Source organism: Micromonospora sp. NPDC048907, assembly GCF_055586885.1.
On record NZ_JBVJHI010000010.1, the window covers coordinates 56645 to 110823 of the forward strand.

A 54179-nucleotide genomic window follows, 5' to 3' on the forward strand; every position below is an offset into this window, starting at 1 on the left:
CATCCTCAAGGCGGTGGTCAGTGGACTCCGTGCGCTTTGACCGGGAGCCGGCCGCGCCGCGGGTGCCGCTGGCTCTGAAGATCCTCATCGCCGGTGGCTTCGGCGCGGGCAAGACGACGCTGGTGAGCGCGTTGAGCGAGGTCCGGCCGTTGCAGACCGAGGAGGTGCTGACCGGCGCCGGCATCGGCACCGACGACGTCTCCGGGGTGGAGCAGAAGTCGACCACCACCGTGGCGATGGACTTCGGCCGCATCACCATCAACGACGACCTGCAGGTCTACCTCTTCGGCACCCCGGGGCAGGACCGGTTCTGGTTCCTCTGGGACGAGCTGGCGTTCGGGGCGCTCGGCGCCGTGGTGCTGGCCGACACCCGGCGGCTGGCCGACTGCTTCCCCTCGATCGACTACTTCGAGCAGCGGGGCATCCCGTTCGTGGTGGGTGTGAACTGCTTCGACGGGTCCCGCCGGTTCAGCCTGGAGGCGGTCCGCGACGCCCTGGACCTGGACCCGGACGTGCCGCTGGTGCTCTGCGACGCCCGGGACCGGCAGTCCGGCAAGCTGGTGCTGATCTCGCTGGTCGAGCACGTCGCGCGGCAGCGCGGCGAGCCGGTGCCGGTGGGCTGAACCGCCGGACCCGGCGGCCCGGCCGGGAAGCCGGCCCCGGGAATGACGCCTAACCTGCCGGCTCACCGGGAAGGCTCTGGTTGGATCGACGGTGGGACGGCGGAAGGTTGGAGCGGTGACCGGGCAGGACGCGATCGTCCACATCGGGGGCTACACGGCGCAGTCGGGCGGGCGGGCCGAGGGCATCGTCGCCGCCCGGCGCGACCCGGCGACGGGGGCGCTGACCCCGCTCGGCACGGTGGCGGTCACCCCGTCGCCGTCGTTCCTCGTCCGGCATCCGGCGTTGCCCGTGCTCTACGCCGTCAACGAGCTGGCCGAGGGGCAGGTCAGCGCCTTCCGGACCGGCCCGGACGGCGACCTCGACCCGCTCGGCGTACGCCCGACCGGCGGGGCGGAGCCCTGCCATCTGGCCGTGGCACCGGACGGCCGGCACCTGTTCGTGGCGAACTACGGCGGCGGGAGCGTGGCGGTCTTCCCCCTCGACGCCGACGGCACGCCGGGGGAGCGCAGCGACCTGGTCCGGCACGAGGGGCACGGCGCCGACCCGGAGCGGCAGGAGCAGGCGCACTGCCACATGGTCTCGCCCGACCCGGCCGCCGGTCCGCTGCTCGCCGTCGACCTGGGCACCGACTCGGTCTACCGGTACGACCTCGACGTCCCCTCGGGGCGGCTGGTGCCCCGCGCCCCCCGGCTGCGGACGCCGGCCGGCACCGGGCCCCGGCACCTGGCCCGGCACCCCGACGGGCGGCGCTGCTGGCTGGTCGGCGAGCTGGACGGGACGGTCACCGCGTACGACCTCACCCCGGACGGGCTGCACCAGCGGGTCCGGGTGGACGCCAGCGGCCGGGCCGGGCACGTGCAGCCCTCCGAGGTCGCCGTCGGGCCGGACGGCCGCTTCCTCTACGTGGGCAACCGGGGCGTGGGTACGGTCGCGGTGTTCGCGCTGGACGGGGAGGCGCCCGAGCTGGTGGCCGAGGTGGACACCGGTGGGGAGTGGCCCCGGCACTTCGCCCTGACCGGCGGGCACCTCTATGTGGCCGACGAGCGAGCCGGCATGATCAGGATCTTTCGGGTGGACCCGGGCACCGGTGTGCCGGAGCCCGTGGGGGAGCCGGTGCCGGTGGCGAGCCCCACCTGTGTCCGTCCGTGACCGGGCGGTCACCGAGACATCGTCCCCAGTGGACTTTGATCACCTGTGATGACTGACCGCTCACTCAGCGTGATGAATTGGCGATCAACTGTTTCTCCTGCGTAACTTTCGTCCGAACGGTTGTGGCACTAACCCCACGAGATACGCAAGATGGTCACCGTGTCTGGCCGCCATCGCATGCGTTCGAACCTCCGTGGGGCAGGTGCCGTTGCCGCGGCCACCGCGCTCGTCGTCGTCGTAGCCGGGTCCTGGTTCGGTTATCAGCAGCTGGCCGGCCCGAACTGTTCGGGGCGTATCGAGCTGTCCGTCGCGGCAGCCCCGGAGATCGCCCCCGCCGTGCGCGGAGCGGCCGATCAGTGGGTCGCCGACGGCGCGGCCGTCGGCGAGACCTGTATCGCCGTGAACGTCTCCTCCGCCGAGCCGGTCGACGTGGCCGCCGCGGTGGCGAGCAAGCACGGCGCCACCCTGGCCGGGGTCGGGCAGGCCAGCGGCACCGTGGTCACGCCGGACGTCTGGGTGCCGGACTCCTCCACCTGGCTGCTGCGGCTCAAGAGCGGCGGCGCCACCGCGTTCGCGCCGGCCAACGGCGCCTCGATCGCCCGCAGCCCGGTGGTTGTCGCGCTGCCCGAGCCGGTGGCCTCCCGGATCGGGTGGCCGGACAAGAAGCTCCACTGGACCGACCTGCTGGCCCAGGTGACCAGCAGCAAGCCGCTGCGCGCCGGGATCGTCGAGCCGACGCAGGACGCCGCCGGCCTGTCCGGGCTGCTCTCGCTGACCGCCGCCGCGAGCGCCACGGGCGCCGCCGGCTCGGCGAAGGCGCAGGAGGCGATGGTCGGTGCGCTGCGGGCGCTGGCCACCAACCGGTCCTCGCTGCGGCAGGACCTCCTGGCCCGCTTCCCGCGCTCCTCGGACCCGACCGCCATCGCGAACGCGCTGGGCGCGGCGGCGCTGTCGGAAGAGGACGTGATCGCGTACAACAACACCAAGCCGCCGATCCCGCTGGCGGCGCTCTACCTGGAGCCGGCGCCGATGCCGCTGGACTACCCGTTCGCCGTGCTGCCCGGCATCGAGCCGACCAAGGCGTCCGCCGCCCGGGTGCTCTTCGAGGTGCTGCGGACCGGGGGCTTCAAGAACCGCCTGGCCGGGCAGGCGCTGCGGGCGCCGGACGGCAACTGGGGCGACGGGTTCCAGGCGCCCCAGGGTGCGCCGAGCCCGGCGAACGGCGGCGCGAGCGCCGTCCCGCCGTCGGGCCAGGGTGGCGCGGCCGACCTCGACCCGGTCGCCATCCAGAAGGCGACCACCACCTGGTCGGTGGCCACCCAGTCCGGCCGCATGCTCTGCGTCATCGACGTCTCGGGGTCGATGAAGAAGCCGGTGGCCACGGCCAACGGCGCCAGCCGGGAGCAGGTCACCGTGGCCGCCGCGAGCCAGGGCCTCGGGCTCTTCGACGACTCCTGGTCGATCGGCCTGTGGACCTTCTCCACGAACCTGAACGGTTCGCAGGACTACCAGGAACTGCTCGGGATCAAGCCGCTGTCGAGCAACCGGGGCCCGCTCCAGCAGCGCCTGGCCAGCATCCGGCCGTCGGACGGCGACACCGGTCTCTACGACACCATGCTGGCGGCGTACAAGAAGGTCCAGCAGGACTGGGAGCCGGGCAAGGTCAACTCGATCGTGCTGTTCACCGACGGCAAGAACGACGACGCCAGCGGCATCAGCCAGAAGACGCTGCTGAACCAGCTCAAGGCGCTGCGCGACGAGGAGCAGCCGGTCCAGGTGATCATCATCGGCATCGGGACCGAGGTCAGCCGCGCCGAGCTCAAGTCGATCACCGATGTGACCGGCGGCGGTTCCTTCGTCACGACCGACCCCAGCAAGATCGGTGAGATCTTCCTGCAGGCGATCGCGCTGCGCCCGCCGGCGCCGCGCTGAACCGGAACTCAGTGAGGGTGTTCCGCCGTACCGGCAGATCCGGTACGGCGGAACGCTTCTCGGTAGAAGAGAACTGACGGCAATGTGTCCGAAGCAATCGGTAACCATAATTGTCGAGGCAAGATGACCGGGTGCTCCGAACCGCGGGATCCCCACCGGGACCACGCGGCGCGGGGTCGTCCTGAGCGAAGTGGGGAGGGCCGGTGACCTCGGCGACGCTGTTGACCCCCGCCAGCACGTCGTCGCGACCCGGTGGCGACCGCCCCGGACCGACGACGCGTGCCGCGGAGCGGGCCTACATCCGGGTCCTGGCGGTGGTGGACACCGCCGTGCTGACCGTGGCCATCCTGATCGGGTACGTGGCCCGGTTCGGCGACGAGGAACCGAGCGGCTCCGAGATCCCGTACGTGGTGGTCGCGCCCGCCCTGCTGCTGGTCTGGCTGGTCTCGCTCAAGGCGATGCGCTGCTACGACGACCAGGTGCTGGGCTACGGCGCCGACGAGTACCGGCGGGTCAGCGCGGCGAGCCTGCGGCTGGCCGGCGGCATCGCCATCGCCGGCTACATCGCCGACGTGGGGGTCTCCCGGGGCTTCCTGGCCATCTCCTTCGCGGTCGGCACGCTCGGCCTGGAGGTGGCCCGGTTCGCCGCCCGCAAGCGGCTGCACCGCGCCCGCGACCGGGGCGCCGGCTGGTCCCGCAAGGTGCTGGTGGTCGGCGACACCGCGCACGTGCTGGAGCTCGTGCACACGCTGCGCCGCGAGCCGTACGCCGGCTACCAGGTGGTCGGCGCGTGCATCCCGGACGCGCTCCTCGCCCCGGTGCCGCAGCGGCTGGGCGACGTGCCGGTGGTGGGCTCCTTCCGGGGCATCCCCGAGGCCGCCACCGCGATCGGCGCGGACACCGTGGCGGTCACCGCCTCGGGCGAGCTGACCGCGACCCGGCTGCGCCGGCTCGGCTGGCAGCTGGAGGGCACCGGCGTCGACCTCGTGGTGGCCCCGGCGCTCACCGACGTCGCCGGCCCGCGCATCCACACCCGGCCGGTGGCCGGCCTGCCGCTGATCCACGTCGAGGCGCCCGAGTTCCGGGGCGCCCGCAAGCTGGTCAAGGGTTTCGTCGACCGGTCGATCTCGCTGATCGCCCTGCTCCTGCTGTCGCCGCTGCTGGCGGTGATCGCGCTCGCCATCAAGCTGGACAGCCGCGGCCCGGTGCTGTTCCGCCAGACCCGGGTCGGCCAGGGCGGCAAGGAGTTCGGCGTCTTCAAGTTCCGCACCATGGTCGTCAACGCCGACGCCCTGCTCGCGGAACTGGCGGCGCGCAACGAGACCGACGGCCTGATGTTCAAGATGCGCGACGACCCCCGGGTGACCCGGGTGGGCCGGCTGCTGCGCAAGTGGTCCCTGGACGAGCTGCCCCAGCTGGCCAACGTCCTGCTCGGCCAGATGAGCCTGGTCGGCCCGCGCCCGCCGCTGCCCTCCGAGGTGGCCCGGTACGACGGCGACGTGGCCCGCCGGCTGCTGGTCAAGCCCGGCATGACCGGCCTCTGGCAGGTCAGCGGCCGGTCGGACCTGAGCTGGGAGGACGGCATCCGGCTCGACCTCTACTACGTGGAGAACTGGTCCCTCGCCGCCGACCTGACCATCCTCTGGAAGACGTTCGGCGCGGTGGTCAACAGCCGCGGCGCGTACTGACCGACGGGCGGCCGGGGCGGGTCAGGGCTGCGGGCCGAGCCAGTCCAGGCAGACCACCACCGCGTCGTCGACCAGGTCGCCGGCCACGAAGGCGCGCAGGTCGCCGATCAGCGACCGGACGGCGTCCAGCGGCTCCATCGGCCCGGTGCGCCGCAGGAACCGGTCCAGCGCGGTCTCGCCGTAGCGGATGCGCTCCGAGGTGGCGTCGATGACCCCGTCGCTGACCACGAAGAGCCGGTCCCCGCGCCGCAGCTCGAAGCGCTGCTCCCGGTAGTCGGTGCCCTCGAACATGCCGAGCGGGAACTGCTTGTCCAGCACCTGCTCGGTCACGTCGCCGTCGCGCAGCAGCACCAGGCGGGGCGAGCCGGCGTCGACCACGTGCAGCGCCCCGGTGGCCAGGTCCAGCTCCAGCAGGAGCGCGGAGAGGTGCTGCTCGCCCCGGTGCAGCGCGTAGATCGCCTGGTCCGCCAGGGCGGCCTGGTCGGCCAGCCCCAGCTGGGCGCGGCGGGCGTTGCGCAGCGCGTGGGTGGCCAGCGAGGTGAGCATCGAGGCGGCCACGCCCTCGCCCGAGCCGTTGATCACGGACAGCCAGAGCCGGTGGCCGTCGTCGGACCAGTCGAAGCCGTCGCCGCGCACCGCGTACGCCGGCTCGAGCTGCCCGGCGAGGCTGAAGGAGGGACGGATGCGGCTGCGGCCGGGCAGCAGCTCCCACTGCATCTCGGCGGCCAGGGTGAGCCGGCGGCTGCGCCGGGCGGTCAGGTAGATGTCCGTGGTGGCCGCCACGGCGGCCAGCTCGTGCCCCAGCGCGGTGGCGACGGCGTCCAGCTCGGCCAGGGCGGCCGGGTCACCCGGCACCGGTGCGATCCGGAGCACCCCGCGCCGCTCGCCGCGCATCCCGACCGGGAACCAGCCGGTGCCCTCCGACACGATGGGCTCCTGGTGGTCGAAGCAGCGCCAGGCCGGGTGCCCGGGGGTGACGATCGACTCACCCCCGCCCAGCGGCAGCAGCGCGGCCAACCGGTAGTCGACCTGGTACAGCTCGGTGCGGGTGACCCCGTACGACCGTTCCAGCTCGGCGGCGAGCCGGTCGACGAGCTGGTCGGTCGGCGCCTCGGTGAGGCTCCGCCGTGCCCGATCCTCCGGTCCGCTCATCTTTGCTCCTTTGCACAGGTCGTCGGCCTGGTGAGGCGGGTAGTCTCGGGCCCACCATGGCCGAAGAACGCGGTCCCCAGAGACCTGATGCGAGTATGGCCGCCGACCTCGACGAGGCGGCGGGCACCCTGCTGGCTGTCTGGGAGGCGGCCCGGGAGCGGACCACGAGCCGGCTCTCCGGCGCCCAGTTGCGCGCGGTCATGGTCGTCGAGCAGTACGACGGGATCAACCTCCGCCGGCTCGCCACGCTGACCGACATGCTGCTCTCCTCCGCGAGCCGGCTCTGCGACCGGCTGGTGGCGGCCGGCATGCTGGAGCGGGAGCCGGGCCGGTACGACCGGCGCGAGATCGCCCTGCACCTCACCCCGGCGGCCACCCGGCTCCTCGGCGAGCTGCGCGCCGACCGGCGCCAGCGGCTGGACCGGATCCTCGTGGGCATGAGCCCGGAGGGGCGGGCGGCGCTGGTGCGCGGGATGCGCGAGTTCGACGAGGTCGCCCGGCGCGGGGAGGCCGCCGCGGCGGAGGGCTGGCCGGTGCTCCAGCCGTCGGGGGAGCGGATCGGCGACCCGCAGCCCGAGGCGGGGTCACCCGGAGAGCCGCCGGTGGCCCGCACCGCCTGACCGGCTCGGGCCGGGCCCTCCCGCCGCCACGACCAGCATGGCGACGTCGTCGTGCACCTGGCCGTCGAGCCACTCGTCGACGAGCTGGAGCAGCCGGTCGACCAGCGCGGCGGGCGGCAGCCCGGCTCCGGACGCGAGCGCCCGCCGCAGCCGGGCGTCGCCGAACATCTCCCGCTGGCTGGGCCCGCCCCGCGCCTCGGTCACCCCGTCGGTGTACGCCACCAGTGCGTCGCCCGGTGCGAGGCGTACCTCCGCCTCGGCGAAGCGGGCCGCGGTCAGCGCGCCGACCGGCATGCCGCCCACCCGGACCGGCTCGATCCGGCCGTCGGTGCGGACCACCAGCGGGGCCGGGTGGCCGCCGCCGGCGACCCGGACCAGCAGCCCGCCGCCCGGCTCGCGGGTCAGGGTGCCCAGCAGGAGGGTGGTGAACTGGGCGCGCCGGGCCGCGTCGGGGGCGTCCAGCAGCGCGCGGTTGAGCAGTTCCATCAACTCGCGCGGGCGCTGCTCGACCAGCCGCAGGGTCTGCAGCGACTGGCGCACCCGCCCGGTCAGCACGGCCGCGCCGACCCCCTTGCCGCACACGTCGCCGAGGGCGAAGAGGCCGCCGCCGGGGGTGGGGAAGAGGTCGTAGAAGTCGCCCCCGATGCGCAGCGTGTCCCCGGCGGCGCGGTAGCCGCCGGCCGGCGTCATCCCGGGCAGCGGCGGCAGCTCCGGGGGGAGGAGGCTGTTCTGGAGGACGCGGGCCAGGTGCGCCTGCTCGCCGTAGAGGTCGGCCGCCGCCAGCGCGGCGCCCGCCCGGGCGGCGAACTCCCGCGCCAGCTCGACCTCGCGCGGGTCGAAGCCGCTCCGCCCGGGCCTGCGGGCCAGGATGAGCGCGCCGGCCGGGCCGCCGGCGCCGCGCATCGGGCTGATCAGCACCGCGCCGGGCCGGCCGAAGTCCGCGGGCAGCACCTCGACCAGCTCGGCCAGCCCCGCGTCGAGCCAGGGCCCGGGCTCGGTGCCGTCCCCGTCGAGCGCCTCGACCAGGCCGGGCGCCGACTCGACCGACGGCCAGCCGGCGACGCCGGTGACCGGGCCGGGCTCGTCGGCGGCGTACCGGACCCAGTGCGGCAGGTCCTCGGCGGGCGGGGACGGGCGGTGCACGACCACGGCGGCGTCGGCCAGGTAGGGCACCGGGAGGGTGACGGCGGCGCGCAGCGTCTGGTCGCGGTGCAGGGAGAGCCCGAGGCGGCTGCCCGCCTGGGCCAGGAAGGCCGTGCGGGACCGCTCGGCCCGCAGCGCGTCGTCGCGCGCCTGCTCCTCGGTGACGTCGCGCACGTACCAGGCGCAGGTGCCGGCGGCCAGGCGGCGCCGGACGCCGCGCAACCGCCGGCCGTGGTGCTCGGTGTCGAGGGTCCCGCCGTCGCCGCGCACCGCGTCGGCCAGCGCGGGCACCGGGCAGTCGGCCAGGTCGACGCCGGGGGAGAGCTCGGGGAGGAGTTCCGCGGCAGTGGCGTTGACCAGGGTGACGACGCCGGCCCGGTCGGTGGTCACGACGGCCTCGGCGAGCCCGTCCAGCAGCTCGCGGGCGAGCCGGGAGTCGTCCGGCAGAGCGGCCCCGGCCGACGGTCGGGCGGTCCTCATCGCCGGTGGCGGGGCGCTTCGGTCTGTCGAACCGTGCGCATGCTGTCGGTGCACTCCTCGATCGCGGATCCGTTGCCTGACGACAAGCGTACCGAGCACCGGCGCCGGGAGCCCATGGCGGAGTGCCGCGGTCAGCCGGAACGGGCCAGCCAGGCGACCGGCCGGTCCACCACCCGGCGGACCACCGAGGCGGCCCCACCGACCGCCGCGGAGCGCGCCCCGAGCGCCGCCGGGCGCACCGTCACCGGGGACCAGGCGGCGGTGAGCACCCGGCGGGAGATCTCCGCGACCACCGGCGGGCGCAGCCAGGGGGCGAGCGGCGCGTATCCGCCGCCGAGCACCACGGTGTCCAGGTCCAGCAGGTTCACGACGCCCGCCACGGCCACCCCGAGGGCGGTCCCGGCATCCGCCAGGGCGGTCAGCGCGGCCGGGTCGCCCGCCCCGGCCAGGTCGGCCAGCCGGGTGGCGGCGGTGTCCGCGGGCAGGTCCGCCCCGGTCAGGCCGGCGGCGGCCAGGATGGCCTCCTGGCCCGCGTACCGCTCCAGGCAGCCCTGGCCGCCGCAGCGGCACGGCCGCCCCTGCGGCTGCACCGGGATGTGACCGATCTCGCCGCTCCAGCCGCGCGCGCCCCGGTAGAGCGCCCCGTCCAACACGATCCCGGCGCCGATGCCGATCTCGCCGGTGATGTGCAGGAAGCTTGTCGAGCCGGGCGGGCCGGCGTGCAGCTCGCCGAGGGCGGCCAGGTTGGCCTCGTTGTCCACCACCAGCGGGGGAATGCCGTCGACCGGGTCGGCGAGCGGGCGCCCGGCGAGCAGGGCGGGCACGTCGACGTCCCGCCAGCCGAGGTTGGGCGCGAGCCGGACCAGGCCGCCGCTGTCCACCAGGCCCGGCACGGCGAGCGCCGCGCCGGCCAGGGTCAGCCCGTCGCGTACGGCGGCGGCGCGGGCCTCGGCGGCCAGGGCGGCGAGGCGCTCCAGGGCGTCGGCGGGGGAGACCGGGCGCAGGTCGGCGCGGCGCACCAGGTGGTGCCGGACCGCCCCGGTGAGGTCGACCACGCAGGCGGCCAGGTAGTCGACGTTCACCTCCAGCCCGAGCCCGGCCGGGCCGTCGGCGGCCAGCACCAGCCCGCGGGCGGGCCGCCCGGCGCCGCTGCGCGGCGCGGGTTCCGCCTCGGCGACCAGCCGGCCGGCGATGAGGTCGTCCACGACGGCGGAGACGGTGGCCCGGGTCAGCCCGGTCCCGGCGGCGATCCCGGCGCGGGACGGCGGTGTGTCGGCGGTGGCGATCCGCCGGAGCACGACGGCGAGGTTGAGCTCGCGCAGGCTGCCCTGGCGGACCGCGCCGGCGGTGCTGGGGCTGGTCACCCCTTGACAGTGCCACAGCGCGGTCATTTAATTCAACCACTGAACAAATTGCGGACGACACCACCACCCGGAGGTCCCCATGGCTCCCCGTCCCACCCCCGCGGACAAGTTCTCCTTCGGCCTCTGGACGGTGGGCTGGACGGCCCGCGACCCGTTCGGCGACGCCACCCGGCCCGACCTGGACGCCGTCGAGGCGGTCCACCGGCTGGCCGAGCTGGGCGCGTACGGGATCACCTTCCATGACGACGACCTCGTCCCGTTCGGCGCGGACGCCGCCACCCGCGACGCCCAGCTGGCCCGGTTCCGCAAGGCCCTCGACGAGACCGGCCTGGTGGTGCCCATGGTCACCACCAACCTCTTCACCCACCCGGTGTTCAAGGACGGCGGCTTCACGAGCAACGACCGCTCGGTACGCCGCTACGCGCTGCGCAAGGTGCTGCGCAACGTCGACCTGGCCGCCGAGCTGGGCGCCCGCACCTTCGTCATGTGGGGCGGCCGGGAGGGCGCCGAGTACGACCTGGCCAAGGACATCCGCGCCGCGCTGGACCGCTACCGCGAGGCGGTCGACCTGCTCTGCCAGTACGTCGTCGACCAGGGCTACGACCTGCGCTTCGCCATCGAGCCCAAGCCGAACGAGCCGCGCGGCGACATCCTGCTGCCCACCGTCGGGCACGCGCTCGCGTTCATCTCCACCCTGGCCCGCCCGGAGCTGGTGGGCCTCAACCCCGAGGTCGGCCACGAGCAGATGGCCGGGCTGAACTTCGCGCACGGCATCGCCCAGGCGCTCTGGCAGGGCAAGCTGTTCCACATCGACCTCAACGGGCAGCGCGGCATCAAGTACGACCAGGACCTGGTCTTCGGCCACGGCGACCTGCTCAACGCGTTCGCCCTGGTCGACCTGCTGGAGCACGGCGGCCCGAACGGCGGCCCCGCGTACGACGGCCCCCGGCACTTCGACTACAAGCCCTCCCGCACCGAGGACATCAGCGGGGTGTGGGCCTCCGCGGCGGCGAACATGAGCACCTACCTGCTGCTCAAGGAGCGGGCCGCGGCGTTCCGGGCCGACCCGGAGGTGGCCGAGGCGCTGGCCGCCAGCAAGGTCTCCGAACTCGCCGCCCCGACGCTGGGTTCGGGTGAGAGCTACGCCGACCTGCTCGCCGACCGCGCCGCGTTCGAGGAGTTCGACCCGCAGGCGGCCGGTGCGCAGGGCTACGGCTTCGTCCGGCTCAACCAGCTCGCCGTCGAGCACCTGCTCGGCGCGCGCTGAGGCGGGTCGCCATGCCGCTCGTCGCCGGGATCGACTCGTCGACCCAGTCCTGCAAGGTGGTGATCCGGGACGCGGAGACCGGCGCGCTGGTCCGGCAGGGCCGCGCGCCGCACCCGGCGGGCACCGAGGTCGACCCGCACGCCTGGTGGGACGCCCTGCGGGCGGCCGTCGCCGAGGCCGGCGGGCTGGCCGACGTGGCCGCCGTCTCCGTCGGCGGCCAGCAGCACGGCATGGTCTGCCTGGACGAGGCGGGGCAGGTGGTCCGCCCGGCGCTGCTCTGGAACGACACCCGCTCCGCCGACGCCGCCCGTGAGCTGGTCGAGGAGGCCGGCGGCGGGGAGGCCGGCCGCCGGTTCTGGGCCGACGCGACCGGTGCCGTGCCGGTGGCCAGCTTCACCGCCACCAAGCTGCGCTGGCTGGCCCGGCACGAGCCGGCCAACGCCGACCGGGTGGCCGCCGTCTGCCTGCCGCACGACTGGCTCACCTGGCGGCTGGCCGGCGCACCCGGGCTGGCCGCGCTGCGCACCGACCGCGGCGACGCCAGCGGCACCGGCTACTGGTCGCCGCGCACCGGGGAGTACCGCCTCGACCTGCTGGAACGCGCCTTCGGCCGGCGGCTGCGGGTGCCGGTCGTGCTGGGCCCGGCCGAGGTGGCCGGCCACCTCGACCCGGCGGCGCTCGGCGCCGGCGCGGGCCCCGACGGCCCGGTCCTGCTGGGGCCGGGCACCGGCGACAACGCGGCCGCCGCGCTCGGCGCCGGAGCCGGCCCGGGCGACGTGGTCGTCTCGATCGGCACCTCGGGCACCGTCTTCGCGGTCGCCGACACGCCGGCCGCCGACCCGAGCGGGGCGGTGGCCGGCTTCGCCGACGCGACCGGCCGGTTCCTGCCGCTGGTCTGCACGCTCAACGCCGCCCGCGTGCTCGACGCCGCCGCCACGCTGCTCGGCGTCGACCTGGCCGCGCTGAGCGACCTGGCGCTGGCCGCCCCGCCCGGTGCCGGCGGGCTGGTCATGGTGCCGTACCTGGAGGGGGAACGGACCCCGGACCGGCCCACCGCCACCGGCGCGCTGCACGGCCTCACCCTGGGCACCTCGACCCCGGCGCACCTGGCCCGGGCCGCCGTCGAGGGCATGCTCTGCGCGCTGGCCGACGGCCTCGACGCGCTGACCGCCCAGGGCGCCCGGGCCGACCGGGTCATCCTGGTCGGCGGCGGGGCCCGCTCCGCCGCCGTGCGGCGGATCGCCCCGCAGGTCTTCGGCCGCCCCGTGGTCGTTCCGCCGCCCGGGGAGTACGTCGCCGACGGGGCCGCCCGCCAGGCCGCCTGGGTCGCCCTGGGTGGCGCGGCGCCGCCCACCTGGTCGGTCGGCGACACCGAGGAGTACGCCGGTGACGACGGCTCCAGGCCGCGGCGCGGCGCCGGACGCGCCGAGCTGGAGGCGTCGGCGGTCCCCGCCATCCGCGCGCGTTACGCGCAGGCCCGGGAGCACGTCGTCGAACGGCTTCCGGAGTGAACCGGAGCCCGGGCGGTTGACCGGCGGGTCGTGTTCCCGTCGTGATCTCCGCCTGGTTTGCTGCCCGGCATGAGCAGCGGCACGAGGGTCTCCCGGCGGGGGAACGCGGCGCACCGGTTCTACAGCGTGCTGGTGTTCGTGGTGCTCGCCTCGTTGGACAACGTGGCCATCGGCCTGGTCCCGCCGCTGTACGGGCCGATCTCCGGCGCGCTCGGGGTGTCGCAGCGGCTGCTCGGCCTGGTCACCGCGGTCAGCTTCCTGGTCAGCGCGGTCGCCGCGGTGGCCTGGGCGTACGTCGGTGACCGGACCGACCGCAAGCCGCTGCTCATGGTCGGCACGCTGATCTGGGCGGCCGGCACCGGGGGCAGCGCCCTGGCCCAGCACTATCCGGCGTTCCTGGCCGCCCAGCTCGTCGCGGCCATCGGGTTGGGCGCGGTCGGCTCGGTCGGCTTCTCCGTGGTCACCGACCTGATCTCGCCACGCCGCCGGGGCCTGGTGATGAGCTTCTGGGGGTTGTCCCAGGGCGTCGGCACGCTCGCCGGAACGCTCACCGGCGGCCTGCTCGGCGCCACCGACTGGCGGCGGCCGTTCCTGGTCCTCACCGCGGTCGGCCTGCTCGCCACCGTGGCGTACCTGTTCACGTACGACATCCGGCGCGGGCAGAGCGAGCCGGAGCTGGCCGCGGCGCTCGACGCGGGCGGCGAGTACGACTACCGGATCAGCCGCGCCGACCTGCCCCGGATCCTGGCCCGGCGGACCAACCGCTGGCTGGTCCTCCAGGGACTGACCGCGCAGGCCGCCTTCGGCTCGCTGGTCTGGCTGCCCGTGCTGTTCAGCCAGCGCGCCGAGGCGCAGGGCTACTCGGCCGCCACCGCCGTGGTGGTGGGCAGCGTCTTCGCCACCCTGTTCCAGCTCGGCGGGGTGCTCTCCATCGTCGGCGGCCTGGCCGGCGACGCGCTGCAACGGCGTACGCCGAGCGGCCGGGCGCTGGTCGCGGCGGTGGGCATCCTCGCGGCCGTGCCGTTCTACCTGGTCCTGTTCCTCGTGCCGATCCGGATCGACGTGCCGGACGGCGGCAGCTCCGGCGCGGTCATCGCGGCGGTGCTGAGCAGCGTGCTCACCGAGCCCACGGTGGGGCTGAGCCTGCTCACCGCCGTGCTCGCCCTCGCGCTCACGTCGGCCAACTCGCCAAACTGGTTCGCGCTGATCGCCGACGTCAACCCGCCGGAGCACCGGGGCACGGTCTACAGCCTCGGCAACCTGGTCAACGGTGTCGGCCGGGCGGCCGGCAACGGGCTGGTCGGGGTCGCCTTCGGGGCGCTGCGGGCGGCCTTCCCGCCGCCGCTGAACTACGCCGTCGGGCTGGCCGCGTTCCAGCTCTTCTTCATCCCGACCGGGTTCATGTACTGGCTGGCCGCCCGCACCTCACCGGGGGACATCGAGTCGGTCCACGACCTCCTGCACACCCGCGCCGACCGCCTGTGAGGAGAGGCCCCGGTTGAACCGGGGCCCCTCCTCGCCGCTGTCAGGCGCGGTACCAGACGGTCACGTCGGTCGGGACGGCGTCGCCGTCCAGCGGGGCGCTGGACGCCAGCACCTCGGCGCCGGCGGGCAGCGGCACCGGCTCCGCGCCGAAGTTGGTCAGCACGGTGAGCCCGCGGTTGGTGAAGGTCAGCACTTCGTCGCCGGAGGAGAGCCAGCGCAGCGGCCCCCGCGCCAGGCCGTGTTCGCGGCGCAGCCGCAGGGCCGTCCGGTACAGCTCGTAGGTCGAGCCGTCGACGCCGCGCTGCCGGTCGAGCGCGTACTCGGCCCAGCTCGACGGCTGGGGGAGCCAGCTCGCGTCGGTCGGCCCGAACCCGTACGACGGGGCGTCGGCCTCCCACGGGATCGGCACCCGGCAGCCGTCCCGGCCGCGCTGGGTGTGCCCGCTGCGCTCCCAGGTGGGGTCCTGCCGGGCCTCGTCGGGCAGCGTGGTGTGCTCCGGCAGCCCCAGCTCCTCGCCCTGGTAGAGGTAGGCGGAGCCGGGCAGGGCCAGCATGAGCAGGCTGGCCGCCCGGGCCCGGCGCAGGCCGAGCGCGGCGTCGGGCTGCGGGTCGCCGATGCCGATGCCGTTGGGGCGGCCGCCGCCGACGGCGAGCCCGAGCCGGGAGGCGTGCCGGACCACGTCGTGGTTGGACAGCACCCAGGTGGTCGGGGCCCCGACGGCGTCGGTGGCCTCCAACGAGCGGGTGATCACCGCGTACTGGGCGGGGGCCGTCCAGGCGGCCAGCAGGTATTCGAAGTTGAACGCCTGGTGCATCTCGTCCGGCCGCACGTAGCGGGCCAGCCGCTCGGCCGGCTCCACCCACGCCTCGGCGACCAGGATCCGCTCCCCGTCGTAGGAGTCGAGCAGCCGCCGCCACTCCCGGTAGATGTCGTGCACGCCGTCCTGGTCCCACATCGGCGGGCGGGGCTTGTCGACCTCCTGGCCGGACAGGATCTCCTGCGGCTCCTGCCAGTCGGCCAGGTCGGCCTGCTTGATGAGGCCGTGCGCCACGTCCACCCGGAACCCGTCGACGCCCCGGTCCAGCCAGAACCGGAGGATGTCCAGGAACTCGGCGCGCACCTCCGGGTTGTCCCAGTTGAGGTCGGGCTGCCCGGTGTCGAAGAGGTGCAGGTACCACTGGCCGTCCGGCAGCCGGGTCCAGGCCGGCCCGCCGAAGACGCTCTCCCAGTCGTTCGGCGGCTCGGCGCCCTGCGGGCCCTTGCCGTCGCGGAAGACGTAGCGCTGCCGCTCCGGGCTGCCGGGCGCGGCCGCGACGGCGGCCCGGAACCAGCGGTGCTCCGACGAGGTGTGGTTCGGCACCAGGTCGACGATCACCCGCAGGCCGCGCGCCTTCGCCTCGGCGATCATCTTGTCGGCGTCGCCGAGGGTGCCGAAGAGCGGGTCGACGTCCCGGTAGTCGGCCACGTCGTAGCCGGCGTCCGCCTGGGGGGAGGGGTAGAACGGCGACAGCCAGATCGCGTCGACGCCCAGCTCGCTGAGGTGGTCGAGGCGTGCCGTGATGCCGGGGAGGTCGCCGATCCCGTCGCCGTTCGCGTCGGCGAACGAGCGCGGGTAGATCTGGTAGATGACGGCCTCGGTCCACCAGCCGGTGGCCGGGGTCTCCTGCGTCGCGTCGGTGTTCAGCGCCTTCTCCCTGTCGTGCGTACGGGACGAATCTGATCAGTTTGCCCGGGGCGGCGCGGTCGATTCGCGCACCACCAGGCGAGTGGGCAGGATCACCGAGGCCGGCGACCGGTGGTCGGTGTCGGGGCCGCGCGGCGCCGGCACCAGCCCGGCGTACGGGCTGGCGACCCGCCCGCCCAGCGGGTCGAGCAGCATCCGGGCGGCGAGCAACCCCTGCTCCGCCGCCGGCTGGGCGATGGTGCTCAGCCCGAGCACCCCGGCCAGGTCGTGGTCGTCGATGCCGATCACGCTGACGTCCTCGGGCACCCGGAGCCCCGCGTCACGCAGGGCGGTCATGGCGCCCATCGCCATCTCGTCGCAGGCGGCGAAGATGGCGGTCGGCGGCTCGCCCCGGGCCAGCAGCTCGGCGGTCGCCCGGGTGCCGCCGTCGACGGTGAACTGCGACTCGACGTCGAGGCTCGGGTCGGGCCGGAGCCCGGCGGCGCGCAGCGCCTCCTCGTAGCCGCGCCGCCGGTCCAGGTGGGTGGTGAAGGCCAGCTCGTCGTCGGGGTCGCCGGAGATGTGCGCGATCCGGGTGTGGCCCAGGTCGAGCAGGTGCCGGGTGGCGGTCCGCGCGGCGGCCACGTCGTCGATGCGGACGCAGGGCCAGCCGGGCACCCCGCTGCCGGAGCTGATGGTCACGCCGGGCAGGGCCAGCTTGGTCAGCGCGGTCAGGTCGGCCGGGCGCAGCGGGGTGGCGACCAGGATGATCGCGTCCACCCGCTTGTGCAGGCTGGCCGGGTGCAGCACCCGCTGCCGGATCTGCTCCCGCCCGCCCAGGTTGTAGAGCAGCAGGTCGTAGCCGTTCTGGTGGAGGTAGTCCTCGACCGCCTCGACCACGGTGCCGAAGAACCAGCGGGTGATCCGGGGGACCACCACGGCGACCGTGCCGGTCTTCCCGCCGGCCAGCCGGGAGGCGCTCGGCGACACCGCGTACTGGAGTTGCTCGGCGGCGGCGAGGACCCGCCGCCGCGTCGCGGCCGAGACCGTCGGCAGGCCGCGCAGCGCCCGCGAGACGGTGGCCGTCGACACCCCGGCCAGGCGGGCGACATCGTCAATCTTCGTCATCGGTTCCCCGCTCCGACCCCGCGCCCGCCGCCGCCGGGGGACCGGCGGCGGCGGAGCAGCGGATCAGCCCTTGACGCTGCCGGCGAGCAGGCCTCGCACGAAGAAGCGCTGGAGGGACAGGAACACGATCAGCGGTACGACGATCGACACGAACGCGCCGGCCGTGAGCCGCTGCCACTCGTTGCCCCGGGTGCCGGCCAGCTCGGCGAGGCGGACGGTCAGCGGAGCGGTCTCGTCGCCGCCACCCGCGAAGATCAGCGCGACCAGCAGGTCGTTCCAGACCCAGAGGAACTGGAAGATGCCGAACGCGGCCAGCGCGGGGGTGATCAGCGGCAGCACGATGGTCCGGAAGATCTTCGGGTGGGTGGCCCCGTCGACCCGGGCCGCCTCCATGAGGTCCCCCGGCAGCTGCGAGATGAAGTTGTGCAGCAGGAACACGGCGAACGGGAGCGCGAAGCAGGTGTGCGCGAACCACACCTGCGCGAACTTCTGCTCGTCGACCAGGTCCCAGGCGGGGAGCACCTGGATCCCGGCGATGGTCACGCCGGTGGAGAAGAACTTCAGCAGCGGTACGAGGGCCATCTGCAGCGGCACGATCTGCAACGAGAAGATCGCGATGTAGACCCAGTCCCGCCCCTTGAAGTTGATCCACGCCAGCGCGTACGCGGCCAGCGAGGCGAAGGCCAGCGGGAAGAGCACCGACGGGATGGTGATGGCGAGCGAGTTGATGAAGTAGCTGGCGAGCTGCCCGGACGAGCCGGTGCTGAACAGCACCTGCTGGTAGTTGTCCAGCGTGAACTGCGGGTTGCTGAAGAACGTCCACCAGCCGGTGGTCTTGATCTCGTTCTCGGGCCGGAACGACGAGATGAACAGACCGAAGGTGGGGATGGTCCAGAGCAGCGCGATGACGATCGACACCAGGGTGGCGGTGCGGCTGTTCAGCCGCTTGCGCACCCGGCCGGCGCGGGTGATCGGTTCGGTGGCCTGGGTGCCGGCCGGGACGGTGGGCGTGGCGGTGGTCATCTCAGCCCTCCCGCTGCTGACGCAGGTTGCGGATCTGGTAGATCACGATGGGGATGACCAGGACGAAGAGGAAGACCGCGAGCGCGGAGCCCTGCCCGTTCTCCTGGTAGCGGAACGCCTGGTTGTACATCTCCGTGGCGATCACGTTGGTGTCGTAGTTGCCGTTGGTGGCGGTCCGGACGATGTCGAAGACCTTCAGCGTGGCGATCGAGAGCGTCACCGCCACGACGATCAGCGCCGGCCGGATGCTCGGCATGGTGATCTGCCAGAACATCTGCCAGGGGCTGACACCGTCGAGCCGGGCCGCCTCGACGATGTCCGCGGGGATGGCCTTGATGGCGGCGGAGAGCACCACCATGGCGAAGCCCGCCTGGATCCAGACCATGATCACGATGAGCAGGAAGGTGTTCAGCGGCGACTCCAGCAGCCACTGCTTGGGTTCGCCGCCCAGGCTCACGACGATCTGGTTGAGCAGGCCGATCTGGTCACCGTCGCCGCGGTACGCGTAGACGAACTTCCAGATGATGGCGGCGCCGACGAACGAGATCGCCATCGGCAGGAAGATCAGCGACTTGGCCACCGCCTCGAAGCGGGCCTTGTCCACGAGGACGGCGTAGATCAGGCCGAACGCGGTGGCCACCAGCGGAACCAGCAGCACCCAGATCAGGCTGTTGACCAGCACCCGGACGATCGAGTCCTCGGAGAACATCCAGGCGTAGTTGGCCAGGCCGACCCAGTTGCTGCTGTCCTTGTCCATGAACGAGAGGAGGGTGGTCCGGATCGCCGGCACCACCAGTCCGACGGTGAGAAACAGCAGTGTCGGCAGCAGGAAGAAGAGCGCGATCAGGCCTTCCCGCGGCTTGCGCCGGCGGGGCAGGGGCGTGCCGCTCGCCACGGCCGCGACCAGCCTCTCCTCCCGGCGGCGGGCGAACCAGGCCGGCACCACGTCGAGGAGCAGGAGCAGACCGCCCACCACCGCGACGAAAGCGATCAGCCCGTACATCAGCATGAGGAACTTCGGCTGTTCCGCCGCGAAGTCGAACTCCATCGACCCTCCCTCAAGGGTTCGGTTGCGGGCGGTGGCCCGGTCCGCGACGCGGACCGGGCCACCGTCTCAGATCACTTCCAGCTGCCCTCGATGCCGTTCAGCACCGTGGTGGTGTCCTTGCCGTTGATCCAGTCGACCATGCCCTTCCAGAAGGTGCCCGCGCCGACCGCGGCCGGCATCAGGTCCGAACCGTCGAACCGGAACACGGTCTTCGGGTCCTGGAGGATCTGGACGGAGAGCTTGTCCACCGGGTTGGGGACGTTGTTCAGGTCGAGCTTCTTGTTCGCCGACACCCAGTCGCCGATCTTGGCGCGGCTGTTGGCGTACTCGCCAGAGGCCAGGTAGGTCTGCACGGCCTGGACCTCGGGACGGTCGGCGAAGGCCGTGACGAACTCGCCGCCGCCCAGCACCGGCTTGCCCTTGGCCGCGTCGATGGCCGGGAAGTAGAACGCGAAGACGTCGCCGTCCTCGGCCACCTTGGTGCCCTGCGGCCACTGGTTGGCGTAGAAGGACGCCTGCCGGTGCAGGGCGCACTTGCCGGTGGTGATCGGCGTGCCGGCCTCCTGGAAGGAGGTGGTGGCGATGCTCTTCACGCCGCCGAAGCCGCCGTTGACGTACTTGTCGTTCTTGAGGATGCTGCCGGCGCGGTTGACGGCGTCGGCGACCTTCGGGTCGTTGAACGGGATGCCGTGGGTGGTCCACTGGTCGTAGACCTCCGGACCGGCGGTCCGCAGCATCACGTCCTCGATCCAGTCGGTGGCCGGCCAGCCGGTGGCGTCACCGGACTCGATGCCGGCGCACCACGGCTTGGTGCCGCTCGCCGCGATCTTGTCGCTCAGGGCGATCAGCTCGTCCCACGTGGTCGGGACGCTCCAGCCCTTCTCCTTGAAGGTCTTCGGCGAGTACCACACGTAGGACTTCACGTTGGAGCCGAGCGGCGCGCCGTAGAGCTTGCCGTCGACGGTGCTGTACTTCAGCCAGTCGGGGGAGTAGTTCTGCTCGGCCATCGCCTTGGTGTCGGCGCCGGCCGGCTTCAGCTTGCCGGCGTCGGCGAACCGCTTGAGCAGACCGGGCTGCGGGATGAAGGCCAGGTCGGGCGCGTTGCCGCCGTCGACCCGGACGCCCAGCTGGGCCTCGAACTCGCCGGAGCCCTCGTGGTCGATGTCGATGCCCGTGCAGGTCTCGAACTGCTTCCAGGACTCGTCCAGGCGGTCGGCCTCGATGTCCCGGATCGACGAGTAGATCGTCACCTTCTTGCCGTCGTGGCCCTGGTACTTCTCGTAAGCGGCGCACTCGGGTGAGCTCGCCTTGCTGCTCTTCTTGTCGTTTCCGGTGCCGCAGGCGGTGACGCCGAGCGCCAGCCCCAGCACGCCGGCGATCGCGAGCGCCTGGCGCGATCTGGCAAACGCCATGCCGATCTCCTTCCTTGCCGGCGCGTGGGGGGAATCGAACCCGCGCCGGTCCGATGGTCGTCCCCACATGTAAGCGCTTGCATCCCGCCGGGTCCACCCCCTGCCGGACACGGCCCGGTAACAATCCCGAAACCCGCTCACCGGCCGTGGGCGCGCTCCCACGCTGCGCTGACCGATCCCTGGTGAGACCCCTTCCCATCGATGGAACTTTCTGCCACCCTGTCCCTATCAGATCGAAAACTTTCAACATAGGAGGCAGTGGATGCGCAAACGCTGGTTCAGCCTCGCGGCGGTGACCGCCGTCCTCGTGGCCCTGATCCCGGCGGCGCCGGCGATGGCCGCGCCGACGTTCAAGGTTCCGTTCCCCTGCAACCAGGCCTGGTCCGGCCAGACGCGCTCGGACCACAGCCCGGCCTACGCCGTGGACTTCAACCGCACCGACGACCTGGGCGACCCGGTGGTGGCCAGCGCGCCCGGCACCGTCGACCGGGTGACCGACCTCGGCGGCACCAGCTACGGCAAGTACGTGCGGATCGACCACGGCAACGGATACACCACCTACTACGCCCACCTGAGCAGCTTCAACGTCTCGGTCGGGCAGACCGTCGGCTACGGCCGGGTCATCGGCTACGTGGGCAGCACCGGCGGCTCCACCGGGCCGCACCTGCACTACGAGCAGCGGCTGAACGGCAGCGACATCCAGGTCCGGTTCAACGGGGCCCTCGCCCTCTACTGGGGCACGAAGACCTACACCAGCGACAACGGCTGCTCCGGGTCGAACACCGGGGCGGGCACGGTGAACACCGCGGGCGCCGCCCTGACGGTGCGCTCCGGCCCGGGCACCGGCTACAGCGCGGTCGGCTCGGTGGCCGACGGCGCCGGCGTCACCATCTACTGCCAGACCAGCGGCACCAGCGTCACCGGCACCTACGGGACGAGTTCGATCTGGGACCGGATCGGCTCCGGCCGGTTCATCTCCGACGCGTACGTCTACACCGGCTACGACGGCTACATCCCCGGCGTGCCGCGCTGCTGACCGGTGACGGGCGCGGGGCCGCCCGCCCCGCGCCCGTCACCCGTTGAGCCGCCAGATGGCGAGGTTGAGCGCGCCCGCGAAGGTCACCCAGGCCCAGTACGGGAGCAGGAGCAGCGCCGCCGGCCGGGACGCCCGCCGGGACAGCGCCACGGTGCCCCCGACGGCCAGCCACATCAGCACGAGGTCGGCGAACGCCAGCCCGTAGCGGCCGGCGCCGAAGAAGAGCGGGGTCCAGAGCGCGTTCAGCACGAGCTGGGTGACCCAGGCGCCCAGTGCCGGCCCCCAGCCGGTCCGCTGCCAGACCAGCCAGCCGGACACCGCGATGAGCCCGTACAGGACGGTCCAGACCGGGCCGAAGAGCCACGGCGGCGGCGCCCACGCCGGTTGGGCGAGATCGGCGTACTCCTCCGTGGTGTCGCGCACGCCGAGGGCGCCGACGGCCGCCGCCACGGTCACCGCGGCGCCGAAGCCCAGCAGCGCCCACCACCTCCGCCCGCGCCCGACCCGCCGGATGGTCCCCGAGATCGTCATGCCGTCGGATGCCCGCCGCCCCGGGCGGCAAACCGGCCGGCAGCATGGCGCCGGGGTCGCCGGGTCCGGATGCCCCTGTCTGGGAGGACGGAGCTTTCGGACCCGACGACCCCGGCGGGTCAGGGGTGGTGGGAGGTCGACGGCTAATTGTTGAAGATGCTGACGCCTCCCGGCCCCACCAGCAGGCCGACGACGATGAGGACGATGCCCCACAGGATCTGCCGGCGGAACAGCGCGAGGATGCCGGCGACCACCAGTACGACTGCGAGAATCCAGAGAATCAGCTCCATGTCGGCCGGATACCCGTTCGTCGGATCCGGGAAACCTGCTTCTCAGTCCAGTTGATCACCCAGGTGGAAGATGCTGTACGCCTGCTTGATGACCGGGTGCGCGACGTTGCGGACGCGTACGCCGCCCGGGGTGGTGCCCCGCTCGGTGCCGTGGTGGGCGTGCCCGTGCAGGGCCAGCGCGGTGGGCGCCGAGTCGATGGCCTGGCCGAGCTGGTAGCAGCCGAGGAACGGGTAGATCTCCAGGGGCTCGCCGGCAAGGGTGTCCGGCACGGGGGAGTAGTGGGTGAGTGCGACCAGCACGTCGCAGTCGAGCCCGCGCAGCGCCGCACCGAGGGAGTCCGCGCTGTCCTTGGTCGTCTGGACGAACGCCTTCATCTCCGGCTCCCCGAAGTCGCTGGCGCACCGCCCGGCGAACCCGCCGCCGAACCCCTTCACCCCGGCCACGCCGAGGCGGCCGCCCGCGCACTCCAGCACGACGCCCGTCCCCTCCAGGACGGTGATCCCGGCGTCCTCCAGCACCTTCACCACCTGCGGCACCTCGTCGCACTGGTGGTCGTGGTTGCCGAGGACGGTGATGACCGGCACGCCGAGGTCGCCGAACTCCTGCGCCACGCAGCGCGCCTCGGACTCGGTGCCGTGCCGGGTCAGGTCCCCGGCGAGCAGCAGCACGTCGGCGCAGTCGGGCAGCTCCTCCAGCGCCGGCCGGAACCGGCCGACCACGTCCTCGTCCAGGTGCACGTCGCCGACGGCGGCGATGCGGATCACGATCGAACCTCCCTCACGGCAGCTCCTCCACCTGGGTGGGCGCCTGCGTACGGATCACGCCGATGTCGCTGGTGACCGGCAGGTCCGGAAAGCGCTCGGCCACCCGGCGCAGGATCTCCTCGCGCCGGTGCGGGCTCTCCACCTCGCCGTAGAGGACCAGGCCGCGCTCGCGGCGCACCACGGTGATGCCCTGTTCGGCGACATCCGGGTCCTCGGCCAACATGCTCTGGATCTCCGCCTCGACGTACTCGTCGGGCGGCGGGTCGCCGTGGTGTGCGGTCACGGGTTCTCCCTCACTCCGGACGTGCCGCCGGGCAGCACGTCGAGCCGGTCGAGCAGCACCAGGAACGCCTCGGCGTACGGCGAGTGCTGCGTCTCCTTCCGTACCCGTTCCCAGTCGATCTGTTCCCGCAGCGAGCGGGCGAGCGGCAGGGCCCGGGCGAAGTCGCAGTAGTGCTGGGAGAAGCTCAGCAGCTTGTGCACCATGAGCTGGCTGGCCGAGAGCACCGGCATGTGGATGGCGTCGACCGGCCGCACGATGGTGTCGGCGAACGTCTCCTCGGTGACCGGGGTCTCGATCGGCCGGTGGATGAGGTCCACCATCCGGCCCTCGTCGTAGACCTTGACCAGCCAGTCCTCCGGCGGGCGCTCGGCCGTGAAGCCGGCCTCGACCAGGGCCTCCAGGGCCCGGTCCACGTCCTGTTGCCGGATCAGGAAGTCCACGTCGTGGTCGCTCGAGTGGCCGCCGTGGGCGTACACGGCGAAGCTGCCTCCGAGCGCGAAGGGAATCTCGGACTGCTTGAGCACGGCGGCGACCTTCTTGAGCGTGTGCACCAGGGTCTCGTCCCCGCGCTCGGCCATTCTGGGTCTCCCGTCGTCGTAGGTGGCGGTGGGAATGAAGTTGCGTACCCGGCGAACGGGTCGGCCACACCTGTTGGGGGCGCGCCCCGACGTGCCGGTGACAATCCCGACAAACCGCCGAAGGCGAGCACCTGTCGGATAACCTCGGGAGGGTGGTCAGGTCACTGCGGGTGCGGCGCGGCAGGGCCCGACTGCGCGCCGTCGCCCTGATCGGCATCGACGGCTCGGGCAAGACCACCCAGGCCCACCGGCTCGCCGAGGCGCTCACCGCCGCGGGCCATCCCGCCACCTACCACCGCAACGCCGGCGGCCGCCGCTGGCTCAGCCGGCTCGCCCAGCGGGTCGGCCGGCCCGACGCGCAACGGCTCGTCGGGCGCAACGGACTGCTCGCCCTGGAGTCCGTGCTCCGCTGGCTGGCCATCGCGCTCGCCCTGCTGACCTGCCTGGTGACCGGCCGGACGGCGGTGATGGACCGCTGGTCCGCCTGCCAGTACGCCAGCATCCGGGCCCACGGCGGGCAGCGCTGGGAGCGGCTGGCCCGGGCCGGCTACCGGGTCTTCCCGCCGCCCCGGGTCACGTTCCTGCTCACCCTGGACCCGGCCGAGGCGTACCGGCGGATCGAGCGGCGCGGCACCGACCACGAGAGCATGCGGTGGCTCAGCGCCGCGGCCACCGCGTACCGGACCCTGCCGGAGTACGGCAGCTTCGTGGTGGTGGACGGCAGTGGCACGCCGGAGGAGGTGTCCCACCGGATCCGGGCGCACCTGACCGAGTGGCTCCCGGGCGACCCGCCGGCCGCGGCCGGGCCGGGCCCGGACGGCACGGGCCCGCCGTCGGGCGGCGCAGGGCGCGGCGAACCGGTGCCGGCTCAGGCCCGCCCGTAGACCGGGACGCTCGCCCCGCTGGTCGGCGCCGACTCGTCGGACGCCAGGAAGCGGATCACCGCGGCGATCTCGGCCGGGGGGACCCAGCGGCGGTGGTCGGCGTCGGGCTGGGCGGCCCGGTTGGCCGGCGTGTCGATCACGCTGGGCAGCACGGTGTTGCTCCGGACCCCGCGCTGCCGGTACTCCACGGCCACGGCGTTGGCGAACGCCTGCACGGCCGCCTTGGCGGTGACGTAGCCGGCCGCGCCCGGGAAGGGCGCCACCGCGGCCCGCGCCGACACGCAGACCACCGCGCCGCCGCCGGCCGCCAGCAGGTGCGGCAGCGCGGCCTGCGTCACCAGGTACGTGGGCCGCAGGTTGAGCCGCAGCATCCGGTCGAACTCCTCGATCGGGGTCTCGTGCACCAGGCCGCCGCTGGCGTATCCGCCGACCAGGTTGACCACGGCCCGCAGCGGCGCGGCCGGCTCCTCGGTGGCGACGGCCACCGCCCGCGCGACCCCGTCGGGGTCCAGCAGGTCCGCCGTGACCCGGACCGGTCCGGCCGCCGGCGTCGTCCCGCCACCGTCCCGTCCGGGTGCGACCACCCGCCAGCCGGCCTCGAGGAAGGCGGCGGTGACCGCACCGCCCAGCCCGCCCGTGCCCCCGGTCACCAGCACCGTGCGTTCCGCCATGTGCCCACGCTAGCCGCCCGTCCGGCCGGGCGGTGACCGGGGGACGCATCCGGGCTGGTCGATGCGCCTCGCCCCGGCGGGCCCGTCCGACCGGTGACCTCGGCGAGGCCGTCCGGCCGACCGGGCAGGCGCGACGGCCAGACGGGCCGTCGGGCGGCGCGACGGAGTCGACCGGAGCGGGGGAGGCGGCCGGGCTGCGGGAATGGGACCCTTGGCACGGGAAGCGGGCGCGGAACGCGGTACTTTTCCGGATACGCGCCGTCATGGTTGACGGTCACGCCTCATGAAAGTAAGTTTCATCCGTGGCGAAGAGTCCGAAGATTTCTGCGAGTCACGAGCCCGGTGGACTGATCGTCCACATCAGCGGCCTCCTGCCCTCGCTGTCCCCGGCCGAGCAGCGGGTGGCCCGGCTGGTCGTCTCCGATCCGGCCGACGCCGCCCGGCGCACCATCACGGATCTCGCCACCGCCGCCGAGACATCCGAGGCCACGGTCATCCGGTTCTGCCGGTCGGTCGGCATGGACGGCTACCCGCAGCTGCGGATCCGGCTCGCCGCCGAGGCCGCCCGCCGGGTCGAGCCACCGGACGCCCGGGTGGTGGGCGGCGACATCCCGCCCGGCGCCGACCTGGCGCAGATCATCGCCACCATCGCGTTCAACGACGCGCGGGCCGTCGAGGAGACCGCCGAGCAGCTCGACCCCGCCGTCTGCGAGCAGGTCGTGGAGGCGATCGTCGGGGCCGGCCGGATCGACGTCTACGGCGCCGGCGCGAGCGGCTTCGTCGCGTCGGACTTCCAGCAGAAGCTGCACCGCATCGGCCGCACCGCCTTCTACTTCCCGGACGTGCACACCGCCCTCACCTCGGCCGCCCTGCTCGGCCGCGGCGACGTCGCGGTCGGCATCTCGCACACCGGCACCACCTCGGACGTCATCGAGGTGCTCGAACAGGCCCGCGCCCGCGGCGCCACCACGGTCGCGCTGACCAACTTCCCCCGCTCGCCGATCACCGAGGTCGCCGACCACGTGCTGACCACCGCGGCCCGCGAGACCACCTACCGCTCCGGCGCTATGGCCAGCCGGCTGGCCCAGCTGACCGTGGTCGACTGCCTCTTCGTGGGAGTGGCCGCCCGGAACCGCGCCAAGGCCAGGAAGGCCCTGGAGGCGACCGCCGAGGCGGTCCAGTCGCACCGGGTGGGTGCCGCCCGGAGGCGGGCATGACCGCGGGCCGGGTGGAGCCGGAGGAGATGGCCGCCGTGCGGCCCGTGGTCCGGGTGGGCGCCCCCACCGAGCGGCGCAACCCGCACAGCGTCGACCTCGATCTCATGTCGACCCGGGACGTGCTCACCGTCATCAACGAGGCGGACCGGAGGGTGCCCGCCGCGGTGGCCGCCGTCCTCGACGAGATCGCCGAGACCGTCGACCTGGCCGTCGCCGCGCTGCGCGCCGGGAACCGGGTGCACTACTTCGGCGCCGGCACCTCCGGCCGCCTCGGCGTGCTCGACGCCGCCGAGCTGGCCCCCACCTTCAACTCGCCGCGGCACTGGTTCTGCGCCCACCTGGCCGGTGGCCCGGAGGCCATGTGGCGGGCCGTCGAGGATGCCGAGGACGACGAGCGCGGCGGCGCCGCCGAGGCCGCCGAATGCGTACGCCCCGGCGACCTGGTGGTGGGGCTGGCCGCCAGCGGGCGCACCCCGTACGTCCTCGGGGCGCTCGCCGCATCCCGGTCGCAGGGGGCCGCGACCGTGCTGCTCTGCGCCAATCCGGAGGCGGAAGCCGCCGGGTCGGTCGACGTCTTCATCGGGGTGGACACCGGACCCGAGGTGGTCACCGGGTCGACCCGCATGAAGGCGGGCACCGCGCAGAAGCTGGTGCTGAACACCTTCTCCACGGCGGTCATGGTGCGCCTCGGCCGGGTCTACTCGAACCTGATGATCGACATGGTGGCCACCAACGCGAAGCTGCGCGGCCGGATGATCTCGATCCTCATGGAGGCGACCGGCTGCGCCGAGGAGGTGTGCCGCGGCGCCCTCAACGAGGCCGACGGCGACCTCAAGACCGCCCTCGTCTCGCTGGTCTCCGGCGCCGAGGTCTCCGCCGCCCGGGCCGCCCTGGCCCGCTCCGCCGACCAGGTGCGCGGCGCGCTCGCCCTGCTCGCCTCCTGACGCCTCCGCCGGCCGGGTCCCCTCCCGGCCGCCTCCGCACCACGGGTGCGACGCGCGTCACGTCGCGGGCGGGGACGGCCCCGGCGCTGCGGATTGTTCAACCTGCCGTGGGGTAATCCTCACCCGTGGCTGAACCGACCGGCCTGCGAGCGCGTATCTCGCAGTGACCAGGATCGCAATGACGCGGTGACGCGGGTCGCTGTGTTCATGGAATTCGCAATGGTGCGATTTCGTGAGCGGACGACGATTCCGCTGCTCCGACGCCCTCCGACCGGGGCGTCCGTGAGCCACCCGAGCGGGGGTCCTGACAGCAAACATGGACCGGGCTCTCAGCTACTACTCAGGCATTCGTGACAGTTTCGACTCACGACATGGAATCCCCGACGCGTCTCATCTGTTGTGTAGGTGTCAGCACCTACGGGCACAGCGGAGGTTACGGGGAGGGCTGATGAACGTGGGGATGGCAAGGAACCGGGCAACCGGCGCGAGCGAGGGGACCGTGGCAATCGTGGACAAGAACATCGGCATGCGTACCGACGAGGTCGCCGAGGAGCGGGACCTGGTCGGCGTCTACCTGCACGAGATCTCCCGGACGCCGCTGCTGGACGCCGCCAAGGAGGTCGATCTCTCCAAGGCGATCGAGGCCGGCCTCTACGCCGAGCACCTGCTCGGCGAGGACCGCGTCCCCGCCGGCGTCGACCGGGAGGACCTGGAGCGGCTGGTCGTCGAGGGGGAGCGCGCGAAGGACCTCTTCATCCGCGCCAACCTGCGACTGGTCGTCTCGATCGCCCGCCGCTACGTGCGGTCGGGCATGCCCATGCTGGACCTGATCCAGGAGGGCAACACCGGCCTGGTCCGCGCGGTCGAGAAGTTCGACTACGAGCGCGGCTACAAGTTCTCCACCTACGCGACCTGGTGGATCCGCCAGGCCATCAGCCGGGCGATCGCCCAGCAGGAGCGCACCGTGCGCCTGCCCGTGCACCTGGTCGAGGACGTCAACCGGATGCGCAACGTGGCCCGGCAGCTCACCCGTGAGCTGGGCAGCGACCCGGAGCCGGAGCAGATCGCGGCGGCGCTCGGCGTCACCGTCGAGCGGGTCAACGAGCTGCGGCGCTGGTCGCAGGACACCGTCTCGCTGGACACCCCGGTGGGCGACGACGGCGACACCAACCTCGGCGACCTGGTCGCCGACAGCGACGCCCCGTCGCCGGAGGAGATCGTCCTCACCGGCCTGGAGCGGCAGCGGATCGAGGGTCTGCTCAACCACCTCGACGACCGTTCGGCCGGCATCATGCGGGCCCGGTACGGCCTCGAGGACGGGCGCGAGCACTCGCTGACCGAGGTCGCCTCGCGGTTCTCGCTCTCCCGGGAGCGGATCCGCCAGCTGGAGATCCAGGCCCTCGGCCGGCTCCGTGAGCTGGCCCGCGCCGAGGGGCTGCAGGCGGCCTGAGCTGGTAGTAATGGACTGAACGAACGGCCGGCGTCCGATAGGGGGACGCCGGCCGTTCGCCGTCCGGGTCAGCGCACCCGGCCGTAGCCCGCGATCGACATGATGTCCATGTCCCGCTTGTTGACGTTCCGGCCCGCGCTCGGCGCGTCGATGATCTGGCCGCCGCCCACGTAGAGGGCCACGTGCCCGAGACCGGAGTAGAACACCAGGTCGCCGGGTTGCAGGGAGCCGCGGCTGATCCGGGAGGTGGCGTTCCACTGCATGGCCGCGTTGTGCGGAAGGGACCTGCCGGCGGCCCGCCAGGCCGCGAGGGTCAGACCCGAGCAGTCGTAGCTGCCGGGGCCGTCGTCGCCGTAGCCGTACGGCTTGCCGATCGCGCCGTAGGCGTAGCGCACGGCCACACCGGCGGAGCCGGCGATGGCCGGGGCGCTGCCGGCGGAGCTGGATCGGGCGGGCGCCTCGGTGGCCCGGCCGTACGCCTTGCGGCGCAGCTCGTAGAGGCGGGCCAGGTCCGCCTCGATCTTCTTCTTGCCGGCGGTCAGCTGCCTTGCCTGCGCGGCCTCCCGGGCCAGCGTGGCGTCGAGCCGGGTCTTCTGGTCGATGAGCCGGCGCTGGCTCTCGGTGAAGCCGCTGATGGTCTGCTGCCGCTGGCGGGTCAGCTGGTCCAGGGTGCCGAGCCGGTCCGGCAGCGTGGCCGGCCCGCCCGGCTCCAGCAGGGCCTGCACGGTGCGCATGCCCCCGGTCTTGTACGCCGTCGCGGCGAGGACGCCCACGTCGGCGCGGCTCCGCTCGGCCTGCTCCTGCAACGGGCCGATCCTGGCCTGCAACGTGGCCGCGGTGGCCTTGTTGGCCTTGATCTCCTCGTTGAGCTTGTTGTACGACTCGACGATTCGCTCCAGCTCAGTCGAGGACTTCTCGATCTGCTTCGTCAGCTCGGCGGGGGTGGGCTCGGCCCGAGCCACCGACGCCGGGGCGAGCAGCGTGGCCGAGAGGCCCGCCACCGCCAGCGAGCGCAGCAGGATCCGTAAGGACGACAAGAGCGGAAAGCTCCTCTCCGACTCTCGCCGGCGCGGCGCGTGCCACCCGGCGACACCGGCCCGGGGCCATCCGGGTGGATGGCGGTCGACCGGACCGGCCTGCCCAACCTAACCCGTGACCGGAGTGACGGGGAGTTGAAGCAGGGGCGAAAGTTGGCAAAGTGTCAGGAAGTGCCGCCGGTGCCGTTGACGCTTCGTGACCGTTTCGCGTGCGCGCCGTCGCGGCGCCGGAGTCGGGTGGGCGGATCGCACCAGTAACCCGATTCGTCGTTCTGGGCGGATGTCGCCAGGCATCGCGCCGCCAAAAGCCGACAAAGGTGGGAATCGCTCCCCTTTTCCGGCGCCTGCCAGGTCCGGCTCAGGCGCGTGGCCAGGTAAAACGTGCGGTGCGGTGGCGCGCCCGCAACACAATGAAGCGCGGAGTTCGGGAACCCCGCCATCCGGCAACGCCGACGGCGCGGCGCCCGACCCCGCGAATCCTGGGAGGCCGCCGTGCAGACCGATGGCTCCACCACCCGCCCGCCCCGGTCCCCGGGCGGGGCCTCCGCCACCCTGCTCTACGCCCGGCCCGGCATCGTGGTCACCGGCGAGCGCTTCACCGTGGGCCGCAGAAGCTGGCCGGTCGCCGAGATCACCCAGCTCTGGACCGCCCGCGGGCCGCACGACCGCCTCGCCCTCCGCGCGGTCGCCGTCTCCGCGGCCCTGATCGGCGGTGTCGGCGTGCTGCTCGGCTTCACCGGCGGGCTGCAACGGCTCACCGCGGCCGCGTACCTCACGCTGGGCGCGGTCGGGTTGCTGCCGCTGCTGTTCGTGCTCATCGGGGACCGCTGGCGGCCCCCGTCGTACGAGCTGTGGGGCCGGCTCCGCGGCACCGAGGTGCTGCTGTTCAGCAGCGACAACGAGCGGCAGTTCGGCCAGGTCACCCGGGCCCTGCAACGCGCCCGGGAGGGGGCGCGCCACGGCGGCTGGGCCCCGCCGGCGGCCGAGGCGTGGCGGCCGAACCGCTGACCGGCCGGGTCAGCCGGCCACCGGCTCCGGGGTCCGGGCCGCCTGCTCGGCCGCCATCCAGTGGCTCACCCGGCGCTCGGCGTAGAACGAGACGAACGGCACGGTGCCCGCGAGCATCACGAGCAGCATCCGCTTGAGCGGCCAGTCGGCCCGGCGCGACAGGTCGAAGGTGAGCGCCAGGTAGATCATGTAGAGCCAGCCGTGCGCGGTGCCGACCACGGCCACCACGGTCGGGTTGTCGAAGCCGTACTTCAGCGGCATGCCGATCAGGACCAGCACCACCAGCGCCACGCCCACGATCCAGGCGATCACGCGGTACCGGGTAAGGGCTCCGCCCACCGTCGTCCGTCCTTCCGCACCGGCCTCAGCCGGGATAGTCGCCGGGCCTCGCGCCCGGGTTGGCGTTCAACCATGCAAGGTAGCGGTTGTACGCGGCCAGTTCGCCGTCGTCGGCCCCGCCGGTCGGGGCGACCGGCACCCGGCTGACCCGCACCGGCCGGCGTACCGCCGGGGTGGCCGCGGGCTCGGCGTCGGCGGCCGCCCGAGGTGCCGGGGCGGCCCGCTCCTCGCGCGCCGCCCGCAGCGTGTGCCGCAGCTCACGCCACCAGACGAAGACCACGAAGGCGGCGAACACCGGCCACTCGATCGCGTAACCGAAGCTCAGCGTGTTGCCCCCGGCGGCCCGGGTCACCTGCCACCAGCCCAGCCCGAGAAAGCCCACCACCAGCACGACCATGGCCACGTGGCGAGCGATCCACGCCGGTGTCCAGAGCCGCTTCATGCCATCGAGGGTACCGGGCCCACCCGCCGTCTCCGACGCGGTGTCGTAGCCGGGTCGGGTTTGGTGGCACCCCGGCTGGGCATCCGTCTAGACGCCAGCCCGAACGAGACGAGGGGGCGACGATGACCGAATCAGTACGCCGTGACGCGAGCCCGGAGCAGCGGGTGACCGAGTGGGACGGCGACCACGCGCGCACCCACGAGGTCGACGGTGAGCTGCTCGGGGTGGACCCCGCCGAGCTCGGCGACGAGGACCTGATCCGGGAGATGCAGAGCCTGCACCGGACCCGCCTGGACACCCTCCGGCACGCCACCGACTCGGCGCTCGCCAACCACCTGCGCCGCACCGCCGAGCTGGAGACCGAGTACCTGGCCCGCAACCCGGGCCGGGAGGTCGACCCGAGCCGGCTCCGGGACGCCTGATGAGCAACCACGCCGAGCGCGGCATGTCCGCGCCCCCCGAGGTGGTGTTCAGCACCGCCACCGACCCGGACCGGTCGTCGGCCTGGCTGCCCGAGGAGCTGCGCCGTTCCGGCACCCACCAGGTGGAGGTGGTGGACGCCGAGGACATGCGGGCCCGCTGGAGTTCCGAGTCCGCCGGCTGGTCGGCGGACATCGACGTGGAACCGGCCGACGCCGGCGGCGCCCGGGTCCGGCTCGACCTGAACGGCACCGACCACGGCATGGCCGACGAGATCCTGTCCAACCTCGCCCGCGAGGTGTCCGACAACCTGAACGCCGGCTGAGCCGGTCGCCACGACGAGCAGAGGAGGCCGGGTGACCGGGAGTGGCCTGAAGCAGAAGGTGGCGCGGCTGCGCCAGGCGTACGCGCCGCACGAGTACCGGCCGCTGGGCGGCTACCTGGCGGCCATGGGCACCTACGGCGCCGTCACCGCGTCGCTGGTCGGCCTGGTCAGGGTGACCGGCCGCCCGGTGCCGGAGCGGCCCTCGCCCGCGGACGTGGTGCTGCTGTCCATCGCGACCCACAAGCTGAGCCGGCTGCTCTCCAAGGACGCGATCACCAGCCCGCTCCGCGCGCCGTTCACCCGCTACGACCACCCGATCGGCAGCGGCGAGGTGATGGAGCAGGTGCGCGACCAGGGCAGCCCCACCCGGCACGCCGTCGGCGAGCTGCTGAGCTGCCCGTTCTGCCTGGCGGTCTGGGTCGCCACGGGCCTCACCGGCGGGCTGGTGCTGGCACCCCGGCTGACCCGGCTCGTCGCCACCGCGCTGACCGCGGTGGCCGCCTCCGACTTCCTTCAGATGGGGTACGCGGTGGCCCAGCAGGCGGCCGAGGGCGGGCACCGGAAGGAGTAGGGCGGACGGAAAGGGGGCCGGCGCGCCGCGCCGGCCCCCTTTCCACGTTCGGCCCGCTCAGGTGGGGGTGGTGCCGTGGTCCTCGCCCGCCCAGCCGCGCGACGCCTCCGGCTCCCGCTCGTCCTCGTCCGCCCCGGTGATCACCTCACGGTCCACGGCGGTGCGGTCGTGCTCGTTGGCGAAGTCCGGTTCCGGCAGCGTGTCGGTGCCCTCGGGCGGCTGGCCGAGCGCCGGGGGGTGCTCGTGTTCCTCGTTGCGGTCGGTCATTGCGCTGTCCTCTCCGTCCTCGGGCCGCGTCCGCCGCCGGATGGCTCAGGCCACCGTCCCGCCGAGCAGGTCGGCCGCCTCGTCGACCGCGTACTCGCCCTCGGGCAGCGCGTCGATCCGGGACAGCAGATCGGCGGGGAGTTCGGCGGCCACCGCCCGGCGGTAGATGTCTGCCTGGCTCATCCGCTCCTGGCCACGGAAGATGTCGTCGAGCAGTTCGTCGAGCTGTCGGGTGTCCGGCTGCTCGGTCACGGGCGCGTCGTCGGTCACGCCGACCAGCTACCCGGGCCCGAATCGGTCAAACGTCCCCACCTCCGCTCAAGCGGGGGTGGGGAGGGTGGCCCGGCGGGCGCGGACCGCCTGGGCGAGGTGGTCGAGGACGTCGGCCGTGGTGTCCCAGCCGATGCAGGCGTCGGTCACCGACTTGCCGTACTCCAGCTCGCGGGTGGGGTCGAGGTCCTGGCGGCCGGGCTGGAGGAAGCTCTCCAGCATGATGCCGACGATGCCGCGCTGGCCGGCGGCGAGCTGGGCGGCCACGTCGGCGGCGACCACCGGCTGGTTGCGGTGGTCCTTGCCGCTGTTGGCGTGGCTGGCGTCGATCACCACCCGCTCGGGCAGCCCGGCCGCGCGCAGCAGGTCCAGCGCCCCCGCCACCGACTCCGCGTCGTAGTTGGGCCGGCCACCGCCGCCCCGCAGCACCAGGTGACCGTCGGCGTTGCCCCGGGTGTGCATGATCGCCGGGATGCCGGAGACGTCGATGCCCGGGAAGACGTGCGGCACGCCCGCCGCCCGGATCGCGTCCACCGCCGTGGAGATGCTGCCGTCGGGCCGGTTCTTCATGCCGATCGGCATGGACAGGCCGGAGGCGAGCTGGCGGTGCACCTGGCTCTCCACGGTCCGCGCGCCGATCGCGCCCCAGGCCACCGTGTCGGCGATGTACTGCGGGGTGATCGGGTCGAGGAACTCGCAGCCCACCGGCAGGCCCAGCCGCAGCACGTCGAGCAGGAGCGCCCGGGCCGTGCGCAGGCCGGTGTTCACGTCGCCCGAACCGTCCAGGCCCGGGTCGTTGATCAGGCCCTTCCAGCCCACGGTCGAGCGCGGCTTCTCGAAGTAGACCCGCATCACCACGAGCAGGTCGTCGGCGAGCCGGTCCGCGATCCGGCGCAGCCGGCCCGCGTACTCCAGGGCCGCGGCGGGGTCGTGCACCGAGCAGGGGCCGACCACGACCAGCAGCCGGTCGTCGGCGCGGTCCAGCACCCGGCCGACGGCACGCCGGCCGGCCACCACGGCCTCGGCCAGGGAGTGCTCCAGGGGCAGGTGGTGGTGCAGCAGGGCCGGGGTGGTCAGCGGCACGACACGGTCGATCCGCTGGTCGATGACCCGATGGGCGTCCGGGGTCGTCACGGTGGGGTTCCTTCCGCCGACCGTGCCCGGGGCCGGCGCCCGGGATCGAGCCGGCTGCTCGTACGCGAAAGGGCAGGGAATCATCCCTGCCCGGCCGGCTCGAAGAGGAAGTGACGTCAGCTCATGGTCGAGTCACCGGCTCCTCCAGCCGGCTGCCTAAACCATCGATACGACCGCGTCACGCCCGTCAGCGTACCCGACGGACCGGGCGGGTCCCACCCGCTCGTCGGGTACGGCACGCGCCCGCGGGGGTATGAGGACGGCATGAGCCACGACCAGAGCGACCAGGACCGGATCGAGTCCCGCGCCCACCTGCTGCCCGAGGAGGCGGCGGTGGGCAGCGAGGATCCCGAGGCGCAGGCCGACGCGATCCTCGCCGAATCGGACATCCGGGAGGAGGACCGGAACGCCGCGCCGGACACGGTGCTGGAGCACCGGACCTCCGATCAGACCGTCACCCCCGTCGAGCCTCCCGACTGAGCGGAGGCGCCGCGGGCCCGCCGCGACCCCCGGTAGGTGGTGGCCCGCAACCAGGCCAGCGGGCCGCCCATCCGCACCCCCGGCGGCACGTTCCCGATCGGGTCGAAGGCCAGCGCGGCGTCCTCCCGGGCGCCGCGCCGGCCGTCCAGGCGTACCTCGCCGAACGGCCGCCACGGCCCGACCGCCGAGGCCACCGCCAGCACCAGCCGCGGCCCGTCGTCGCCGGCCACCGCCGGCAGGCCGGCCAGGCCGCGGCCCAGGTCCGGCGAGTCCGGGTCGGCCAGCACCGCCAGGTACAGCCGGCGGCGGCCGGCCCGGAAGGACATGATCGAGCTGTACGTCCCGGTGAAGCCGCGCCGGGGCAGCGGCAGGTGGCGCAGCACCGGCGGGGCGGCGCTGGAACTGGCCAGCAGGTCCACCGGCCGCTCCGGGTCGCGGTGCAGCCGGATGCCGACCCCCAGCACGTCCGGCCAGCTCCCCGGCGTGGGCACGCCCTTCGACAGGCGGACCGTGGCCGGCCACCGGGCCGGCAGGTCGAGCAGCGGCACGCCGGTGGGCGGGCCCGGCGTACCCCAGATCAGGACCTCGGCGGAGAAGGTGCGGCCGGCGGGGTGCAGCAGCCGGCCGCGCCGGAGCCGCGCCAGCGCGGCGGCGGCGCGTTCGACCGCGGACGATGCGGGGGAGGACATGCCGGGCGAGTACCCCGGCGCGCGGCGACGATGCTCCCGGCACGTCACCTTTCCGCCCACGAGATCGGATAGCGTCGTGCCATGCCCGACAGCGGTTACCCCTGGCCGATCGAGACGACCCGACTGGACAACGGTCTGCGCGTGGTGGTGAGCGAGGACCGCACCGCCCCCGCCGTCGCCGTGAACATCTGGTACGACGTGGGTTCCCGCCACGAACCGGCGGGCCAGACCGGCTTCGCCCACCTCTTCGAGCACCTGATGTTCGAGGGCTCGGTCAACGTGGCGAAGACCGAGCACATGCGGCTCATCCAGGGCTCCGGCGGCTCGCTCAACGCCACCACCAACCCGGACCGGACGAACTACTTCGAGACGGTCCCGGCCGAGCACCTGGAGCTGGCGCTCTGGCTGGAGGCCGACCGGATGGGCGGGCTCGTCCCGGCGCTGACCCAGGAGACGCTGGACAACCAGCGGGACGTGGTGAAGAACGAGCGCCGCCAGCGCTACGAGAACGTGCCGTACGGTGACGCGTGGCTGCGGCTGCTGCCGCTGCTCTATCCGCCCGGGCATCCCTACCACCACGCCACGATCGGCTCGATGGCCGACCTGAACGCCGCCGACCTGGCCACCTTTCAGGCCTTCCACCGCACCTACTACGCGCCGAACAACGCAGTGCTCACCGTGGTCGGCGACACCACCGCCGCCGAGGTGTTCGCGTTGGCCGACAAGTACTTCGGCGCCCTGCCGCCGCGGCCGGACATCCCGGCCGCCCCGGACGGGCGGGCCGTCCCGCCCACCGGCCGGCCCGCGGTGGAGACGGTCACCGCCGACGTGCCCGCTCCCCGGGTGTACGTCGCGCACCGCACCCACCCGTTCGGCACCCCCGGATACGACGTGACCACCGTGCTCGCCACCGTGCTGGGCAGCGGCCGGGGCAGCCGGCTCTACCAGCGGCTCGCCGACGGCGAGCGGATCGCCCAGCCCGACCTGGTCGGCGCGTACGGGGTCGACCTGGCGCACGCGCCGGCGCCGCTGATCGCCACCGCCACGGCCCGTCCCGGGGTGTCCGGCGACCGGCTGCGCGAGGGGCTGGCCGAGGTGGTCGACGAGCTGGCCACCGTGCCGGTGACCGCCGCCGAGCTGGACCGGGCGAAGGCGCTGCTGAGCACGATGTGGTGGCGGCAGATGTCCACCGTGGACGGCCGGGCGGACACCCTCGGCCGGTACGCCACCCAGTTCGGTGACCCGGCCAAGGCCGGCGAGCGGCTGCCCGCCTGGCTCGCCGTCACCGCCGAGGAGATCGCCGAGCAGGCCACCGAGCTGCTCGGCGCGGCCGACCGGGCAACCCTCACCTACCTGCCCGAGGAGACCTCATGACGTTGATCGCCGCCCGTCCCGGGCCGGGCGCCGCCCGCCCGTACCGGTTCCCGCAGGTGGTCCGCCGGTCCGCCGCCGGCGGGCAGGTCGTCGCCGCGCACCTGCCCGGACAGAACCTGGCCGTCGCGCTGCTGCTGCTCGACGGCGGCGCCGGCCGGGAGCCGGTCGGCAAGGAGGGGCTCGGCGGGGTGCTGGCCAAGGCGCTGGAGGAGGGCACCGCGCAGCGGGACGCCACCGCGTACGCCCTGGCCATCGAGGCGCTCGGCACCGAGCTGGTGACCGGCCTGGACTGGGACTCGTTCCAGGTCAGCGTGCAGGTGCCGGTGGACCGGCTGGGCGCGGCCGTGGAACTGCTCGCCGAGGCGGTGCGGACGCCGAAGCTCGACCCGGCCGACGTGCGGCGGGTCCGCGACGACGAGGTGACCGCCCTGCGGATGGACTGGGCCAACCCGGGCCCGCGGGCCGACGCCGTGCTGCGCGCCGAGCTGTTCGGCGCGGACAACCGCTGGGGCCGCCCCATGTACGGCGACCCGGAGAGCGTGGCCGGCCTGGACGTGGACGACGTGACCGTCTTCCACTCCGAGTGGTTCATCCGCCCCGGCACGCTGATCGTCGCCGGTGACCTGGACCGGATCGACCTCGACGCGCTCGCCGCGACGGTGTTCACCGGTGCCGGTGGCGCGGCGCCCGACAAGGGCGGCCCGATCGAGGTGACGCTGTCCGACCGGCGGCGGATCATCCTGGTCGACCGTCCCGGCTCGGTGCAGTCCACGCTCCGCCTCGGGCACCCGTCGCCGCACCGCGCCCACCCGGACCACGTGCCGATGACGCTGGCCGGCACGGTGCTCGGCGGGGCCTTCACCTCCCGGCTCAACCACCTGATCCGCGAGGTGCGCGGCTACACGTACGGGATCCGGGGCGACTTCGCCTCGTCCCGCCGGTTCGGCCGGTTCGCCATCAGCTCCGGGGTGCAGACCGCGGTGACCGCGCCGGCCCTGGTCGAGGCGGTCGGCGAGGTGTCGCGTACCCGGTTGACCGGAGTGACCGAGGACGAGCTGGCGGTGGCCCGCTCCTGGCGGGCCGGTCAGCTCTCCGTCGAGCTGCAGAGCCCCCGGGCCATCGCCTCGGCGCTGACCACGCTTGTCGTGCACGACCTGCCGGACGACTACCACGCCCGGCTGCGCGAGGCGCTGCTCGCCGCGACCGTCGAGGAGGTCTCCGCGGCGGCCGCCGCCCACCTGCACCCGGAGTCGCTCACCCTGGTCGTCGAGGGCGACTCGGCGGTGATCCGGGACGAGCTGGTGGCCGCCGGCCTCGGCGACGTGGTCGACCACCGGTCCTGACCCGCCCCCGGCGCGTGGCGGTGCCGGCCGGACACCGCCACGTCCCGGGCCCCGGGATGTGATCCGCGTCGCGTCACGGGGCCGCCGCGCGTCCGGCCGGTGGACGCGGATGCTGCGGCCCGGACCCCGGCCGGCGGTGGATTCTCCACCCGCGGCCCACCCCGGCCGGTGCCGTTGCAGGTCGACGCCCTGATCGCCGAAGGACCCGGCCGGCGGCCGGCGGCCCGCGCGCCGGGAAAGGTTTCCCGCCGCCCCCGTCCGGCTGGGTAGCCTCGCGGGCATGAGGATCGGCATTGTGGGGGCCACCGGCCAGGTCGGTGGCGTGATGCGGCAGGTGCTGGCGGAGCGCGACTTCCCGGCGGAGGAGCTGCGGCTGTTCGCCTCGGCCCGGTCGGCCGGGCGCACGCTGCCCTGGCGCGACGGCGAGGTCACCGTCGAGGACGCGGCCACCGCGGACTACCGCGGCCTGGACATCGTGCTCTTCTCGGCGGGCAAGGGCACCGCGAAGGAGCTGGCCCCTCGGGTCGCCGAGGCCGGCGCGGTCGTCATCGACAACTCCTCGGCGTACCGGATGGACCCCGAGGTGCCGCTGGTGGTCGCCGAGGTCAACCCGCACGCCGTCGCCGACCGGCCCAGGGGCATCGTGGCCAACCCGAACTGCACCACCATGGCCGCCATGCCGGTGCTGCGCCCGCTGCACCGGGAGGCCGAGCTGGTCAGCCTGGTGGTCGCCACCTACCAGGCGGTGTCCGGGGCCGGGCTGGCCGGCGTGGCCGAGCTGGACGAGCAGGTCCGCAAGGTCGCCGAGCACGCCGTCGGGCTCACCTTCGACGGGTCGGCCGTGGAGTTCCCCGCGCCGCGTTCGTTCGCCCGCCCGATCGCCTTCAACGTGCTCCCGCTGGCCGGCTCGATCGTCGACGACGGCTCCTTCGAGACCGACGAGGAGCAGAAGCTGCGCAACGAGAGCCGGAAGATCCTGGAGATCCCCGGGCTCAAGGTCAGCGGCACCTGCGTCCGGGTGCCGGTCTTCACCGGCCACTCGCTCCAGATCAACGCGCGCTTCGCCCGCCCCATCACCCCGGCCCGGGCCCGTGAGCTGCTCGCCGGCGCGCCGGGCGTGGCGTTGTCCGAGGTGCCGACCCCGCTGGAGGCGGCCGGCCAGGACCCGACCTACGTCGGGCGGATCCGGGCCGACGAGACCGTCGAGCACGGCCTCGCCCTGTTCTGCTCGAACGACAACCTGCGCAAGGGCGCGGCCCTCAACGCCGTGCAGATCGCCGAACTCGTCGCCGCGGAAGGGCGCTGAACCGGTGGCGGACGGGCAGGCCCGGCAGGCCTGACCGAGCTGAAGGCTCCACGGGATGCCGCCGCGCGGCTGACCGGCGCCCGCTCCCGGTTACCTCGCCCGCGCCACCGGGTAGACCGCGGTGCCGACACCGAGAGGGGAGCACCATGACAACGGTCGGAGAATTCATGACGACCCGGTTGGTGACGATGGACGGCAGCGACACCCTCACCGCCGCGGCGCAGGAGATGCGTGACAGCGCCATCGGCGACGTGGTGGTGACCGATGGCGACAATGTGGTTGGCATCGTCACGGACCGGGACATCACGGTCCGGGGCGTGGCCGAGAGCCTGGATCCCGACACGACGAAGCTCGACCAGATCACCAGCAAGGACGTGGTGACGGTCAGCCAGTACGACGACGCGGTGGCCGCCGCCGACCTGATGCGCACCTACGGGGTCCGCCGGCTGCCGGTGACCGAGGACGGCCGCCTGATCGGCCTGGTGTCGATGGGTGACCTGGCCGTCGAGCGGGAACCCCAGTCGGTGCTCGCGGACGTCAGCGCCGACGACCCGAACAACTGACCCGTCGGCAACGGTGACGCCCGGCCCCCGGTTCGGGGGCCGGGCGTTCACGCGTCCGGGCTCCCGGCAGGCGACTCACCCGAACCGGGCGAGGTTGGCCCCGTACCCGGCGGGGACCCGTTCTCGGACGTCGGAGGGCCGCCGATCGCGGGAGGAGTCGCCCGATGGATGTGACCACGAGATTCTTCGAGGACCTGGACCGGCGAGAGTTCGAACCGCTGCTGGTCAAGTCCTCCGGGACCCTCCGGTTCGACCTGCACGAGGGGCCGCGGACCACGCACTGGCTGCTGGAGATCGACCACGGCAAGGTCCGGGTCCGCCAGGAGGACCAGGAGGCCGACACCGTGGTCGGCACCGAGCCGCGGCTCTTCGAGGAGCTGGTCACCGGCGAGGAGAACACGATCGCCGCGCTGCTGCGGGGGGACATGACGGTCTCCGGCGACCTGCGCCTCGTGTTGCAGGTCGAACGGATCTTCCCCGGCCCGGCGGAGTCACGGGGGCCGCACCACGCGTTCCAGAGGAGGACTGCCTGATGGCCGCGAGCAACACCATCCGGATCCTGGACGGCAACACGTTCGTGGTCTCCGAGGACACCGGAGACATCGAGGCCACGCCGAGCGAGCCGACGGGCCTCTTCTCCCTCGACATGAGATTCCTGTCGAAGTGGGTGCTGACCGTCAACGGCGAGCGGCTCAACGCGCTCTCCTACGACGACCTCCAGTACTACGAGGCCCGCTTCTTCCTGGTGCCGGGGATGGCCACCCACTACATCGACGCCAAGCTGTCGATCATCCGGGAGCGGGCGGTGGGCGGCAGCTTCCGGGAGTCGCTGACCATCCTCAACCACGACGAGAAGGCCGTGGACCTGGAGCTCCGGATGGACGCCGGCGCCGACTTCGCCGACCTGTTCCAGGTCAAGGACGAGATCCTGAACAAGAAGGGCGAGACGTACGCCGAGGCGGAGGCCGACAAGCTCCGGCTCGGCTACCGGCGTGGCAACTTCCGGCGCGAGACCGTCATCTCCGCCTCCCGGCCGGCCCGCTACGACCGCAACGGCTTCGCCTGGACCATCCACCTCGAACCGAACGAGCAGTGGGACACCGCCATCGACGTGCAGACCTACGCCGTCGGGCCGGGCGGCCGGGACCTGCGGATGGGGCTGCGGGCGCACGGCACCGAGCGGCTGGCCCTCCAGCACGACCTCGAACAGTGGATCGCCAAGGCGCCGAAGGTGAACAGCGAGCACGGCCGCGTGTCCTCGACGTACCGGCGCAGCCTCATCGATCTGGCCGCGCTGCGGTTCTCGCCGCTCTCGCTCGGCGGGCAGACCCTCCCGGCCGCCGGCCTGCCCTGGTTCATGACCATGTTCGGCCGGGACAGCATCCTCACCTGCCTCCAGGTGCTGCCGTTCGCACCGGAGATGTCGAAGACCACGCTGCGCATCCTGGCGGCCCTTCAGGGCACCCGGTTCGACGACTTCCGCGACGAGGACCCGGGCCGGATCCTGCACGAGATGCGCTACGGCGAGACCGCCGCCTTCGAGGAACAGCCGCACTCGCCGTACTACGGCTCGGTGGACGCCACGCCGCTGTTCATCGTGCTGCTCGACGAGTACGAGAAGTGGAGCGGCGACGTCCCGCTGGTCATGGAGCTGGAACGGGAGTGCCGGGCCGCGCTGAAGTGGATCGACGAGTACGCCGACCTGGTCGGCAACGGCTACATCTGGTACGAGCGGCGCAACAACGACACCGGCCTGGAGAACCAGTGCTGGAAGGACTCGTGGGACTCCCTCTCGTACTCCGACGGCACGCTGCCGCCGTTCCCCCGCGCCACCTGTGAGGTGCAGGGGTACGCGTACGACGCGAAGATGCGGGCCGCCCGGCTGGCCCGGGAGTTCTGGGGCGACCCGGGGTACGCCGACCAGTTGGAGCGCGAGGCCGCGGAGCTGAAGGAGCGGTTCAACCGGGACTGGTGGGTGGCCGACGGCGGCTTCTACGCCCTGGGGCTGGACCCGAACGGCCGCCAGTGCGACGTGCTCAGCTCCAACATCGGCCATCTCCTGTGGAGCGGCATCGTGCAGGAGGACCGGGCGGCGCAGATCGCCGAGCACCTGGTCGGCCCGCGGCTGTTCTCCGGCTGGGGGGTGCGCACGCTGGCCGAGGGCGAGGTGCGCTACAACCCGATCGGCTACCACAACGGCACGATCTGGCCGTTCGACAACTCGTTCATCGCCTGGGGCCTGCGCCGGTACGGCTTCGCCGAGGAGGCCGCCACCATCGCGAGCGGCATCCTGGACGCGGCGCGCTACTTCGACGGGCGGCTGCCGGAGGCGTTCGGCGGCTACCAGCGGGAGCTGACCAAGTTCCCGGTGGAGTATCCGACGGCGTGCAGCCCGCAGGCCTGGTCGACCGGCGCTCCGCTGCTGCTGATCCGGACCATGCTGGGGCTGGAACCGCACGAGGGGCACCTCGCGGTGGACCCGCGGCTGCCGGTCGGCATGGGGCGGATCGAGGTGCTGGACATCCCGGGCCGGTGGGGCCGGGTGGACGCCTTCGCCCGGGGCCGGCTGGAACTGGAACACCAGACCGCCTCCTGACGCGCGGGATCGGCTCCCGCCGGCCGTTCGGCCGGCGGGAGCCGTCTCGGCTCAGTGGCCGGGCAGCAGCGTGTCGCCGTGCGCCTCACTCCGGGGGAGCAGGCAGAACTCGTTGCCCTCCGGGTCGGCCAGCACCGTCCACCGGGGCAGCTCGCGGACGACTGTCGCGCCCGCCTCCAGCACCGCGGCCCGCTCCTCCGCGTCGCCGACCAGGTCCAGGTGGATGCGGCCGGCGCCGGGCAGGTCGTCGACCGGGCTGATCCAGACGTCCGGCCGCCGGCCGGCGGGGTCGCGCAGCAGCACCGACTCGTCCGGCTCCAGCGACCGGCCGGCGAGCTTCGCCCGATCCTCCTCGACCACCGGCAACCCGGTCACCGTGCTCCAGAACGGGGCGAGCAGGTAGGGGTCGCGGCAGTGGATGACGATCGCGGTGAGATCGGGCATGCCCTGCACCGTAGTCGGCTCAGGCCGGCGGCAGGACGCTGTCCAGGAACGCGGCGGTGACCGCCCGGATGTCGGGGCGGGCCAGGTCCAGCTCGTGGCCGCCGTGGGTGAGCCAGAGGTGCGCGGGGTGGCCGGCGGCGAGCAGCCGGCCGGCCAGCCCGACCGACTGGACGGCCGGCACCGCGGCGTCGTCGCGGCCCTGCACCAGCAGCACCGGCACGCCGGAACCCAGATGGCTGGCCACGGTGGCGTCGGCGGTCGCCGGGTCGCCCTCGGCCGGCGGGTGACCGAGCAGGCCCGCCCACGGGTCGTCGTGCCGGCGACGCCGCCGCCACTCCGGGTCGAGCGGGTCGACCGGCGCCCAGTAGGCCAGGACCCCCCGGACGTCGCCCGGCCGGTCCACCCCGCGCAGGCCCAGGTGCAGGGCCAGCATCGCGCCGGCCGAGTCGCCGCCGACCAGCAGCGGCAGCCCGCCGGCCGCCGCGCGGGCCGCCCGCGCGGCGGCGCGTACGTCGTCGAGCTGGGCCGGCCAGTGGGCCTCGGCCGCGAAGCGGTAGGTCGCCGGCACCACCCGGAGCCCGAGCGGGGCCAGCGCGGTCCCGTCCTCGTCGGAGCGGCCCCGCCACCCGCCGCCGTGGATCCAGAGCAGTACGCCGCGATCGGTCATCCGGCCATCCTGGCCCCTGTGCCCCCGCCGCGGCGAGCCGCTCTGCCGGTGGCAGAGCGAGGCGACTCTCGCCCCTACGGTCGCGTAACCTACCCGGGGTAAAGTTGGTGGATGTCGGAACTCGTGTACCCGCCCGTGATCCTCGCCGCCAAGACGATGTTCCGCGCTCTCGACCTGCGCCTGCGTGTCGAGGGCGGCCACCACGTGCCGCGTACCGGCGGCGCGGTGCTGGCCTCGAACCATGTGAGCTACCTCGACTTCATCTTCTGCGGGTACGGCGCGCACGAGTCCGGCCGGCTGGTCCGGTTCATGGCCAAGGACTCGGTCTTCCGGCACAAGGTCTCCGGCCCCCTCATGCGGGGCATGAAGCACATCCCGGTGAACCGGGCCGCCGGCGCCGGCTCGTACGCCTCGGCGGTGAGCGCACTGCGCCGCGGCGAGGTGGTCGGCCTCTTCCCGGAGGCGACGATCAGCCGCTCCTTCACCGTCAAGGACCTCAAGAACGGGGCGGCCCGGATGGCCCAGGAGGCCGCCGTGCCACTGCTGCCCGTCGCGCTCTGGGGCACCCAGCGGCTGTGGACCAAGGGCCGGCCGCGCACCCTCACCCGCCGGCACACCCCGATCACCATCCTGGTGGGCGAGCCGATCGACCCGGCCGATCACACGGACGGCAACGCCCTGACCGCCGAGCTGCGCACCCGCCTCACCGCGCTGGTCGACCGGGCCCAGCGGGAATATCCGGACCAGCCCGCCGGCCCGGACGACGCCTGGTGGCAGCCGGCCCACCTGGGCGGCACCGCGCCCACCCCGGAGCGGGCCGCTGAGCTGGACCGTCCGGGTCGCCGGACCGCCGCCTCCTGACCCGCGCCGGGGCGGCCGGCACGTCGCCGGACCGGCCGGCACGTCGCCGGGCCGGTCCGCGTCCGGGCCTGACGGTGTCCGCCGGCCGCACCGACCCGGCCGCGCCCCGGCTGGCCGGCTGAGCGCCGGTCAGCAGGCCGAACCGGGGCGGTCCCGCGCCGGGACGTCCTGGCGGGGCCAGGCCGGCGGGTCCGCCATGGCCGGGCGGTAGTAGTCGTCCCGGGACAGGAACTCGACCGGCAGCGAACCCGGCAGGGTCACCGCACCCCGGGTCGGGCCGGGCGTCGGGCTCATCCGGACCGCCAGGGTGTCCCGCTCCGGCGGGGAGAGGTCGACCAGCTCCGGCCGGGCCAGCCGGAACGCGGCCACCGAGCGGCGTACCTGCCGGGCCAGCGCGGCGACCAGGTCGAGCGGGCCGGCGAGCGCCAGCGCCGGCTGCCGGATGGTGCGCAACGCGTCGCAGACCACCCGCAGCTCGCCGGTGCCGTCGGGGCTCTCGGCCAGCTCCAGCCGGGACGGCCACTGCCACCGGATCTGGCCGCTGACCAGGCGGGACAGCCGGACCGGGCGCCGGTGCCGGGCGTCCTGCCGGCCGTCCCGCCCGGAGACCAGGGACAGCTCGGAGCCGGTGCAGACGTACGCGAGCCGCCGGTCGGTCACGGTGACCGCCGCCGGGTCGGGCAGCGCCCAGGACCGGAGGTCGTCGCTGGGGCCGAGCAGGTGACCGGCCACCCGCAGCCGGTGCTGCCCCAGCAGTTGTTCGCCCGGCTCGGGGAGCAGCGCGTGGCGCCGGTCGAGCAGGGGACGGGTGGGGTCGTCATCCGCGTCGAAGCGGTGGGGCCCGATGAAGAAGGGCGCGGCGTCCTCCTGCACGGTCAGGACCTCCCGGTGGCGGTTGGCGATACGTCGAGCCTGGCCCACCCGGGGGTGGCTGTCATGACACCCGTTAGGGGGTCGGCCGGTCGGCCGACGCCTGTGACCGGTAGATGCCGATATCTTCCGGCCGGACGAGGCCGTCCTCGATCGCCCGGGCGAGCAGGGCCGCCTTGGTGGCCGCTGGGCGCCCCGCCCGGGTGTACTTGATCCGCGCCCGGTCCACGTACTGCTTCACGGTGTGCTCGCTGATCCGCATCCGGCGCGCCACCGACGCCTTCGACATCGACTGGAACCACAGCAGCAGCGCCTCCCGCTCCTTGTCCGACAGGGCCGGCCGGTCCGGGCGCGGATCGCCCACGATCGCCCCGGCCAGCGCCGGCGGCACGTACGGGCGGTCGCTGGCCGCGGCCAGCACGGTCGCCACGCAGTGCTCCCGGCCCTCGTGCTTGGCCAGGAACGCCACCGCGCCGGCGTCCAGCGCGGCCAGCATCGTCTCCGGGTCGGTGTGCTCGGAGTAGACCACCACCCGGCGGCCCGCGGCGCTCAGCTCGGCGAGCTTGTCGAGCACCATCCGCCCGTGCAGCCGCAGGTCCAGCAGGACCACCGTGGCCTCCGGAGCCGCCCGCAGCACCACGTCCGGGTCGTCCCCGGTGGCCAGCACGCGCAGCCGCGGCTCGCCGGCCAGCCAGGCCCGTACCCCGTCGATCACGACCGGATGGTCGTCCACGATCGCCACGCCCACCGGCGGCCCGCCGGTCACGTCCTCCGCCATCGCGTCTGCGTCCATCTGATCTCCCCGTCCCGCTCGTGCAGGTGTTCCACCGGCCCGTCTCCGCCCCCGCCGGGCGGGCCGGTCGCGTCCGGCCCGTCGTGGTCGGGGGTGACGAGACTGACCACCACCTCGTCCGGCCCGGCCACCACGGTCAGCCGGGCCCAACCCCGGGCGCCGGCGAGCGCCGCCGTCGCCGGGTCGGCCAGCCGCCGGCGGACCTCGACGGGCAGCTCCGGCGGCGCCCCGACGGCGACCAGCTCGATCGGCAGGCCGTTCCGTTCCGCCAGGTCCGCGGCGGCGCGCAGCTCGTGCAGCAGGGGATCCGGCACGTCGTCCGACTCGGCGATCAACCGGCGCAACCGGCCCGCCGCCAGCACGGCGCGGCGGCGTACCGCCGGGTCGGCCGGGTCGGCGTCGCCGGCCGCGAGGGCGACCAGCACCTCCTCGGCGGTGCCGCCGGCCAGAGCCAGGCGCGCCTGCCGCTCCCGCTGGGCCCGTTCTGCCGCGTCCCGCTCCGCCACCACGGCCAGGGCCGACGCGGCGGTGGAGGCACGGTCCCGGGCCAGCGCGGCGATCCCCGCCGCCCCGACGAAGACCGCCACCGGCAGCGACGAGGTGCCGTAGACGTACATCGCGTAGCGGCTGAGGTCGGCCGGGGCGGTCGCGCCGTGCAGGACCACCGCGACCAGGGCGATCGCCGCGTGCGCGCCGAGCAGCGCGAGCAGCCAGCCCACCGGGCGCCGCCAGAGCACCAGCAGGAAGAACCACGCGAGCCCACTCCACACCCAGTTGCCCGTGCTGAACAACTGCCGCTCACCGGCCGCCGCGAAGACCACCCCGTCGACGACCAGCAGCGCCACCGCCAGCAGCCGGGCCGGCGGCAGCCCGCCGCGCAGCAGGCGTACGCCGGACGCGATGCCGATCGCCGCGGTCACCAGCCAGCCCGCGGCGACCACCGGCGGGGCGGCCAGCCGGGACCACGAGTCGAGCAGCGCCGGCAGCCCGATCGTCAGGTGCCAGGCCAGCGCGATGAGCACCGCCGCGATCCGGGCGCCCCGGTCCGAGGCGTCGCCCACCGCGTGCGCCGCGGTCGCGGCCGCCCCCGGCCCGGCGCGCTCCGGCGCCCGCTGCCGCACGAGCGCCGGGACCGCCGTGCCGGTCCCGACCGCTCCGGACTCAGTGGACACCGGACCACTCCAGCCGGATCCGGGTGCCGGCGCCAGGGGCGGAGGTGACGACCGCGCGGCCGCCCACCGAGGCCATCCGGCCGTGGATCGACTCGCGCAGCCCGTACCGGTGGGCCGGGACGGCGGCCGGGTCGAAGCCCGGGCCGTCGTCGGCCACCTCGACCACGACGGCCTCCGCGTCCCCGCTCAGGCGCAGCGTGGTGGCGGCGCCCGGCGCGTGCCGGACCACGTTCGCCAGCGCGGCGGCGGCGCTGTCGGCGAGCGCCGCGGCGATCGTCGCGGGCACCCGGCACGCCGGGAGCGTCGCGTCCACGGCCAGCTCGGGCAGCCGGGCCAGGACCTCCCGCAGGCGCTCGTCGAGGGCCACCGCGCCGGCCGGCGTGGCGCGCGCGTCGGCCAGGGCGGTGAGGGTACGCAGATCCGCCGCGCACCGCTCGCGCAACGCGGCCGACGGGCCGGTCACCGCGCCGAGCCCGACCATGGTCAACGTGGCGAGCACGGTGTCGTGCAGGTCCCGGTTCTGCCGCCGCTCGGCCTCCCGGGCGGCCCGCCCCACCAGGGCCTCCCGCGACAGCCGCTGGTAGTCCGCGAAGGCGGCGTCGGCGCGCCCGATTCGGCGGCGCATCACCGCGGTCATCACCGCCGTGCAGCCGGTCTGGACCAGCAGCGTCCCGGCGTGCGCACGCGCCTCGACCGGGTTGCCGGCGAGCGAGGCGCCGGTCGCGTAGCCGGCGGTGACCAGCAGCCCGGCCGGAACCGACCAGCGGGCCGGGGCGGTGGCCTGCGCGTTGATCACGGTCGTGCTGGCCAGCACCGCCATCCAGCTCCCCTCGCCGGGCAGCACCTCCGGCGCGACCAGCCAGGGAATCGCCAGCCCGGCCGCGGTGGTCAGCGCCACGTCGCCGGCCACCAGGGCGCCGGTGAACCCGTAGCGCAGCGAGCGGACGGCGTACCAGACGGACCAGGCGGTGAGCGCGGCGATCGTCGGGACGAGCAGGGACACCCGGACCGGCGGGGTGCGCACGGTCAGCGCGACCACCGCGGCGACGAGCCCGCAGGTGAGCCGGAGCAGCGCCGGCAGGGTCGTGAAGATCAGGGTGAACGCGCCGCCCGCCGGCCGGTCCAGCGGGGACGGCGGCAGGGTCGTGGCGGCTACGACCGGCATCGGGGGAGGTGTCCTTCCGGCAGCGACCCGGTCGGGTCCGCACGGTAGATCGACGCCGGAGAATAACACGCCTGGCGGGAGCTGGTCACCCTCGGTACGCGGCGCGTCGCTTTCCGATCCCGCGGGGTTCCGGAGGGCGGGTGTCGGGCCCGACCAGCCGCCGCGCCGACCGGTCCCGCCGTCAGCCCGGGCCCGCTGCCCGCTCCTGCCGGGCCGAAGCCTCCACCGCGGCATCGCCGAACGCCCGGATCTGGGAGCTGGTGGCGTCGACGCGCCAGATCACCTCCGCGTCCCGGCCGCGGCCGCTCACGCGCGGGCCACGGCGAGCAGGTGCGCGCTCGCACCGAGCACCGCCGGGTCGCGTTCGAACACCTCGGCGCAGGCCACCGCGTCGGCGAAGAGCCGCTCGGCCGGGCCGGTGCCGAGCGCGTTCAGCACCGGCCAGAGCGGACCCTCCACCCCGTACAGGGCGGGCGCCGGCAGGCCGGCCGCGACGAACTCGTCCACCACCTGCTCCGGGCGGTGGAAGTAGGCCGTGGTGAACCCGGTCCGCGGGTCGTTCACCCCGGTGGCGTACGTCTCCCGCAGCAACTGGCGGTTCTGCTCGTCCAGCAATCCCTTCGCGGTCAGATCGATGAGCGCCGCGTTACGGCTGATCACCGCCGCGAGCACCGGACCGCCGGGTCGGGTCAGCCGGGCCGCCTCGCGCAGTGCGGCCACCCGGTCGGCCCGGTCGGTCAGGTGGTAGAGCGGGCCGAGCAGCAGGGTCGCGTCGGCCGAGCCGTCGGGCAGCGGCAGTTCCCGGGCGTCGCCCACGGTCGCGGTGATCCCCGGGTGGGCCGCCCGGGCCGCCTCCACGTGCGCCGGCACCAGGTCGACCAGGTGCACCCGGTGCCCGGCCGTGGCGAGCCAGCCCGCGTACGCGCCGGGCCCGCCGCCGATGTCCAGCACATCGGCCGGCGGGGCGGGCAGCAGCCGGACGAGCAGGTCCCGGGTCCGGCGCGCCTCCAGCCGTCCCTCCGGCGACCGGTCCAGCCGGTCCGCCTCGGCGAACACCTCGGTGTAGTAGCGCCGGATGTCCGGCTCGGCGGGTCGATGCTGCGGCATCCGTCGATGGTGGATGCTCCGTCCCGGCCCGTCACCCGATTTACGGTGCGAGCCGCTGACGCGGCGGGACGGTGGGTGGCGGATCGGCGGGGGACACCGGTTCCGGCCCGGCGTGCGCGGCTGTCCTAACCTCGCTGCCATGTCGAGCAGCACAGGCGGTCGCCGCCGGTCGGAGGATCTGGTCGCACGGGCACGCGAGGAGATGACGGCCGGACCGGAGCACCCGGACGCCACCACCGGGGCGGACCCCCAGCCGGTCCGCGACGCCGAGCCCGTCCCGCCGCCCGCCGGCACCGCCCGGTTCGGTCCTCTCGCGCTGCTCGTGCCTGCCGGCATCATCGCCTTCGTGGCGCTGCGCGTCGTGTTCGGCGACGCCCTGCGGGCCCGGATCGACGAGAGCGCCTGCGCCTGGACCGGCTGTACCGGCACCGGCATGGCCGCCGTCGGCTGGCTGCTGATCACCCTCCCGGTGCTGTGGGTGGTGGTGGCCGTCGTGCTGTGGGCGCGGCTCAGCGCGCCGGCCCGGGCGGGCGCCGTGCTGCTCGGTCTGGCGTTCCTGCAGGTCGCCTGGGTGCACGTGCCCGGCCGGCGATCAGCCCTGGACCTGCTCCTCGACGGGCCGGCGGCCGGAGCCATGGCCACCGGGGTCCGCTGGGGCGGGGTCGGCGCCGGCCTGGCCGTGGTCGCCGTCCTCGTCCGGACCGTCCGGGCCGACGGCGGGCGGCGGCCGGCTCGCGGACCCGTCGGGCCCGCCCTCGTCGCCGTGGCCCTGCTCGGCACCCTCGCGGTGGCGCTGGTCCGCGCCGAGGCGCCGCCGGTGACCGTGGCCGAGGCGATGCCGGAGCGCACGTTCGAGGCGGCGGGGGATACCCTGCGCCGGACCGGCGGGAGGGACCTGCGCGGCTGCGCCGGCGTGCTCGCCGGCGACGTGCTCGACGGCTGTGTGCGGACGGTCCGGGTCACCTACACCACCGACGACAGCGACGCCGTCGTCCACCTGGCGGCGGTGCTCTACCCCGCCGAGCGGGCCGCCCGGGACCGGCGCGGCCGGCTTCCCCGCAGCGCCGCCCAGCTCGGGATCCCCGCCGGCGAGGCCATCACGGTCAGCTCGACGACCGGAAGCTGGGTGCTGCTCAGCAGCGTCGGGCACGCCGACGGGCGGAGCATCGCCGACGCCGAGCGCGGCTACCTGCTCTGGGCGGCCAAGCAGGTGGCGTACCGGTTCATCGGCCGGCAGGTGGGACTGCTCGTCGACCCCTCGGCCGGCGACGGCGTCGGCCCGCGTACGCCCTGACCGTCCCGCCGCCTCACCCGCTACCCGGCGGGCGCCTCGTCGGCGCGCCGGCGCAGCCACTCCAGCGCCGGCCCGGCGTGGCGCAGCACCGAGATGTGCCCGTCCTCCGGGTAGCGGCGCAGCTCGGCGGTGGGACAACGCCCGGCCACCCACTCGGCGTGGGCCACCGGCGCGACCCCGTCCCGTTCGCCGTGCAGCAGCAGCACCGGCGGCGCCACGTCGGCCGGGTCGAAGCCCCACGGATGCACGTACGCGAGGTCGTCGTCGATCAGCCCGCCCGGGCCGGCCCGCACGGCCGGCCCCACCACACTGTCGAACCAGGACCACTCGCCGTGCAGCGCCGCCAGGTCGGCCGGGGTGAACTCCGGGTCGTACGCGACACCCGACGCCTCGTGCGCCTCCTTGGCCGCCCGTCCCGCGGCGGCCGCCCGCAGCGACGCCACCCCGGCGGGCACCATGCCGGCGAACCAGTCCAGCCCGGCCGCGCCGTAGGGAGCCAGGCCGGCACCGACCACCACCGCGACCACCCGGTCCGGCCGGAGCGCCCCGCAGGCCAGGGCGTGCGGACCCCCGCCCGAGTGGCCCATCACCGCGAACCGGTCGAGGCCCAGCGCGTCGGCCACCGCGGCGACGTCGGCGGCCGCGGAGGCGACGTCGCGCCCCGGCAGCGGGGTCGACCCGCCGTAGCCGGGGCGGTCGTGGGAGACCCAGCGGAGGCCGAGCCGATCGGCCGCCTCGAACAGCGGCGCGGGCGGCGCACCGACGTTCGGCGTGCCGTGGTGCCAGAACACGGGGAGCCGGTCCCGCCCGCCGGTGTCGTAGACATGCAGGGTGCGGCCGTCAACCAGGCGGAGATCCGTCTCGGTCACCATAGGCGGAGGCTACGTCGGCTCCGTGCCCGCCGCCGACCGGCCGGAACCGCGCGGCCGCCGATACGGTCGGGGTGTGACCGAGTCCGCCCACCTGACCGAGACCCGGGCCGCGTACGACACCGTCGCCGCCGACTACGCCGCGCTGGTCAGCGCCACACTGCCCGAGCTGCCGCTGGACCGGGCGCTGCTCGGTGCCTTCGCCGAACTGGCCCGCGCCGCCGGCGGGCCGGTGGCGGACCTCGGCTGCGGCCCGGGCCACGTCACCGCCCACCTGGCGACCCTGGGCGTCGACGCCTTCGGCGTCGACCTGTCGCCGCGGATGGCCGAACTGGCCCGGCGGGCGTACCCGGATCTGCGCTTCGAGGTCGGCTCGATGACCGCGCTGGACCTGCCCGACGGGCGGCTCGGCGGGGTGCTCAGCTGGTGGTCCATCGTGCATACGCCGCGCGAGCTGCTGCCCCGGGTGATGGCCGAGGTCCACCGGGTGCTCGCCCCCGGCGGCCACGCGCTGCTCGGCTTCCACGGTGGTGACGACGAGCACGTCCGGCGCGACCGGGCCTACGGCCACCCGGTGTCGCTCGATGTGCACTTCGCCCGGCCGGAGGGGATCGCCGCGCTGCTCGCGGCGGCGGGTCTACCGGTGACCGCGACGATGTGGCAGGCGCCGGGCGAGGGGCAGCGACGCCCGGCGGCGTACCTGTTCGCCCGCAAGCCCTGACTGTGTTCCAGGTCACAAACCCTGTCCGGCTGGGCTGTCGAATCGGTTGCTCGCCGGCCGTCGGCAGGGTGGAAGCCGGCGCGGGGCCGGTCCCGGAGAAGGAGGCACCACCATGCGACTCACCATCACCACGTTCCTGACCCTGGACGGCGTCATGCAGGCGCCCGGCGGGCAGGAGGAGGACCGCACCGGCGGGTTCGACCTGGGCGGCTGGCTGCCGCCGCACTTCGACGAGACGGTCGGCGCGTGGATGGGGGAGACCTTCGAGCGGGCCGAGGCGCTGCTGCTCGGCCGCCGCACCTACGACATCATGGCCGCCTACTGGCCGCACGTCACCGACCCGGCGCAGGGCGGACCGGACAACCCGCTCAACCGGCTGCCGAAGTACGTCGCCACCACCCGGAACGACGAGCTGACCTGGTCGGGATCCCACCGCCTCGGCGGCGACCTGGCCGCCGCGGTCACCGAGCTCAAGAACCGCCCCGGCGGCGAACTCCAGGTGCACGGCAGCGGCGCGCTCGCCCGGTCGCTGATGCGGGAGGGGCTCATCGACACGTACCAGCTGCTGGTCTTCCCGGTGGTGCTGGGGCGCGGGCAGCGACTCTTCGCCGACGGCGTGCCCCCGGCGGGCCTGCGCCTGACCGGCACCCGCACCTCCGGCACCGGGGTGACCATGCTGACCTACGACAGCACCGGCGCGCCGACCTTCGGCAA

General features: G+C 74.1%; 57 protein-coding genes and 1 pseudogene (2 of these 58 running past the window's edge). 29 read left to right on the plus strand and 29 right to left on the minus strand.

All coding sequences use genetic code 11. The features are described from left to right. The 5 genes from ACZ6PY_RS27625 to ACZ6PY_RS27645 all read left to right on the plus strand — a co-directional run. Positions 1-40: the end of a DUF742 domain-containing protein gene (locus tag ACZ6PY_RS27625; protein WP_262284692.1), read on the plus strand. 347 nt of this gene lie to the left of the window's left edge; only the last 40 of its 387 coding nucleotides appear in the window; its start codon lies off the left edge, out of view; its stop codon occupies positions 38-40. Next, entirely contained in the window at positions 21-623 is a 603-nt protein-coding gene (locus tag ACZ6PY_RS27630; RefSeq protein ID WP_107078959.1) for a GTP-binding protein, read from the plus strand. Before ACZ6PY_RS27625 ends, ACZ6PY_RS27630 begins: the two co-directional genes overlap by 20 nt. Before the next feature lie 115 nt (positions 624-738). Then, entirely contained in the window at positions 739-1773 is a 1035-nt protein-coding gene (locus ACZ6PY_RS27635) for a lactonase family protein (RefSeq protein ID WP_466077259.1), read from the plus strand. A 177-nt stretch (positions 1774-1950) separates the two neighbouring features. Then, positions 1951-3705: a VWA domain-containing protein gene (locus ACZ6PY_RS27640; protein ID WP_466077263.1), complete on the plus strand. Its 1755-nt coding sequence runs from the start codon at positions 1951-1953 to the stop codon at positions 3703-3705. Between the two features lie 203 nt (positions 3706-3908). Beyond that, positions 3909-5393 (plus strand): sugar transferase, encoded by a 1485-nt coding sequence (locus ACZ6PY_RS27645; RefSeq protein WP_466077266.1) that lies wholly within the window; start codon positions 3909-3911, stop codon positions 5391-5393. A 21-nt stretch (positions 5394-5414) separates the two neighbouring features. Here the strand turns inward: ACZ6PY_RS27645 and ACZ6PY_RS27650 are convergent, their stop codons facing one another. Further along, positions 5415-6545 carry a PP2C family protein-serine/threonine phosphatase gene (locus ACZ6PY_RS27650; RefSeq protein WP_466077269.1) on the minus strand — a complete coding sequence of 377 codons (1131 nt, stop codon included), beginning with the start codon at positions 6543-6545 and terminating at the stop codon, positions 5415-5417. Positions 6546-6640: 95 nt separating this feature from the next. On the opposite strand from ACZ6PY_RS27650, the gene ACZ6PY_RS27655 reads away from it, so the two are divergent. Next, complete coding sequence (locus tag ACZ6PY_RS27655; protein WP_466077272.1) at positions 6641-7165, plus strand: MarR family winged helix-turn-helix transcriptional regulator; 525 nt, start codon at positions 6641-6643, stop codon at positions 7163-7165. Here the strand turns inward: ACZ6PY_RS27655 and ACZ6PY_RS27660 are convergent. Both ACZ6PY_RS27660 and ACZ6PY_RS27665 read right to left on the minus strand, forming a co-directional pair. Next, positions 7130-8788 (minus strand): PP2C family protein-serine/threonine phosphatase, encoded by a 1659-nt coding sequence (locus tag ACZ6PY_RS27660; protein ID WP_466077275.1) that lies wholly within the window; start codon positions 8786-8788, stop codon positions 7130-7132. The genes ACZ6PY_RS27655 and ACZ6PY_RS27660 overlap by 36 nt on opposite strands. A 131-nt stretch (positions 8789-8919) precedes the next feature. Further along, positions 8920-10179, minus strand: a complete 1260-nt coding sequence (locus tag ACZ6PY_RS27665) for an ROK family protein (protein ID WP_466077278.1) — start codon at positions 10177-10179, stop codon at positions 8920-8922. Positions 10180-10231: 52 nt separating this feature from the next. Here ACZ6PY_RS27665 and xylA point away from each other — a divergent pair, with 52 nt between their 5' ends. The 3 genes from xylA to ACZ6PY_RS27680 all read left to right on the plus strand — a co-directional run bounded on the left by xylA (position 10232) and on the right by ACZ6PY_RS27680 (position 14415). Then, positions 10232-11419 (plus strand): xylose isomerase, encoded by a 1188-nt coding sequence (gene xylA / locus ACZ6PY_RS27670; RefSeq protein ID WP_466077281.1) that lies wholly within the window; start codon positions 10232-10234, stop codon positions 11417-11419. 11 nt (positions 11420-11430) lie between these two features. Beyond that, positions 11431-12930, plus strand: coding sequence for a xylulokinase (gene xylB, locus ACZ6PY_RS27675; RefSeq protein ID WP_466077283.1), 1500 nt, complete (start codon positions 11431-11433; stop codon positions 12928-12930). A 69-nt stretch (positions 12931-12999) separates the two neighbouring features. Beyond that, on the plus strand, positions 13000-14415 hold the full coding sequence (locus tag ACZ6PY_RS27680) for an MFS transporter (RefSeq protein ID WP_466077286.1): 1416 nt from the start codon (positions 13000-13002) through the stop codon (positions 14413-14415). Positions 14416-14455: 40 nt separating this feature from the next. Here ACZ6PY_RS27680 and ACZ6PY_RS27685 read toward each other — a convergent pair whose 3' ends face one another. The 5 genes from ACZ6PY_RS27685 to ACZ6PY_RS27705 all read right to left on the minus strand — a co-directional run bounded on the left by ACZ6PY_RS27685 (position 14456) and on the right by ACZ6PY_RS27705 (position 20689). Further along, the gene (locus ACZ6PY_RS27685; protein ID WP_466077571.1) at positions 14456-16099 is read right to left on the minus strand and encodes a glycoside hydrolase family 13 protein; all 1644 of its coding nucleotides are present in this window, start codon (positions 16097-16099) and stop codon (positions 14456-14458) included. A 36-nt stretch (positions 16100-16135) separates the two neighbouring features. Further along, a complete protein-coding gene (locus ACZ6PY_RS27690) occupies positions 16136-17206 on the minus strand; it encodes a LacI family DNA-binding transcriptional regulator (protein ID WP_466077289.1) in 1071 nt (356 codons plus the stop codon). A gap of 63 nt (positions 17207-17269) precedes the next feature. Continuing rightward, positions 17270-18229, minus strand: a complete 960-nt coding sequence (locus tag ACZ6PY_RS27695) for a carbohydrate ABC transporter permease (protein ID WP_466077292.1) — start codon at positions 18227-18229, stop codon at positions 17270-17272. Between the two features lies 1 nt (position 18230). Further along, the gene (locus tag ACZ6PY_RS27700) at positions 18231-19277 is read right to left on the minus strand and encodes a carbohydrate ABC transporter permease (protein WP_466077295.1); all 1047 of its coding nucleotides are present in this window, start codon (positions 19275-19277) and stop codon (positions 18231-18233) included. Between the two features lie 71 nt (positions 19278-19348). Next, a complete protein-coding gene (locus ACZ6PY_RS27705) occupies positions 19349-20689 on the minus strand; it encodes an ABC transporter substrate-binding protein (protein WP_466077298.1) in 1341 nt (446 codons plus the stop codon). A 262-nt stretch (positions 20690-20951) separates the two neighbouring features. On the opposite strand from ACZ6PY_RS27705, the gene ACZ6PY_RS27710 reads away from it, so the two are divergent. Then, positions 20952-21725, plus strand: coding sequence for a M23 family metallopeptidase (locus ACZ6PY_RS27710; protein WP_466077301.1), 774 nt, complete (start codon positions 20952-20954; stop codon positions 21723-21725). A gap of 36 nt (positions 21726-21761) precedes the next feature. Here ACZ6PY_RS27710 and ACZ6PY_RS27715 read toward each other — a convergent pair whose 3' ends face one another. The 5 genes and pseudogenes from ACZ6PY_RS27715 to ACZ6PY_RS27735 all read right to left on the minus strand — a co-directional run bounded on the left by ACZ6PY_RS27715 (position 21762) and on the right by ACZ6PY_RS27735 (position 24172). After that, positions 21762-22256, minus strand: coding sequence for a TspO/MBR family protein (locus ACZ6PY_RS27715; RefSeq protein ID WP_466077304.1), 495 nt, complete (start codon positions 22254-22256; stop codon positions 21762-21764). A 143-nt stretch (positions 22257-22399) separates the two neighbouring features. Next, the gene (locus ACZ6PY_RS27720; protein ID WP_165949678.1) at positions 22400-22546 is read right to left on the minus strand and encodes a GPGG-motif small membrane protein; all 147 of its coding nucleotides are present in this window, start codon (positions 22544-22546) and stop codon (positions 22400-22402) included. Continuing rightward, positions 22537-23314 (minus strand): annotated as a pseudogene (locus tag ACZ6PY_RS27725) (metallophosphoesterase family protein). The gene ACZ6PY_RS27720 and the pseudogene ACZ6PY_RS27725 overlap by 10 nt, the downstream one beginning before the upstream one ends. A gap of 10 nt (positions 23315-23324) precedes the next feature. Next, a complete protein-coding gene (locus tag ACZ6PY_RS27730) occupies positions 23325-23534 on the minus strand; it encodes a hypothetical protein (RefSeq protein ID WP_225853614.1) in 210 nt (69 codons plus the stop codon). A 56-nt stretch (positions 23535-23590) separates the two neighbouring features. After that, complete coding sequence (locus ACZ6PY_RS27735; RefSeq protein WP_466077308.1) at positions 23591-24172, minus strand: nucleotidyltransferase; 582 nt, start codon at positions 24170-24172, stop codon at positions 23591-23593. A 152-nt stretch (positions 24173-24324) separates the two neighbouring features. Here ACZ6PY_RS27735 and ACZ6PY_RS27740 point away from each other — a divergent pair, with 152 nt between their 5' ends. Then, complete coding sequence (locus tag ACZ6PY_RS27740; RefSeq protein ID WP_466077311.1) at positions 24325-25056, plus strand: dTMP kinase; 732 nt, start codon at positions 24325-24327, stop codon at positions 25054-25056. On the opposite strand, the gene ACZ6PY_RS27745 is transcribed toward ACZ6PY_RS27740, so the two are convergent. Beyond that, positions 25041-25727 carry an SDR family NAD(P)-dependent oxidoreductase gene (locus ACZ6PY_RS27745; protein ID WP_466077314.1) on the minus strand — a complete coding sequence of 229 codons (687 nt, stop codon included), beginning with the start codon at positions 25725-25727 and terminating at the stop codon, positions 25041-25043. The genes ACZ6PY_RS27740 and ACZ6PY_RS27745 overlap by 16 nt on opposite strands. Before the next feature lie 302 nt (positions 25728-26029). On the opposite strand from ACZ6PY_RS27745, the gene ACZ6PY_RS27750 reads away from it, so the two are divergent. From ACZ6PY_RS27750 to ACZ6PY_RS27760, 3 genes are all read left to right on the plus strand, one after another. Beyond that, entirely contained in the window at positions 26030-26944 is a 915-nt protein-coding gene (locus tag ACZ6PY_RS27750; RefSeq protein ID WP_466077317.1) for a MurR/RpiR family transcriptional regulator, read from the plus strand. Beyond that, positions 26941-27888 carry an N-acetylmuramic acid 6-phosphate etherase gene (gene murQ, locus ACZ6PY_RS27755; RefSeq protein WP_466077320.1) on the plus strand — a complete coding sequence of 316 codons (948 nt, stop codon included), beginning with the start codon at positions 26941-26943 and terminating at the stop codon, positions 27886-27888. The genes ACZ6PY_RS27750 and murQ overlap by 4 nt, the downstream gene beginning before the upstream one ends. A gap of 460 nt (positions 27889-28348) precedes the next feature. Then, the gene (locus tag ACZ6PY_RS27760; RefSeq protein WP_208602949.1) at positions 28349-29338 is read left to right on the plus strand and encodes a sigma-70 family RNA polymerase sigma factor; all 990 of its coding nucleotides are present in this window, start codon (positions 28349-28351) and stop codon (positions 29336-29338) included. 68 nt (positions 29339-29406) lie between these two features. Here the strand turns inward: ACZ6PY_RS27760 and ACZ6PY_RS27765 are convergent, their stop codons facing one another. Then, entirely contained in the window at positions 29407-30375 is a 969-nt protein-coding gene (locus ACZ6PY_RS27765; RefSeq protein WP_466077323.1) for a C40 family peptidase, read from the minus strand. A 492-nt stretch (positions 30376-30867) separates the two neighbouring features. Here ACZ6PY_RS27765 and ACZ6PY_RS27770 point away from each other — a divergent pair, with 492 nt between their 5' ends. Continuing rightward, entirely contained in the window at positions 30868-31383 is a 516-nt protein-coding gene (locus ACZ6PY_RS27770; RefSeq protein WP_466077326.1) for a DUF6232 family protein, read from the plus strand. A 9-nt stretch (positions 31384-31392) separates the two neighbouring features. On the opposite strand, the gene ACZ6PY_RS27775 is transcribed toward ACZ6PY_RS27770, so the two are convergent. Then, positions 31393-31722 (minus strand): DUF3817 domain-containing protein, encoded by a 330-nt coding sequence (locus ACZ6PY_RS27775; RefSeq protein WP_466077329.1) that lies wholly within the window; start codon positions 31720-31722, stop codon positions 31393-31395. Between the two features lie 25 nt (positions 31723-31747). Continuing rightward, positions 31748-32164, minus strand: a complete 417-nt coding sequence (locus ACZ6PY_RS27780) for a hypothetical protein (protein ID WP_466077332.1) — start codon at positions 32162-32164, stop codon at positions 31748-31750. Between the two features lie 122 nt (positions 32165-32286). Here ACZ6PY_RS27780 and ACZ6PY_RS27785 point away from each other — a divergent pair, with 122 nt between their 5' ends. The 3 genes from ACZ6PY_RS27785 to ACZ6PY_RS27795 are packed head-to-tail and all read left to right on the plus strand — an operon-like array spanning position 32287 to position 33480. Then, on the plus strand, positions 32287-32586 hold the full coding sequence (locus ACZ6PY_RS27785; RefSeq protein WP_313718536.1) for a DUF6158 family protein: 300 nt from the start codon (positions 32287-32289) through the stop codon (positions 32584-32586). Beyond that, entirely contained in the window at positions 32586-32909 is a 324-nt protein-coding gene (locus ACZ6PY_RS27790; RefSeq protein ID WP_466077335.1) for a hypothetical protein, read from the plus strand. Before ACZ6PY_RS27785 ends, ACZ6PY_RS27790 begins: the two co-directional genes overlap by 1 nt. Before the next feature lie 31 nt (positions 32910-32940). Further along, entirely contained in the window at positions 32941-33480 is a 540-nt protein-coding gene (locus tag ACZ6PY_RS27795) for a DUF1360 domain-containing protein (RefSeq protein ID WP_466077338.1), read from the plus strand. A 57-nt stretch (positions 33481-33537) separates the two neighbouring features. On the opposite strand, the gene ACZ6PY_RS27800 is transcribed toward ACZ6PY_RS27795, so the two are convergent. Genes ACZ6PY_RS27800 through ACZ6PY_RS27810 form a run of 3 tightly spaced genes read right to left on the minus strand, consistent with a single transcriptional unit; the run spans position 33538 to position 35151 of the window. Next, positions 33538-33747, minus strand: a complete 210-nt coding sequence (locus ACZ6PY_RS27800; protein ID WP_466077341.1) for a hypothetical protein — start codon at positions 33745-33747, stop codon at positions 33538-33540. A 45-nt stretch (positions 33748-33792) separates the two neighbouring features. Then, a complete protein-coding gene (locus ACZ6PY_RS27805; protein WP_466077574.1) occupies positions 33793-34026 on the minus strand; it encodes a hypothetical protein in 234 nt (77 codons plus the stop codon). Between the two features lie 39 nt (positions 34027-34065). After that, a complete protein-coding gene (locus tag ACZ6PY_RS27810; RefSeq protein WP_466077344.1) occupies positions 34066-35151 on the minus strand; it encodes a 3-deoxy-7-phosphoheptulonate synthase in 1086 nt (361 codons plus the stop codon). A 264-nt stretch (positions 35152-35415) separates the two neighbouring features. On the opposite strand from ACZ6PY_RS27810, the gene ACZ6PY_RS27815 reads away from it, so the two are divergent. Further along, complete coding sequence (locus tag ACZ6PY_RS27815) at positions 35416-35631, plus strand: hypothetical protein (RefSeq protein WP_466077347.1); 216 nt, start codon at positions 35416-35418, stop codon at positions 35629-35631. On the opposite strand, the gene ACZ6PY_RS27820 is transcribed toward ACZ6PY_RS27815, so the two are convergent. After that, the gene (locus ACZ6PY_RS27820; RefSeq protein WP_466077350.1) at positions 35598-36320 is read right to left on the minus strand and encodes a phosphodiesterase; all 723 of its coding nucleotides are present in this window, start codon (positions 36318-36320) and stop codon (positions 35598-35600) included. The two genes, ACZ6PY_RS27815 and ACZ6PY_RS27820, sit on opposite strands and share 34 nt — an antisense overlap. A gap of 81 nt (positions 36321-36401) precedes the next feature. On the opposite strand from ACZ6PY_RS27820, the gene ACZ6PY_RS27825 reads away from it, so the two are divergent. The 6 genes from ACZ6PY_RS27825 (at position 36402) to ACZ6PY_RS27850 (ending at position 43502) form a co-directional block, all read left to right on the plus strand. Continuing rightward, positions 36402-37694, plus strand: a complete 1293-nt coding sequence (locus ACZ6PY_RS27825) for a M16 family metallopeptidase (protein WP_466077354.1) — start codon at positions 36402-36404, stop codon at positions 37692-37694. Then, on the plus strand, positions 37691-39037 hold the full coding sequence (locus ACZ6PY_RS27830) for a M16 family metallopeptidase (protein WP_262284658.1): 1347 nt from the start codon (positions 37691-37693) through the stop codon (positions 39035-39037). Before ACZ6PY_RS27825 ends, ACZ6PY_RS27830 begins: the two co-directional genes overlap by 4 nt. Before the next feature lie 280 nt (positions 39038-39317). Then, the gene (locus ACZ6PY_RS27835; RefSeq protein WP_466077358.1) at positions 39318-40343 is read left to right on the plus strand and encodes an aspartate-semialdehyde dehydrogenase; all 1026 of its coding nucleotides are present in this window, start codon (positions 39318-39320) and stop codon (positions 40341-40343) included. Between the two features lie 146 nt (positions 40344-40489). Next, positions 40490-40906, plus strand: coding sequence for a CBS domain-containing protein (locus ACZ6PY_RS27840; RefSeq protein ID WP_466077361.1), 417 nt, complete (start codon positions 40490-40492; stop codon positions 40904-40906). A gap of 164 nt (positions 40907-41070) precedes the next feature. After that, entirely contained in the window at positions 41071-41439 is a 369-nt protein-coding gene (locus ACZ6PY_RS27845; protein ID WP_466077366.1) for an SCP2 sterol-binding domain-containing protein, read from the plus strand. Next, positions 41439-43502: an amylo-alpha-1,6-glucosidase gene (locus ACZ6PY_RS27850; protein ID WP_466077371.1), complete on the plus strand. Its 2064-nt coding sequence runs from the start codon at positions 41439-41441 to the stop codon at positions 43500-43502. Before ACZ6PY_RS27845 ends, ACZ6PY_RS27850 begins: the two co-directional genes overlap by 1 nt. Positions 43503-43553: 51 nt before the next feature. Here ACZ6PY_RS27850 and ACZ6PY_RS27855 read toward each other — a convergent pair whose 3' ends face one another. Continuing rightward, entirely contained in the window at positions 43554-43946 is a 393-nt protein-coding gene (locus ACZ6PY_RS27855; protein ID WP_466077374.1) for a VOC family protein, read from the minus strand. A 19-nt stretch (positions 43947-43965) separates the two neighbouring features. Continuing rightward, positions 43966-44613 (minus strand): alpha/beta hydrolase, encoded by a 648-nt coding sequence (locus ACZ6PY_RS27860; protein WP_466077376.1) that lies wholly within the window; start codon positions 44611-44613, stop codon positions 43966-43968. A 111-nt stretch (positions 44614-44724) separates the two neighbouring features. Between ACZ6PY_RS27860 and ACZ6PY_RS27865 the strand changes: the two genes are divergently transcribed. After that, a complete protein-coding gene (locus tag ACZ6PY_RS27865; protein WP_466077379.1) occupies positions 44725-45474 on the plus strand; it encodes a lysophospholipid acyltransferase family protein in 750 nt (249 codons plus the stop codon). 129 nt (positions 45475-45603) lie between these two features. Here ACZ6PY_RS27865 and ACZ6PY_RS27870 read toward each other — a convergent pair whose 3' ends face one another. From ACZ6PY_RS27870 to ACZ6PY_RS27890, 5 genes are all read right to left on the minus strand, one after another. Further along, a complete protein-coding gene (locus tag ACZ6PY_RS27870; protein WP_466077382.1) occupies positions 45604-46347 on the minus strand; it encodes a hypothetical protein in 744 nt (247 codons plus the stop codon). A gap of 73 nt (positions 46348-46420) precedes the next feature. Further along, positions 46421-47137: a response regulator transcription factor gene (locus ACZ6PY_RS27875; RefSeq protein WP_466077385.1), complete on the minus strand. Its 717-nt coding sequence runs from the start codon at positions 47135-47137 to the stop codon at positions 46421-46423. Further along, positions 47107-48309: a hypothetical protein gene (locus ACZ6PY_RS27880; RefSeq protein WP_466077388.1), complete on the minus strand. Its 1203-nt coding sequence runs from the start codon at positions 48307-48309 to the stop codon at positions 47107-47109. Before ACZ6PY_RS27880 ends, ACZ6PY_RS27875 begins: the two co-directional genes overlap by 31 nt. Next, a complete protein-coding gene (locus ACZ6PY_RS27885; protein WP_466077391.1) occupies positions 48299-49474 on the minus strand; it encodes a sensor histidine kinase in 1176 nt (391 codons plus the stop codon). Before ACZ6PY_RS27885 ends, ACZ6PY_RS27880 begins: the two co-directional genes overlap by 11 nt. 306 nt (positions 49475-49780) lie before the next feature. Further along, a complete protein-coding gene (locus tag ACZ6PY_RS27890; RefSeq protein ID WP_466077394.1) occupies positions 49781-50581 on the minus strand; it encodes a class I SAM-dependent methyltransferase in 801 nt (266 codons plus the stop codon). A 139-nt stretch (positions 50582-50720) separates the two neighbouring features. Between ACZ6PY_RS27890 and ACZ6PY_RS27895 the strand changes: the two genes are divergently transcribed. Then, positions 50721-51875, plus strand: a complete 1155-nt coding sequence (locus ACZ6PY_RS27895) for a hypothetical protein (RefSeq protein WP_466077397.1) — start codon at positions 50721-50723, stop codon at positions 51873-51875. 20 nt (positions 51876-51895) lie between these two features. Here ACZ6PY_RS27895 and ACZ6PY_RS27900 read toward each other — a convergent pair whose 3' ends face one another. Further along, positions 51896-52747 carry an alpha/beta fold hydrolase gene (locus ACZ6PY_RS27900; protein ID WP_466077400.1) on the minus strand — a complete coding sequence of 284 codons (852 nt, stop codon included), beginning with the start codon at positions 52745-52747 and terminating at the stop codon, positions 51896-51898. Positions 52748-52820: 73 nt separating this feature from the next. Between ACZ6PY_RS27900 and ACZ6PY_RS27905 the strand changes: the two genes are divergently transcribed. Continuing rightward, positions 52821-53465, plus strand: a complete 645-nt coding sequence (locus ACZ6PY_RS27905) for a class I SAM-dependent methyltransferase (RefSeq protein WP_466077405.1) — start codon at positions 52821-52823, stop codon at positions 53463-53465. Between the two features lie 112 nt (positions 53466-53577). Beyond that, positions 53578-54179: the 5' portion of a dihydrofolate reductase family protein gene (locus ACZ6PY_RS27910; protein ID WP_466077408.1), read on the plus strand. The gene runs 7 nt beyond the window's last position; 602 of the gene's 609 nt are visible here — the first part of the coding sequence; the start codon lies at positions 53578-53580; the stop codon falls past the right edge of the window.

Coding starts and splice junctions, on each gene's coding strand:
- ACZ6PY_RS27900 (WP_466077400.1), bottom strand. CDS start 52,747: ATGGTGACCGAGACGGATCTCCGCCTGGTTGACGGCCGCACCCTGCAT.
- ACZ6PY_RS27650 (WP_466077269.1), bottom strand. CDS start 6,545: ATGAGCGGACCGGAGGATCGGGCACGGCGGAGCCTCACCGAGGCGCCG.
- ACZ6PY_RS27715 (WP_466077304.1), bottom strand. CDS start 22,256: ATGACGATCTCGGGGACCATCCGGCGGGTCGGGCGCGGGCGGAGGTGG.
- ACZ6PY_RS27680 (WP_466077286.1), top strand. CDS start 13,000: ATGAGCAGCGGCACGAGGGTCTCCCGGCGGGGGAACGCGGCGCACCGG.
- ACZ6PY_RS27780 (WP_466077332.1), bottom strand. CDS start 32,164: ATGAAGCGGCTCTGGACACCGGCGTGGATCGCTCGCCACGTGGCCATG.
- ACZ6PY_RS27815 (WP_466077347.1), top strand. CDS start 35,416: ATGAGCCACGACCAGAGCGACCAGGACCGGATCGAGTCCCGCGCCCAC.
- ACZ6PY_RS27660 (WP_466077275.1), bottom strand. CDS start 8,788: ATGAGGACCGCCCGACCGTCGGCCGGGGCCGCTCTGCCGGACGACTCC.
- ACZ6PY_RS27825 (WP_466077354.1), top strand. CDS start 36,402: ATGCCCGACAGCGGTTACCCCTGGCCGATCGAGACGACCCGACTGGAC.
- ACZ6PY_RS27640 (WP_466077263.1), top strand. CDS start 1,951: ATGCGTTCGAACCTCCGTGGGGCAGGTGCCGTTGCCGCGGCCACCGCG.
- ACZ6PY_RS27885 (WP_466077391.1), bottom strand. CDS start 49,474: ATGCCGGTCGTAGCCGCCACGACCCTGCCGCCGTCCCCGCTGGACCGG.
- ACZ6PY_RS27800 (WP_466077341.1), bottom strand. CDS start 33,747: ATGACCGACCGCAACGAGGAACACGAGCACCCCCCGGCGCTCGGCCAG.
- ACZ6PY_RS27700 (WP_466077295.1), bottom strand. CDS start 19,277: ATGGAGTTCGACTTCGCGGCGGAACAGCCGAAGTTCCTCATGCTGATG.
- ACZ6PY_RS27875 (WP_466077385.1), bottom strand. CDS start 47,137: ATGGACGCAGACGCGATGGCGGAGGACGTGACCGGCGGGCCGCCGGTG.
- ACZ6PY_RS27735 (WP_466077308.1), bottom strand. CDS start 24,172: ATGGCCGAGCGCGGGGACGAGACCCTGGTGCACACGCTCAAGAAGGTC.
- ACZ6PY_RS27745 (WP_466077314.1), bottom strand. CDS start 25,727: ATGGCGGAACGCACGGTGCTGGTGACCGGGGGCACGGGCGGGCTGGGC.
- ACZ6PY_RS27840 (WP_466077361.1), top strand. CDS start 40,490: ATGACAACGGTCGGAGAATTCATGACGACCCGGTTGGTGACGATGGAC.
- ACZ6PY_RS27655 (WP_466077272.1), top strand. CDS start 6,641: ATGGCCGCCGACCTCGACGAGGCGGCGGGCACCCTGCTGGCTGTCTGG.
- xylA (WP_466077281.1), top strand. CDS start 10,232: ATGGCTCCCCGTCCCACCCCCGCGGACAAGTTCTCCTTCGGCCTCTGG.
- ACZ6PY_RS27835 (WP_466077358.1), top strand. CDS start 39,318: ATGAGGATCGGCATTGTGGGGGCCACCGGCCAGGTCGGTGGCGTGATG.
- ACZ6PY_RS27845 (WP_466077366.1), top strand. CDS start 41,071: ATGGATGTGACCACGAGATTCTTCGAGGACCTGGACCGGCGAGAGTTC.
- murQ (WP_466077320.1), top strand. CDS start 26,941: ATGACCGCGGGCCGGGTGGAGCCGGAGGAGATGGCCGCCGTGCGGCCC.
- ACZ6PY_RS27720 (WP_165949678.1), bottom strand. CDS start 22,546: ATGGAGCTGATTCTCTGGATTCTCGCAGTCGTACTGGTGGTCGCCGGC.
- ACZ6PY_RS27785 (WP_313718536.1), top strand. CDS start 32,287: ATGACCGAATCAGTACGCCGTGACGCGAGCCCGGAGCAGCGGGTGACC.
- ACZ6PY_RS27855 (WP_466077374.1), bottom strand. CDS start 43,946: ATGCCCGATCTCACCGCGATCGTCATCCACTGCCGCGACCCCTACCTG.
- ACZ6PY_RS27830 (WP_262284658.1), top strand. CDS start 37,691: ATGACGTTGATCGCCGCCCGTCCCGGGCCGGGCGCCGCCCGCCCGTAC.
- xylB (WP_466077283.1), top strand. CDS start 11,431: ATGCCGCTCGTCGCCGGGATCGACTCGTCGACCCAGTCCTGCAAGGTG.
- ACZ6PY_RS27695 (WP_466077292.1), bottom strand. CDS start 18,229: ATGACCACCGCCACGCCCACCGTCCCGGCCGGCACCCAGGCCACCGAA.
- ACZ6PY_RS27730 (WP_225853614.1), bottom strand. CDS start 23,534: ATGTTGGCCGAGGACCCGGATGTCGCCGAACAGGGCATCACCGTGGTG.
- ACZ6PY_RS27820 (WP_466077350.1), bottom strand. CDS start 36,320: ATGTCCTCCCCCGCATCGTCCGCGGTCGAACGCGCCGCCGCCGCGCTG.
- ACZ6PY_RS27705 (WP_466077298.1), bottom strand. CDS start 20,689: ATGGCGTTTGCCAGATCGCGCCAGGCGCTCGCGATCGCCGGCGTGCTG.
- ACZ6PY_RS27710 (WP_466077301.1), top strand. CDS start 20,952: ATGCGCAAACGCTGGTTCAGCCTCGCGGCGGTGACCGCCGTCCTCGTG.
- ACZ6PY_RS27790 (WP_466077335.1), top strand. CDS start 32,586: ATGAGCAACCACGCCGAGCGCGGCATGTCCGCGCCCCCCGAGGTGGTG.
- ACZ6PY_RS27860 (WP_466077376.1), bottom strand. CDS start 44,613: ATGACCGATCGCGGCGTACTGCTCTGGATCCACGGCGGCGGGTGGCGG.
- ACZ6PY_RS27865 (WP_466077379.1), top strand. CDS start 44,725: ATGTCGGAACTCGTGTACCCGCCCGTGATCCTCGCCGCCAAGACGATG.
- ACZ6PY_RS27690 (WP_466077289.1), bottom strand. CDS start 17,206: ATGACGAAGATTGACGATGTCGCCCGCCTGGCCGGGGTGTCGACGGCC.
- ACZ6PY_RS27760 (WP_208602949.1), top strand. CDS start 28,349: ATGGCAAGGAACCGGGCAACCGGCGCGAGCGAGGGGACCGTGGCAATC.
- ACZ6PY_RS27890 (WP_466077394.1), bottom strand. CDS start 50,581: ATGCCGCAGCATCGACCCGCCGAGCCGGACATCCGGCGCTACTACACC.
- ACZ6PY_RS27895 (WP_466077397.1), top strand. CDS start 50,721: ATGTCGAGCAGCACAGGCGGTCGCCGCCGGTCGGAGGATCTGGTCGCA.
- ACZ6PY_RS27850 (WP_466077371.1), top strand. CDS start 41,439: ATGGCCGCGAGCAACACCATCCGGATCCTGGACGGCAACACGTTCGTG.
- ACZ6PY_RS27665 (WP_466077278.1), bottom strand. CDS start 10,179: ATGACCGCGCTGTGGCACTGTCAAGGGGTGACCAGCCCCAGCACCGCC.